This is a genomic window from Pseudomonas sp. MF6755, assembly GCF_016405635.1.
GTDB lineage: Bacteria > Pseudomonadota > Gammaproteobacteria > Pseudomonadales > Pseudomonadaceae > Aquipseudomonas > Aquipseudomonas haemolytica.
On sequence record NZ_JAEKDA010000015.1, the window covers coordinates 57,295 to 114,965 of the forward strand.

Sequence of the window (57,671 nt, forward strand, 5' to 3'; positions counted from 1 at the left end):
CGTTTGCGTGGGTTGTTGTCTTTGGGTTGTTCAGTTGCAGTGGTGTTTTCGGCAGTGGTCATGACAAATACCTCAAATTATTCCGTGCGTGTAGCGGGGGTGGTCGCGGTCACGCTGTTGGCGTTGTACCCGCCACCCAGGGCCTGCATCAGTTGAATCGACAGATCGATCTGCGCGGCATTCAGGGTTGCCAACTGACGCTGGGCCTGCAGCAATTGCTGCTCGATGCTGAGCACATCCAGATAGTTACCGATGCCTGAGCTGTAGCGCTGCAACCCGGTGTCGTAGGACTGTTGCGCGATGTCCGCGGCATGTTGCTGGGCCTGGATCTGCCGCCCGGTGTCGCGCAGCTGCGAAAGGGTGGTGCCGATATCGCCCAAGGCTTGCACCAGAGTTTTGTTGTACTGGGCTACCGCCAGGTCGTAATCGGCGTCGCGGGCATCGAGGTCGGCGCGCAGGCGACCGCCGTCAAAGATCGGCAGCGAAAGGGTCGGTGCGATATTGAAGAAGCGGCTGGCCGAACCGAACATCGCGTCCCCCAGCAACGACTCCGCCCCAGCGCTCGCGCTCAGGTTGAGGTTGGGGTAGAAGCGGGTTTTGCTGGCGTCGATGTTCTTGCTCGCCGCCTCTACCCGCCAGCGTGCGGCGACCAGGTCGGGGCGTCGGCCGAGCAGCTCGGCAGGCAGTACCGAAGGCACCGCGACGGCGCTGGGCTTGAGCACTGCCGGGCGCGCCAGCTCGCTGCCACGGTCCGGGCCTTTGCCGAGCAACACCGCCAGGGCGATCTTGGCGCTTTGCAGTTGTTTTTCCGCATCGATCAACTGCGACTGGGAGCTGGCTTCCAGGCTCTCGGTCTGCTGGTACTGGTACTCGCTGTCGATGCCGGAACTCAAGCGGCGCTTGCTCAGGTCGAGCATCTGCCGCGTGCGCTTGAGGTCGTCGGTGGCCAGGTCACGCACGATATGCGCTTGGCCCAGGTCGCTGTAGGCCTTGGCCACGTTGGCGGCCAGGGTCAGGCGCGCGGCCTGTTGATCGACTTCGGCGGCGCGGGCCTCGCCCAGGGCGGCCTCCCAGGCGGCGCGCTGGCCGCCCCACAAGTCGAAGTTGTAGTTGAAGCTGGCGCCGACATTGCGCACCGTCGAGTACGCATCGCCCTGCCCCCGCGGGTCCTGGTCTTTGGCCAGGCGCGAACGACTGACGCCGGCGCTGGCATCTAGGGTAGGCATGCGTGCAGCGTTGGCGGCATAGGCGGCGGCTTCGGCCTGATGGGCACGGGCATCGGCGACTTGCATGTCGGGGCTGTTTTGCAGGGCTTCGGCGATCAGGCCGTCGAGCTGAGGGTCGCCGAGGCTTTTCCACCAGTCGGCGGCCGGCCACGCGGCGCTGGACAGGGTCACGCCGCTCAGGGATTTACCGGTTTGCAGGGTGTTGGCGTCGAGGCGTTGGCCCTGGGTGTCGAGGCCGCTGTAGTTGGCACAACCGGCCAGCGTCATCGCCGCTAGCACGAGGCTGAATGCGCGTGTGTTCATTGTTTACCTACCCGCTGGATAGTGATGGGGTCACCCGCAGCGATCAAAATCTTCTTCAGAATCCGTTCCAGGCTTTCCAGCTCGCCCGGTTCGAGGGCGCCAGCCAGTTGATTGAGGGCCTGGGCGCCGATATGCGGCAACATGTCCGCCAGGCGCTGGCCTTCGGCGGTCAGCACCAACTGCACCTGACGGCGGTCCAGCTCGGACCGCTTGCGGCTTAGCAGGTCTTTTTGCTCCAGCCGGTCGAGCATGCGCGTCATCGAGCCGCTGTCCAGAGACAGGTTGCGGCACAGCTCGGCCGGGGTGTCGACGCCGAACTGGGCCATGATGATCAACACCTTGAACTGCGCGGCGGTGATGCCGTGGGGTTCCATATGCGTGTCGATGATCCGGTCCTTGAGAATCGCGGCGCGGCCCAGCAACAAGCCAAGATGGCAGTTGTGGAAGTTGTCAGGGGTGAAGTGAGGCATCGAAAGTCACCTTATTACTGCCTAGGCAGCGAATGTGTGACGAGATGTTACTGCTTAGGCAGCGAATGTCAAATGGAATAATTAGCTTGCTTGGTAGTTGCCCGATCTAAAGGCTTGGCACGCAATTAAAATGTGGGAGGGGGCTTGCTCCCGATAGCGGTGGGTCAGCTAAAGATAAGCTGACTGATCAACCGCTATCGGGAGCAAGCCCCCTCCCACATTTTGACCCAGTAAGGCTTAGAAATCGCGCTTGTAGAAGATATCCAGGGAGCTGGCCACGCCCGTGGCCACTTCCAGGTACACCTTCTTGCTCAGCAAGTAGCGCAACGCAATGGTATTGGCCGGCTCGAACACCCCTACCCCGTAACGCAGGCTGAGCTTCTCGTTGATCTTGCCGCTGGCCACCACGGCGGTGCTGTTACCGCTGCCCTGGGTGTCGAGGTCGAAATCCTGGATGCCCAGCTTGTTGGCGATATCCGAGGTCAAACCGGCGCTGCCCATCAAGCCCAGGCCCAAAGCGGCTTCTGCAAGCATGTTGTTGTCTTCGCCGGTGTTGGTGCGCGAGCGGCCCAGCACCAGGTAGGACAGCGCATCTTCCTGGGCCATGGCCGGCTCGGAGAAGATTTGCGTGGTCGGCTGTTCGGCACTGCCGCTCAGGCGAATACCCGCGGTGACCGTGCGGCTGGATTCGGTGACGATGCGTACCGCTTCGATATCCAGGAACGGTTGGTCCAGCGGCCCGGCGAACAGCAGGCGCGCACGGCGCACGTTGAGGCGCTGGCCGTAGGCGCGGTAGCGGCCGTCGTTGAGCCACAGTTCGCCGCGGGTGTCCATGTTGTCGCCGATATGCACATGGCCCTGGACCTTGGCAGTGAGGCCGAAGCCGGCGAAGTTAAGTTGGTCTTCGCCCACCTCCACGTCGATATCCATGGCCATGGCCATTGGCGGTTTGCCCTCTTCGGTCTGGCTGCCAATGATCACCGTGTCATCGGAGACCTTGACCGTCGACGGTGGCAGTTCGCGCACGGTGATATCGCCACGGGGGATGTGAACCTTGCCGGCAATTGCCAGCTTGTCATCCTTGAGGCTGATTTTCAGGTCGGGCGCCACTTCCAGCTTGGCATAGGGTTCCACCGTGACCGGCAGTTGCGAGCCCTTGAGGCTGAGGTCGACCACCAAGGCGCGGCCCCAGTCGATCTGGCCCTTGAGGCTACCTTGCCCGGCCTTGCCGCTGTGCCAGCCACCATTGAGCTGCACGCTTTCGCCGGCAATCAGCGCCTGCAGGTTCAGGCCCTCAAGGCTGATGGGCAATTCCGGCCCGGAGACTTCACCGTCCACCAGGCTCAGGTTGCCGTTGACCAGTGGTGCGAGCAAACCGCCGGAGATGCGGCCATTGCCGTTGAGCTTGCCGTTGAGTTTTTCCACCATTGGCACAAAGGGCCGCGCCACGGCGAGGTCCAGGCCGGTAAGGCTGAAATTGCCGGTGATCGGCTTGTTGTTCGGCAACGGGTTGATTTGCGCCTGTAACACCAACTCGCCGAGCTTGCCGCCACGGAAATTCAGCTGGGTGTCGATGCGCTTGGGGTTGAGGGTGGTTTCCAGCTTCAGCGTGTCGTAAGGGAAATCCAGCCACTGGCCCTTGTCCCGTACGCGCAAGGTGCCGCCACTGGCGTCCACCGCCACCACGCCTTTGGGCCCGCTCTGCGGCAAATCCAGTTGGACGTCGGCGTTGAGTTTGCCCTGCCAGGCGAAGTCCTTGGGCAAAAAGGCCGCCAGGCTATCGATGGGGAATTGCTTGAGGTGGTAACGCAGCTTCGGTTCGGGCATCAGGCGCTGGTCTTCGCCACACAGGCTGGCCGGCCCGGAGACCCAGCAGTGCGCGCCGAAGGTGAGCTTGCCATCGGCCAGCCGCTCGATTTTCGCCGGAGCTTGCAGACGCCAGTCCTGGCCACCGGCTTGCACATCGCCGCTGGCCAGGCGCCCGCGCCAGTTGCCTTTGTCGAGGTTGCCATCCAAGGCCAGGGCCAGCTTGACCAACGGGCCGGCCAGGTCCAACTGGACTTTCTGGCTGTTGATATCGCCCTGGGCGCTGGCGGTGAGGTTACCCACCTGGGTTTCGCCGGCCTGGATGCCGCTGGCCTTGAGGTCGAGCTTGGCGCGCTGGGCGCTATCGAGGCTGGCGTCCAGGTTGAGGGTTTGCAGGCGGTTGTCGGCAAATGCCAGTTGCTGGCCCTTGAGATCGAGCTTGCCTTGGGGCGCTTTCAGGGTGCCTGCCACATCGACACGGCCATTGATTTGCCCACGCAGTTGCGGCCATAGCTGGGCCAGGCGCGTCAGCTTGATGTCGATCTGCCCGGCCAGGCGTTGTTGCAGGCTGCCGCTGCCGTTGATGCGGTTGTCGCCCAGGCGGATATCCAGGTTGGCCAGGGTCCATTGCTCCCCGGCGCCTTCGGCCTTGGCCGCCAGCACCGCCGTCTGCCCACGCAGGCGGCCCTTGAGGTCTAAATCGGCGTTGAGCTTGAGCTGTTCATTCTTGAACTCGCCTTTGCTACGCAGCGGCCCGGCCAGGGTGCCGGGCAACTCCGCGACCCAGTACGCCGGGTTCAGCGCCGACAGATCCAGCGCGGTATCCCAGGCAATGCCGTCGGCAAATTGCACGTTCAGGTGACCTTCGGCCTTGCCCTGGCCGGCGGTCAGTTTCAGTTCGGGCAAAAAGATTTGCTTGAGGTCGCCGCTGAAGGGCGTGACCACATTGAATTTACCCGCTGGGCCGTCGAGGTCGGCCTTGAGATTGCCGAGGTAATTGCCGTCCTTATAAGAGACTTCACCGTTGAAGGTGCGCAATGCCACTTGCGGCTCGTCGATCACGGGATAGAGGCGATGCCAGGGGAAGTCCAACCAGTCGATCTTGGCGTCAGCGCGCAAGCCTTGTTGCCAGTCCAGGTTGGCGCTGAGCTTGAGGCTTTGCTTGTCACCGGCATTCAAGTCCAGGCCGGCGATCTGCGCGCCCTTGGCGTCGACCTTGCCTTGCAAGAGCAAATCCACCGGGCCTTTTTCCGCCGGCAGCACGGCCTTGCCCAGCAACTGGTAGCCGCTTTTCAGGTCGCCCTTGGCACTCAGGTCCAGTTGGTTGAGTTGCAGGGTGTCAGGCAGGTCGGCGCTGGGCTTGAAAGCCTCGGAGGTGATGTGCAACTGGGCCGGCAGGTTTTCCACCAGGGGTTGTAACTCGCCGCTGAGCTTGGCCGGCAGGTAGCCGCTGCTGTCGGCGTCGAGTTTGAGGGTCTTGAGCAGGTCGCCGTCGATCTTGAGCGCGACAGCCCAGGGTGCACCGCCTGGGGCGTAGGGCAAACTCAGGTTGCCCGTGGCATTGAGCGGCCAATCGCCAGTGGGTTGCAGCAGGCCGGCAAGGTCCAGCACCAGGTCGTCCCGCTGCACATGCACCGAGTCAATCTGCAGGCCGGCGGCAGTCCAATGCGCCGCCAATTGCAGGCCCTTGAGCTCTTCACTGCCGTTGAACAACAGGCTACCTATGCGAACGTCGCCCAACTGGAGGGCAAGCGGCAGTTTCAGTTCGGGCAGTTGAATCGGCCCGCTGCTGCTCTCTTCGGCACTGGGTGGAAATTCCAGGCTGACCTGCTCCACATCCAGCTGGTTGATACACAGGGTCATGCGCAGCAGGCAGCCGGGCGACCAATCAAACTTCGGCGCATTCAGCTCGACGCGGCTGCTGTCCTGCTGCCACAGCAGATGCTCGGCGCTCCACTGCCCGCCCAGGCGGCCCTGGAAATTCTCTACGCTCAAACCCGGCACCTGGCCCAAGGCCCAACGACTGCCGGCCTGAGTGCCGAGTACCGACCACAGCGCCAACAACAGCAAAGCGAGGATGCCGACCAGCGCCAGCCCCGCTATTTTCAAACCACGCATCACAGCTCAGGCCCCATGGAAAAGTGCAATCGAACGCCGCCCGGATCTTCGAGGGCATGCGCCAGGTCGAGACGAATCGGCCCCACTGGCGAGACCCAGCGTACGCCAACGCCCACACCGGTTTTCAGGCTGGGGAAGTCCAGGTTGTTGAAGGAGTTGCCCTGGTCGACAAAGGTCGCGATGCGCCATTTGTCGGTGATGGAGTATTGATACTCGGCGCTCAAGGCCACCATGTAGCGGCCACCGATGCGATCGCCGCGATCGTTCTCTGGCGACAGGGTCTGGTACTCATAGCCGCGCACGCTCTGGTCGCCGCCGGCAAAGAAGCGCAGTGACGGTGGCACGGACTTATAGCCGTTGGTGGCACTGCCGCCAAATTGCGCGCGGCCCAGGAAACGGTGGTTGTCCCACAAGGTGGTCAGGCCCTTGATCGTGGCGGTGCCGTAAAGCAGGTTGGTGTCGGACCCCAGGCCCTCCTTGGCGACCTTGGTATCGAACATCAGCCGGTAGCCATGGTGCGGGTCGATGCGGTTGTCACTGCGCAGGTAGGAATAACTGACCCCCGGCATCACCAGGTTACTCAGGCCCGAGTCATTGCCCAGGCGGTACTCTTCCCGCTGGTACTTGAGGGAAATCACCCGCGTCCAGCCGCTGGGCAACTTGCTGTGCCATTCGGGGCCAATGGTGAGCAGCTTGCTCAAGGTATCGGTGTTGGCGATCTCTTCATTCTGATAGCCGCCGGCAAAGCGCAATTTGTCGGTGAGCGGTGGGTCAAGCGGGATGTCGTACCACAGCCCGACGTTCTGCCGTGGCGCCGACAGTTCGGCTTCCCAGCCATAACTGTGGCCCTGGGGGTTGACCCAATGGCGCGTCCAGTTGGCTTTGCCCCGTGGGCCGACGTCGGTGGAGTAACCCAGGCCCAGGCCCATGGTGCGCGGCTTGCGGGTTTCCAGCTGCACGGCGACCGGGATCACGTCATTGGTCGCAGCGGTGGGGCTGGCGTCCACGCGCACGCCTTCAAAGAAGCCGCTGGCTTGCAGGTTTTGATTGAGTTCGGCGACCAGTTCGGAGTCGTACGGCGTGCCGCTGTTGAACGGCACCATGCGTTGCAACAGCTCTTCATCAAACGGCGTGTCGCCGCTGAAGCTGACCTTGCCCATGCTGTAGCGCGGGCCGCTGTCGTAAATGAGTTCGATATCGGCCACGCCCGCCTTGGGGTCCACCGCCAGTTTCTGGCTGGTAAACCGCCCGCTGAAAAAGCCGTAGCGCGACGCCTGGTTCTGGATCAGGCGCTTGGCGTCTTCGTAATGGCCGTGGTTGAGCACGGCGCCGGACTTGAGGTCGTCGCTGGCGGGCACGCGAAAGGCCTTGAGGCTCGCGGCCTGGCCATCGACCCGAATGGTCACGTTGCGCAAATGCACCGGTTCGCCGGGGTCGATGGTCAGGGTCAAGCGCGGGTTCTTGCCGCCCTTCACATCGCTGGCGATCTGTGGCTGATAGTAGCCCAAGGCCTGAGCGGCTTTACGCGCCTGCTCCTCGGCGCCGCGGCTGAACCGCAGCAAGGCTTCTTCATCACGATCGCCCACCCCGCCGATATAGCCTTCGATGTTGGCCTTCAGCGCGTCGTTTGAGGGTTTGATCCGCACGTCCAGTTCGCTTTGCGCAAATGCGCCGCAGCTCGTGAACAGCAGAATCAAGCCGCTGGTATATCTTCCTGGAAACTTCATAGGCGCGGATGCTACACGAGCTAGGGAGGCTCTTTGAACCTGGAATTGTCTGAATAATTCTGTCCTAAGCCGTTACAGCATGTAACGCCTGCGGATTGGGATGGAAAAACACATGCTCCAGCACCGGGCCTACAGCGACTTCGCCGATCTCCTCATAACCTTGGCGCTTGTAGAAATCCAGGTAGCGGGAATTGCCCGTATCCAGCACAACGCCGGAGGAATGCGGGTCGTCGGCACACCAATTGTGCACCGCCTCCAGCAGTTGCTCACCATAGTGCTTGCCCTGGAACTGCGGGTGAATGCCCAGCAATGGCAACACATGCACCGACTCGCTGGGCAGGCACGCCAGCACGGCCTGATGGTATTCCAGGTAACGCCGCGTACCGCGCACACCGGTGCTCAGCCACATGCGGATTTGCCAGGCCCAGCTCTCGGTGATGCCCAGACGCCGCTGCGGCGGTGCGATGAGGGCGATACCGATCAGCCGGTCGTTGACGAACAGGCCGATGGCGGGAAGCTTCTGGAAGAAATGCTGCTTGACCAGTTCGCGCACGGTGGCGCGTACCCGCTGTTCATAGCCTGACCGTTCGGCTTCGAAGATGTAGGCGAAGGTCGGCTCATGGCGATACGCCTGGTAAAGCAGGGATCGCGCTTCGCGGGAGTAGCCGCTATTGAGCAGGCGGATTTCGGCAATGGCCGTCGAAGTGTCTGGCATAACAGTCAATCTCCTGGGCGCCACTCAAACATGGCGTTCTTATGGGTACGAACCTGTGCAGCTCCAGTCGTTCCCAGACATTAGCAGTGCATCTGCCCTACCGCCACGCTGGCCCCCGCCGGACTTGTCGGCTAGCATCGCGCTTTTGCCAGACTGGACTGCCGACCATGAAAATCGTCTCCTTCAATATCAACGGGCTGCGCGCCCGCCCTCACCAGCTGGCGGCGCTGATTGAAAAACATCAACCGGATGTGATCGGCCTGCAGGAAACCAAGGTCCACGATGACCAGTTCCCGTTGTCCGAGGTGCAGGCCCTGGGTTATCACGTGTACTACCACGGGCAGAAAGGCCACTACGGTGTGGCCCTGCTCTCGCGCAAAGAGGCGCTGAGCGTAAACAAAGGTTTTGCCAGCGATGAAGAGGACGCCCAGCGTCGTTTTATCTGGGGCACCTTCGCCGATGAAAACGGCCACCCGGTGACCATCATGAATGGCTACTTCCCCCAAGGCGAAAGCCGCGACCACCCCACCAAGTTCCCGGCCAAGCAACGCTTCTATGAAGACTTGCAGCAACTGCTGGAAAGCCAGTTCAGCAGTGACCAGGCGCTGGTGGTGATGGGCGATGTGAACATTTCTCCGGAAGATTGCGACATCGGCATCGGCGCCGACAACGCCAAGCGTTGGTTGAAAACCGGCAAGTGCAGCTTTCTGCCGGAAGAGCGCGAGTGGATGGCACGCCTGAAGAACTGGGGCCTGGTCGACAGCTTCCGTCACCTCAACCCGGACGTGGCCGACCGCTTCAGTTGGTTCGATTACCGCAGCCGTGGGTTTGAAGATGAGCCCAAGCGTGGGCTGCGTATTGACGTGATCATGGCATCCACTGGCTTGGTGCCGCGGGTCAAGGATGCCGGGGTGGATTACGACCTGCGTGGGTTGGAGAAACCCTCGGATCATGCGCCGATCTGGCTGGAATTGAGCTGATATCAAGCCAGGTAAAGATCAATATGTGGGAGAGGGCTTGCCCTAACAGGCCGTTGAAAATTCGGCCCTACTTCCCCCAACCCGCCAAGTTTGAAGTTTTTCAGCCGCTCAGGCTTGGCGCTGCCCTTTATCCCGCCTCAATCAGCGGGTGTTTTCCCAGTTCCAGCGCAAATATTCTCCTGTGGGCAATTTCTAGGCGCACCTCGCCCAAACATGCGACCCACGCCACAAGCCTGACAAAACCCCTAAACAGATCAAGTTGTACACCGAAAAGCCCAGCAGCAACTGAGCACTGAGCTTTTCACGGCCGATCAGCTTGGTCTTGCGCAGACCTCGCACGGCCTTTAACCAGCCAAATCCTTCCTCGATTCTTTTTCGTATTTTCATGTTGATGCCATAACCCGGATGACGGGTCGTACGCCCATCGATTGCGCTCTTGATGGCCTTCCTCGAGACATGCGGTGTCACCTTCAAATCACGCGCCATCTGGACAAAAAATTTCTGGCCGTAGCTTTTGTCCGCACCCACTGTGCTGCCAGGTTTGGCCGTGCGTTCAAGCATCTTCAAAGCGGCACCCACTTCGGCATGTCCATTGAACTCGGTGCATTCAACATCCACGATCAACCCATTGCGGTTTTCCATCAGGGTGTGGGCCATATGGGCCAGGCGGCTGCCATCGGACGGGCTCTTACGAGCCAACCGTGCCTGGGGATCGGTAGTCGATTGGTGAGTCTTCTTGCCGCGTTTCTCACCCTTGAAGTCGAGATAGTTGTTGCGAGGTCCACCCTCTGGAGGCTCATCGTCCGACTTCTCGCCATCGTCCTTTTTAACGAAGGATTTATGCGAAGCCCAAGCATCGATCAGTGTGCCGTCCACACTGAAATGCTCATCGCTGGCGTACTGCGACCATTGGGTAAGCGACTTGATGCGCTGGAAAAAGAGGCGCGCAACATCCTGGTTAAACAGGCGGTCTCGGTTCTGACTGAAGGTCGAGTGATCCCACACCCGTTCGTCCATCGACAGGCCGCTGAACCAGCGAAAAAGCAGATTAAAATCGATCTGCTCGACCAATTGCCGCTCGGAGCGCAGGGTATATTGACCTGTAGCAACGAAGCCCGCAGTAGACGCTCTGGTGGAATAGAGGCGCGTCCCAGCGAGGAATACAAAGCCTCGAAATCAGAATCCATCGAGACCAAAATCGTATCAACCAGCGGGCGTAGCGGATGATCCTTGGGGATACGCTGTTCAAGCGTATAACTGAACAGGTCATTTTGCTTGAGATCGGGTCCACGCATTGGCTCGGTCTTCCGCTGACAGAGAGGGATATGACTGGGGGTTTGCCAGAATCCAATTCGGTCTGGTCTTTTTCAACGGCCTGCTATGGTGGCCTTTTCTATTAACTTGAGATGTCGGGAAAAATCTGAGCTTTCACATGGCTCAGCCCCAAACGATACGAAAAAACGTATCCGGCACCACCATAAAACAATATAAATTTTGACTTTCCGCGTTATTACTCCTGCAGGATCAACCATCCTGAAAAAACACAGCAAGAGTCACCAATAGAAATAAAAATCTCTTTTAAAATTTCATTTAATTATAAAAAACTGTCATTTATAACAGTTATAAAATGTCTTGTTTACACGCACAATTCTAAGAATTCGCTAGCAAGAATAAATCGCAGCAATTATTTATTATTTAGATAAAACCAACGTCACGGAGGATGTTATGTACAGCTCAAAAGGAATTGACAACTTACACAAAAGTATCAAAGGCGAAGTCTACCTTAGAGAAGATAACGACTACGAAAACTCTATATCTAAAGCCATTTGGAACGGAAGAATACCAGACAGACAACCTGCAGCACTGGTCGTTGCCAAGTGCCAGAAAGATGTAATAACTTCAATAAATTTTGCTCGAAAAAATAGCTTCTCCATAAGCTGCAAAACAGGTGGACATTCTCATTCCGTGTGTTTCCTGCAAGAAAACTGCATCTTACTTGACCTATCAAGGCTAAATGAGCTCAAAGTAGATCCAAAACGACGAGTCGCTTACGTCCAACCTGGAGTTACGAGTGCGCAACTGGATAGTTCATTGAGTGGCTTTTCATTAGCTTTTTCTACCGGTCATGATGGAGATGTAACTATGGCCGGTTTTTTACTAGGTGGAGGGCTCGGGATAAATTGCTCCGCCTGGGGCGGCATGAGCACATTTAATATAGAAGCCGTAGATGTGATTATGCCGTCTGGTGAGCATCTTCACGCAAATTACATTGAACATCCAGAGATACTCTGGGCTGCACAAGGGGGGGCATCAGGCATATTTTTTTGTGTAGTGGGCCTTTATCTTAAATGTTACGAAAGACCAAACGTCATTACAACTAACAACTACATATTTGGCTTTTCAAGCCTACCAAAACTAGTAGAGAAATTAAATAACATCTCAAACAAGATAGCTCCATCTTTGCAAGTCATGATAACAATGCCTACAACTCCAACCTCGTTAGCAGACGCTTGTCGCCCTGAAGATCATGGACGACTAACTATGGTCAGCGCCATAGCATTTGCTAGTTATAAAGCAAATGAACAGAATCTACATGCATTGCTAGATGAATCACTTTCAATCATGCCAGAAGTGTTATCAATTGATCGAGGACTCATCACTGACTTTGACTGCTTTTACAAAAATAGCAAATTGATGCACATGTGCAGCCGATGGATTTCGGATAATATCTTGACTAACGATATTACTCCAGCTGCAAAAATCATCCTCAAGCATCTTCCGCTGTCGCCTTCTCCAAGCAGTCAACCACTGATCGTTCTGCAAAAAACAAGACATTTACCTGAAGCTGCATATTCCGCAGTTGGCGACTTCTATCTTTCCACTTATGCGCAGTGGGACGAGAAAGAAAATGACGACGATAACACAAATTGGCTCTATCAATTTTATGCAGACTTGCAAAAGTACGCGAGCGGTTTCTATATAAATGAGCTAGATCGGGAGCACAGGAAGAAAAATATACCCCTATGCTATTCAAGTGGCAGCTGGACAAAACTAAAATCACTAAAAACCAAATACGATCCAGACAACGTATTCTTAGGATTTAACTTAGAAGACTGAGTATCAAAAAACACATCAAGATTGTATTTTTTATACGACATCAACCCAAGGCCTCAACCGCGGTCAACGCCACTTGCATTAGAGCGCGCCCATTACCTTAGGAGCTAGAAACATGACAACGAATACTGTCGCTTCATTATTCAGCAAGCAACTATCTATCAACCCTGACAACCTGGCTATCGTTAGCTCTGAAGAGAGTGTAACGTATGCCGACCTCGACCATAGAAGTTCAAAGGTGTCCGCTTATCTACAATCGCGCAACATTGGTCGGGGAGACTATGTTTTAGTACAAGCAGAACGTTCAATTGAATTAATCATTGCATTAATTGCCATTGTCAAACGTGGAGCTGCGCTTGTTCCCGTGGATCGACGACTGCCGCAAAAACGAAAGGAATACATTGCTAAACAATGCGCCGCCTCAATTATCCTATCAACCAACAGCAATGACAAATCACCATTATTATCTTGCGAAGTTAAATCAATAAAGGAACTATTGCACGCCAGAGATGAACTGCCTTACCAGCCAGTTAACATCCTCCCTGAAGACGCTATGTACGTTATTTTCACCTCAGGTACAACGGGCAATCCGAAAGGTGTTGTAATCGAACACCACTCCGTCGCGAAACTAATTCTACAGCACAATATAAATCTAGAAATCACCGATTCCAGTCGCTCCACATTGATGGCCTCCGTAGGTTTTGACCTTAGTCAATCAGAAATCTGGTCAGCACTGACTGCTGGGGGGTGTATACATCTACTGGATGATGAGTCAATTCTCAACAGTACTTCTTTTTTAAAATTTTGCGTTGCAAACAAAATTACTCATGCTTTTATCCCCACATTAAAAATATATGACATATTAAATACTCCACACCCAGAAGGATTAAAACTAAAGTACATATATACTTGTGGAGAGAAACTACATCCCGTTGAGGTTACGCATCTACCCTATTCTCTAATAGATTGCTACGGCCCCACGGAAGCCACTATCTTTGTTACTTCAAAAGTTGTGGAAAGCAAGCGACTGAAGCGACCAGAATCCATCGGGCACCCAATTGGAGATAGCAAAATTTATATTCTAGATGAGAACTTAATCGAACGTCCCGCAGGCGAAGTCGGAGAGTTGTGCATAGCAGGTAGTTGTCTGGCCCGTGGATATTTAGGTGCGCCAGAACTGACCGCCGAACGTTTCGTATACTCTGAAATTCTTAAGTGTCGAATTTACCGGAGTGGAGACCAAGGGCGTTTGTTAGAAGATGGGAGCATTCAGTTCTTAGGTCGAATGGACGGTCAGGTCAAAGTCCGAGGATACAGAGTTGAATTAGGTGAAATCGAAGCGCGACTACTTAAAGAACCAGAAGTCAATTCTGTAGCCGTGGTGGTAGAAGAAACGGACTCACAGGCGACCAAACGTCTTGTCGCATTCATCGTAAAACGAAATAAAGATTCACACTCAGAGCGACTTATTTCCAGTTTACGCCGTAGCCTTGAGGCTGATTTGCCGGACTATATGCTTCCCGAAAAGTACCATTGTCTCGAAGCATTACCCAGTAATTCAAATGGAAAAACCGACAAGCCGGCTTTGCTTGAAATACTGAAAAACATACCTTCCGCCTCATTGAATGTTGAACACTTTGAAAATGAGCTTCAGAAGGAGATAGCATACATCTGGTTTGAGCTACTTAAACATGGGGATTTCGGGCTGAACGATAGTTTTTTTGATATAGGCGGGCATTCTTTACGGGCGGCAGAGCTTGCAAAAACTCTCTCTTTCCGCCTCAACATAAAGGTAACTGTTAGTGATATTTATGAGCATCTTATCTTTAAAGATCTTGCCACTGAATTACTCAGTCGCACTAACTACTCGGAAACTGGCTCATACACCAAGCCGGTCGCTAAATTTGAAAATGATGTGACACTGCTCCCTGACACCGTTTTTTTTGGAGACTTCGATCCAAATCAAATAACCGAACCAAAAAACATTTTGTTAACCGGAGTAACAGGCTTCGTTGGAATACATTTACTCGCGCAACTTCTAGCTACGAGTGCTGCCGCCGTCCACTGTCCTGTAAGGTGCGATAGCTCAGCTTCTGGCTTAACTCGGATCCAGCAAATCAGTGAGCGCTATCAGGTTATTATCGATGAGCGTGATTGGGATCGCATTCATGTATATACTGCCGACTTACCAGAAACCAATATGGGAATCGAGGACGAGCAGTATTTTTTACTTGTCAAAGCAATTGACCTGGTTTATCACGCCGCAAGTGCCGTCAACTTTATCATGCCCTATTCCTACATGAAAAAGGACAACGTCGATGGCTTAAAACAAATCATAAAATTTTGCGCATTCCAAAAAACCAAACCCTTAATGCTTATGTCGACCATTTCTATTTATAGCTGGGGACACAGGTACACGAAAAAAACCAGAGTCTATGAAGAAGATAGCATTGATGAAAACTTACCTGCAATTCGTGATGACTTAGGTTATGTACAAAGCAAATGGGTCATGGAAAAAATTACAGATCTTGCTGCTTCGAAGGGTCTTCCCGTGATGACCTTTCGTCTTGGGTATGCCACTTGTCACAGCCGCACAGGTGTTTGTGCTCACTATCAATGGTGGGGGCGTTTCATACAGACGTGTCTTACTTATAATGCTATTCCGGCCCTGCAGAATATGCGTGAAGGGCTGACGACTGTCGACTACATGGTAGAGACTGTTGCACACATTTCGAGAGACCCTAAAGCTCTAGGGAAAAAATTTAATCTATGTCAGGATGATCGTACAAACCTTGACCTCCAGGAATTCTGTAATCGTGTAGGAGATCATTATGGACGCAAATTTGAAGTATTGCCTTTTAGAGATTGGGTAAAGCTTTGGAGCGACAACCAAGACTCAATACTTTACCCCCTGCTCGGGCTATTTAAGGACGACATGCATAATGGCGAGTCGATCCTCGAACTCTATCAAAATAATTATTCCTGGGACTGCAGTAATGTAAAAAACTTTTTGAAAGGGAGCAATATTCATCATTCTGAATTTACATATGATGTTCTGCATAGATATCTTGAGCATTTGTCAAAATAAACAGGCATTCATAAATATAAAGCAGTATGGATTTGCAGCGGAAAAACGATTTCAGTTCAAAACGGCCTGCTAATGCCAGTCAGTTAAGCGCAGATCCCCTGTGGGAGCGGGCTTGCTCGCGAAAGCGGTGGGTCAGTCAACCTCAATGTTTGCTGGTCCGACGCATTCGCGAGCAAGCCCGCTCCCACATTTGATCTTCGCTACTTTGAGCACTTCGCTCGCTTGACTGACCGGCATTATGGCTTGCCCCCTCCCACATTTAGCCTTGCGATGCATCAGTCATATTTATGCAACCAGCCTGACTTAATCTCGCGGCACTCCCTTTGGCTTGAGAAGGTGCCAGCATGAAGCTGCGCGTTCTGTTCCTGTGCTTTGCGATCTCCCTGCCCGCCGTGGCCACTCCCCTGCCCATTCCCGACCAAGGCCCTGCGCTACGCATCCAGGGCTCCAACACCATCGGCGCGGCGCTCGGCCCCGCGTTGGTCAAGGGGTTAATGGAGCATCAAGGCTTGCAGGGCGTACACAGCGAGCCAGGTGCCGGGGCGAACGAGCAGCGCGTGGTCGGCAAGACGCGCCAAGGCAAGACGGTGACCGTCGAGGTCGCTGCCCATGGTTCCAGCACCGGCTTTGCCGCGCTGAAAAACGCTCGCGCCGACCTCGCCGCATCGTCCCGCCCGATCAAGGACAGTGAGCTGGTGGACCTCGAACCCCTGGGCGATCTGAAAAGCCCTGACGCTGAACAGGTAATCGCCATCGATGGTCTGGCGATCATCCTCAACCCTCGCAACCCCCTCAATACCCTGAACACCGAGCAGTTGGCGCAAATATTCAATGGCGAGGTCAGCACCTGGGAAGCACTGGGTGGCATTGGCGGTGCCATTCATCTATATGCCCGGGATGATCAGTCCGGCACCTACGACACGTTCAAGGAACTGGTGTTGAGCCGACGGGGCAAACCGCTTGCCGGGACCGCCCAGCGCTTCGAGTCCAGTGAGGCGTTGTCCGATGCGGTCAGCCATGACCCGCAAGGCATCGGTTTTATCGGCCTGCCCTATGTGCGCCAGGCCAAGGCGGTGGCGATTGTCGACGGCGACTCACAACCGATGCTGCCCTTGACCAGCTTGATTGCCACCGAGGATTACCCGCTGTCACGGCGGCTGTTCTTTTACGTGCCGCCCTCTTCCCGCAACCCGTGGGCCAAGGCGCTGGTGGACTTCAGCCAAGGCAGCAAGGGCCAAGCGATTGTGGCCGCCAATGGCTTTATCGCCCAGCAGGTACAAGCGATAGGCGTGACGCCACGCCCGTCAATGCCCGACGACTACCAGGCCATCGCCCGTGACGCCCAGCGCCTGACGGTGAATTTCCGTTTCGAGGAAGGCAGCGCCAGCCTGGACAACAAGGCGCGCCAGGATCTGCAGCGAGTGGTGGCTTATATAGGAAGCCACGGCAAGCTGGATAAACGGGTGACGCTGGTGGGGTTTGGCGATGCCAAGAATGATCCGCAGCGTGCGGCGTTGTTGTCGAAGTTACGGGCGATGGCGGTGCGCCGGGAACTGGTCAAGAGCGGCGTGGTGCTCAGGGATATTCGCGGGTTTGGCGCGCAGATGCCGGTGGCGGCGAATACGGCGGATGAGGGGCGGATCAAGAATCGGCGGGTGGAAGTTTGGGTGTATTGAACCTTGGGTTGTGTGTTGTTTGGGCCGGCCTCTTCGCGAGCAAGCCCGCTCCCACACTTGACCGATTTCTAACATGGGAATGCGGTCAAGTGTGGGAGCGGGCTTGCTCGCGAATACAGGCGACGCGGTATTACTGCCCGCTGCGCATCAGCTCTTTAGGCACATACTTGCCAATCTCAAACTTGCCGATTGCCGCGCGGTGTACTTCATCCGGGCCGTCGGCCAGGCGCAGGGTACGTTGCATGGCGTACATGTAGGCCAGCGGAAAATCATTGGAAACCCCGGCGCCGCCGTGGATCTGGATCGCACGGTCGATCACCTTCAAGGCCACATTCGGCGCTACCACCTTGATCTGGGCGATTTCGCTTTTCGCCACTTTGTTGCCCACGGTGTCCATCATGTACGCCGCTTTCAAGGTCAGCAGGCGCGCCATGTCGATTTCCATGCGCGAGTCGGCAATCTTGTCGATATTGCCGCCCAAACGCGCCAGGGGCTTGCCGAATGCAGTGCGGCTGACCGAGCGTTTGCACATCAACTCCAACGCACGCTCGGCCATCCCGATGGAACGCATGCAGTGGTGGATACGGCCCGGGCCAAGGCGGCCCTGGGCGATCTCGAAACCACGGCCCTCACCGAGCAAGACGTTTTCGTAGGGTACGCGCACGTTGTCGAAGAGCACTTCGGCGTGGCCGTGGGGCGCGTCGTCGTAGCCGAATACCGGCAGCGGCCGTACGATTTTTACGCCGGGTGCATCCACCGGCACCAGGATCATCGAGTGCTGCTGGTGACGCGGCGCATCCGGGTTGCTCAGGCCCATGAAGATCAGGATCTTGCAGCGCGGGTCGCAGGCACCTGAGGTCCACCATTTCTTGCCGTTGATCACCCACTCGTCGCCCTGGCGTTCGGCGCGGGCGGCCATGTTGGTGGCGTCCGAAGAAGCCACGTCCGGTTCGGTCATGGCAAAGGCGGAGCGAATTTCGCCGCGCAGCAACGGTTCGAGCCAGCGGCGTTTCTGCGCTTCGTTGGCATAGCGCACCAGCACTTCCATATTGCCGGTGTCGGGGGCGGAGCAGTTGAAGGGCTCCGGGCCCAGCAGGGAGCGGCCCATGATTTCGGCCAGCGGCGCGTACTCAAGGTTGGTCAGGCCGGCGCCCAGTTCGGACTCAGGCAGGAACAGGTTCCACAGGCCTTCGGCTTTAGCCTTGAGCTTCAACTCCTCCATGATTGCGGTGGGCTGCCAGCGATCACCTTCATTAACCTGGCGCTCAAACACTGGCTCGGCCGGGTAGACATAAGCGTCCATGAACGCAGTGACGCGTTCACGCAGTTCCTGAACCTTGGGCGAATAGGCGAAATCCATGAGCAGCTCCCTTCTTTGAGAGGTTGTTTAGGTCATGCATTCGATGCTAGAACAGCGTTGATAATTTACCTAGCCTATTCTCGGCGTGTATTAACATTCATCACCGATATATGATCGGCGTATGGACATCTAACAAGAAGAGCGCAACGAAATGAATCTGAGCAAGGTCGACCTCAACCTCTTCATCGTCTTTGATGCGATCTACACCGAAGCCAACCTGACCCGCGCCGGGCAGATCGTCGGCATCACCCAGCCGGCGGTGTCCAACGCCCTGGCGCGTTTGCGCGAGACCTTCAATGACCCGCTGTTCGTGCGCACCGCCCAGGGCATGGTGCCCACGCCCATGGCGCAGAACATCATCGGCCCGGTGCGCAATGCGCTGTCGTTGCTGCGAGTGTCGGTGCAGGAAAGCCGCATCTTCAATCCGCAGCAGGCGGCCAAGACCTACCGCATCAGCATGACCGACCTCACCGAGGCGGTGATCCTGCCGCAGCTGTTCCAGCGCCTGCGTCGCCTGGCGCCGACCGTGGTGATCGAGAGCTTCCTGTCCAAGCGCCGTGAGACCACCAAGGAGCTGGCGGCCGGGCGCCTGGATTTTGCCGTGGACGCGCCCCTCAACACCGACCCGCAGGTGCGCCATGTCAAGCTGATGGAGGACCGCTACGTGTGCGCCATGCGCAAAGGCCACCCGATGGCGGGCAAGGACAAATTCAGCCTGGATGACTACCTGTCGCTGACCCATATCCATATCTCCAGCCGCCGCAACGGCTTGGGCCATGTGGACCTGGCCCTGGGCAAAATGGGCATCCAGCGCAAGATCGCCCTGCGCTCACAGCATTACCTGATGGCCTCCCAGGTGTTGCAACAGACCGACATGGTGATGACCGTGCCCGAGCGCTTCGCCCGCCGCCATGAACTGCACTGGTTCAATTTGCCGGTCAACGATGTGCCGCCAGTGGAAACCCATTTGTACTGGCATGAAAGCACCGACCAGGATCCGGCCAACCGCTGGATGCGCGAGCAGATGATCGAGCTGTGCCAGCAAGTCACGGCCCACGAAAAGAAACTGGATAAACAACAGGCGGGAGGCTGAAGTACTGACCCTGTGGGAGGGGGCTTGCCCCCGATGGGCGGCGCAGCGCCCCTTGACGTTTACGTCAACCTGCCATTAGCTTAACGCCAAGACTTTCTTGAGCGCCCCCATGAGCACGACCTACAGCATCTCCGACCTCGCCCGCGAGCTCGACATCACCACCCGCGCCATTCGTTTCTATGAAGAACAAGGCCTGCTGGCCCCTGAACGCCGGGGCCAGGAGCGCATCTACTCGGCGCGGGACAAGGTCAGCCTCAAGCTGATCCTGCGCGGCAAGCGCATCGGCTTTTCCCTGGCCGAATGCCGCGAGCTGATCGAACTCTACGACCCTACCGGCGGCAACCAGATTCAACTCCACAGCATGTTGGCCAAGATCGCCGAGCGCCGTGAACAGCTTGAGCAACAGTTGCTGGATATCGAACAGATGAAGCTGGAACTGGACACCGCCGAAGAGCGCTGCACCCAGGCACTGGCGCACACCATGAGCCAAGCCGGCCAATAATCAGAAGGTAACTGCCATGTCCCTCCCCTCACACGTACGCCTGGTGGAAGTCGGCCCGCGCGACGGCTTGCAGAACGAAGCCCAGCCCATCAGCGTGGCGGATAAAGTCCAGTTGGTGGACGCCTTGAGCGCCGCCGGGTTGAGCTATATCGAAGTCGGCAGTTTTGTCTCGCCCAAATGGGTGCCGCAAATGGCCGGTTCAGCCGAGGTGTTTGCACAGATCCAGCGCAAGCCCGGTGTGACCTATGGCGCGTTGGCGCCAAACCTGCGCGGGTTTGAGGATGCGCTGGCGGCCGGGGTCAAGGAGGTCGCGGTGTTTGCCGCCGCGTCCGAGGCGTTTTCCCAACGCAATATCAACTGCTCGATCAGCGAAAGCCTGGAGCGTTTCGCGCCGATCATGGCCGCGGCCAAGCAGCACGGCATCAGCGTGCGCGGGTACGTTTCATGTGTGTTGGGTTGCCCTTACGAAGGCGATATCGCGCCGCAGCAAGTGGCGGCCGTCGCCCGCGAGCTGTATGCCATGGGCTGCTATGAAGTGTCCCTGGGCGACACCATCGGCGCCGGCACGGCCGGCGCTACCCGACGCCTGTTCGAAGTCGTCGGCGCCCAGGTGCCACGGGACAAGCTGGCCGGGCATTTCCATGACACCTACGGCCAGGCCATCGCCAACGTCTACGCCAGCCTGCTGGAAGGCATCCATGTGTTCGACAGCTCTATCGCGGGGCTCGGCGGTTGCCCTTATGCCAAGGGCGCCAGCGGTAACGTCGCCACCGAGGATGTGCTCTACCTGCTCAACGGCCTGGGCATCGACACGGGCATTGACCTGGAGCGCTTGATTGGCGCCGGCCAGCAGATCAGCCGGGTGCTGGGGCGGCCCAGTGGATCCCGTGTGGCGAAGGCACGTAACGCAGGGTAGGTAGCACGGCTGTGACAATGTGTTACCGCACACCTACACAACGGGTAACGCGGGAACAAAATATGTCGCCCTTACTGAAAGATATTTCTCACAAAAAAGATAACCGATTGATTTTCAACAACTTTTAAAAGTTGGCACGCCTCCTGCTATCTCTATGGCATAACAAGAATAAAAAGCGCCAAACCTAATAAAAATAAGACGAAACGACTCTGACATAACAAAAACAACACGGCAGAGACGCAGCTAACAGATTTTTTTGGAGAAGATGTGCTTCGCAGGGTACGGCGTGCCGCAACCCGCAACCGGATAGAGAAAAATAAAACTACCTCAGGTAGCTACCCACTGGTTGGATCGTTTACGAAGAAGCAGGTCAGCGTTCAAAAAAATACGTTTGCTCTTGACCCCGGATGGGGGTCGCCAAAAATAGCGGTACGGGCCACGGCTACCAAAAACAACAACAGGCCGCCCCTCAATAATAAGAAAAGAGCACGCAACGACAAATTAAAGGGGACCTTCGGGTCCCCTTTGTGCTTCCTGGCCTATGGTCATTCGCTGACTCATCGCATCCAAAATGTGCGAGCGGCGCACCGCCACTCCCAAATGGAGTGTGCGCTGCTAGGTAGATTGCTCGCGCAATTCCTCGATCGAAATCTCACGCATGCGAAACTTCTGGATCTTGCCCGTTACCGTCATCGGAAACTCATCCACAAACTTGAAGTGCCTGGGCGTCTTGAAGTGGGCGATACGGTCCTTGCACCAGCTCAGCAGTTCCAGCTCGTTAGCGACATGGCCGGGATGGAATCTGATCCAGGCGACGATTTCTTCGCCATAGCGCTCATCGGGGATGCCGATGATCTGCACGTCGGCCACCGCCGGATGGGTGAAGAAGAACTCTTCCAACTCCCGTGGGTACACGTTTTCGCCGCCGCGAATGATCATGTCCTTGTTGCGCCCGGCGATGCACACGTAACCCTGTTCATCCATGGTCGCCAGGTCGCCGGTGTGCATCCAGCCGGCGTCGTCGATAGCCTCGCGGGTGCCTTCGGGGTTGTTCCAGTAACCGAGCATCACGCTGTAGCCACGGGTGCACAGTTCACCTATCACGCCGCGCGCTACGGTGTTGCCGGCGGCGTCGATAATCTTGGTTTCCAGTTGCGGTTGGGTACGGCCCACCGTGGTGACGCGCCGCTCGATATCGTCATCGGCTCCGGTCTGCAGTGACACCGGGCTGGTTTCGGTCATGCCGTAGGCGATCTGCACTTCACCCATGTGCAGTTCATGGATGACTCGGCGCATCACTTCGATAGGGCATGTCGCCCCGGCCATGATGCCGGTGCGCAGGCTGGACAATTGGAACTCGGCCCGGCGCGGGTGATCGAGCATGGCGATAAACATGGTCGGCACACCATATAAGCCGGTGGCTTTTTCTTCGGCGACGGCGCTCAACGTCAACAGCGGGTCGAAACCGTCGTTGGGATAGATCATGGTGGTGCCGTGGGTGATGCAACCGAGGTTGCCCATTACCATGCCGAAGCAGTGGTACAGCGGCACCGGGATGACCAAACGATCCTGCGCAGTCAGGCCCAGGCTTTCGCCGACCATATAGCCGTTATTGAGGATGTTGTGGTGGCTGAGGGTGGCGCCCTTGGGGAAGCCCGTGGTGCCGGAGGTGTACTGGATATTCACGGGTTGGTCGACGTGCAGGCTGGCCTGGCGGCTGTGCAGTTGCTCGGCCGGGACCCCGGCGCCCAGGGCTGACAGCTGCGACCAGGGCACGAATTCCGGTGGCGGGCTGGAGTCGAGGCTGATCAGGCCGCGCAGGTCCGGCTTGAGCGCCTGGACCATCGCGTGGTAATCGGAGGTCTTGAACGAACCGGCGCATACCAGCCATTGGCAGCCGGATTGCTTGAGCACGTAGTCCAACTCACTGCTGCGATAGGCCGGGTTGATATTGACCAGGATCACCCCGAGCTTGGCGCTTGCTATCTGGCAGATCAGCCATTCGGCGCAATTAGGCGCCCAGATACCCAGGCGGTCGCCGGTTTGCATGCCCAGGGCCAGAAATGCCCGCGCATGCAGATCGACCGTCTCGGCCAGCTGCCGCCAGGTGTAGCGTCGCTGTTGGTGGCGGACCACCAGGGCTTCGCCCTCAGCATACTGCGCGGCAGTACGGTCGAAGGCCTGGCCAATGGTCATGGCCAGCAAGGTCTTGTCCTGGGAGCCACGGCAGTAGCTCTGATTCGGTTGCTCCATAACGACCCCTGTTGTCTTTTTTGTAGGTTGACGTATACGTAAACTACGATTGACAGCGCCGCAACGCAAGCTTACGTTAACGTAAAGGTGAGCGCCCTCCTCTGGCGCCCAACCCACACAACAACAAAGCTCACATTAAGGTGCCTGTCCATGAGTTACCCGTCCCTGAACTTCGCCCTCGGCGAGACCATCGACATGCTGCGCGACCAGGTGCAGTCCTTCGTGGCCAAGGAGATCGCACCGCGCGCGGCCCAGATCGACATCGACAACCTGTTCCCCGCCGACCTGTGGCGCAAGTTCGGGGACATGGGCCTGCTGGGCATCACCGTGCCGGAGGAATACGGCGGTGCCGGCCTGGGTTACCTGGCCCACGTGGTGAGCATGGAAGAAATCAGTCGCGGTTCGGCCTCGGTGGCGCTGTCTTACGGTGCGCACTCCAACCTGTGCGTCAACCAGATCAACCGCAACGGCAACCACGAACAGAAACTCAAGTACCTGCCCAAGCTGATCAGCGGCGAACACATCGGCGCCCTGGCCATGAGCGAGCCGAATGCCGGCTCCGACGTGGTCTCGATGAAACTGCGCGCCGACAAACGCGGCGACTGCTACGTACTCAACGGCAGCAAGACCTGGATCACCAACGGCCCCGACGCCAACACCTACGTGATCTACGCCAAGACCGACCTGGAGAAAGGCCCCCACGGCATCACCGCCTTCATCGTCGAGCGTGACTGGAAAGGCTTCAGCCGCAGCAACAAGTTCGACAAACTGGGCATGCGCGGCTCCAACACCTGCGAGCTGTTTTTCGATGACGTGGAGGTACCGCAAGAAAACATCCTCGGCGTGCTCAATGGCGGCGTGAAGGTACTGATGAGTGGCCTGGATTACGAACGCGTGGTGCTGTCCGGCGGCCCCACCGGGATCATGCAGGCGTGTATGGACCTGATTGTGCCGTACATCCATGACCGCAAGCAGTTTGGCCAGAGCATCGGCGAATTCCAGCTGATCCAGGGCAAAGTCGCGGATATGTACACCCAGCTCAACGCCAGCCGCGCCTATCTCTACGCGGTGGCCCAGGCTTGCGAGCGCGGCGAGACCACGCGCAAGGACGCGGCGGGCGTGATCCTGTACAGCGCCGAGCGCGCCACGCAGATGGCCCTCGACGCGATCCAGATTCTCGGCGGCAATGGCTATATCAACGAATTCCCCGCCGGCCGCCTGCTGCGCGACGCCAAGCTGTATGAAATCGGCGCCGGTACCAGTGAGATTCGACGGATGTTGATTGGCCGCGAACTCTTCAACGAAACCCGCTGAAGGAGCGCCCCATGGCCACCCTGCATACCCAGCTCAACCCGCGCTCGGCAGAATTCGCCGCCAACAGCGCGGCGATGCTCGCACAGGTCGACGCCCTGCACAGCCTGCTCGCTCACGTACAACAAGGCGGCGGCGCCAAGGCTCAGGAGCGCCACACCTCGCGGGGCAAGCTACTGCCTCGCGAGCGTATCAACCGCTTGCTCGACCCGGGCTCGCCGTTCCTCGAACTCAGCCAACTGGCGGCTTATCAGGTGTATGGCGAGGACGTACCGGCCGCCGGAGTGATTGCCGGGATCGGCCGCGTGGAAGGCGTCGAGTGCATGATCGTCGCCAACGATGCCACGGTCAAAGGCGGCTCCTACTACCCGCTGACGGTGAAAAAACACCTGCGCGCCCAGACCATCGCCGAGCAGAACCGTCTGCCGTGTATCTACCTGGTGGACTCCGGCGGCGCCAACCTGCCGCGCCAGGACGAAGTGTTTCCAGACCGTGAGCACTTCGGGCGGATCTTCTTCAATCAAGCCAACATGAGCGCCCAGGGCATCCCGCAGATTGCCGTGGTGATGGGCTCGTGCACCGCCGGCGGCGCCTACGTGCCAGCCATGGCCGACGAAGCCATCATGGTGCGCCAGCAAGCCACCATCTTCCTCGCCGGCCCGCCGCTGGTGAAGGCGGCTACTGGTGAAGTCGTCAGCGCCGAAGACCTCGGCGGCGCCGATGTGCACTGCAAGATCTCCGGCGTGGCCGACCATTATGCCGACAGCGATGAACACGCCCTGGCCCTGGCTCGACGCAGCGTGGCCAACCTCAATTGGCGCAAACAAGGTGAGTTGCTGCAACGCCCGCCCGTGGCACCGCTGTACAGCAGCGAAGAGCTGTACGGCGTGATTCCGGCGGATGCCAAGCAACCGTTCGATGTGCGCGAAGTCATCGCACGGCTGGTGGACGCTTCGGTATTCGATGAGTTCAAGGCCTTGTTCGGTACCACCTTGGTGTGCGGCTTTGCGCACTTGCATGGCTACCCGATTGCGATCCTGGCCAACAACGGGATCCTGTTCGCCGAAGCCGCGCAGAAAGGCGCGCACTTTATCGAGCTGGCGTGCCAGCGCGGGATTCCCCTGCTGTTCCTGCAAAACATCACCGGTTTTATGGTCGGCCAGAAGTACGAAGCCGGTGGTATCGCCAAGCATGGTGCCAAGCTGGTGACCGCAGTGGCCTGTGCCAAGGTGCCGAAGTTCACCGTGATCATCGGCGGCAGCTTTGGTGCCGGTAACTACGGCATGTGCGGCCGCGCCTATGACCCGCGCTTCTTGTGGATGTGGCCCAACGCACGCATTGGCGTGATGGGTGCCGAACAGGCCGCCGGCGTGCTGGTGCAGGTCAAGCGTGAACAGGCTGAGCGCGCAGGCGCGGCGTTCAGTGCAGAAGAAGAAACCGCGATCAAGCAGCCGATCCTCGACCAGTATGAAACCCAGGGCCACCCCTACTACTCCAGTGCGCGCCTGTGGGATGACGGTGTCATCGACCCGTTGCAGACCCGCGACGTGCTGGCCCTGGCCTTGTCCGCCTCGCTGAACGCCCCCATCGAGCCGAGCCGCTTCGGCGTGTTCCGCATGTAAATGGAGCTGTATCCCATGAGCGATTTCAACACCCTCGAACTGATCACCGACAGCCGTGGCTTTGCCACGTTGTGGCTCAGTCGCGAAGCCAAGAACAACGCGTTCAACGCCCAGATGATCCGCGAACTGATCATTGCCCTCGACCGGGTGCAGGGCGACCCGTCCCTGCGCTTCCTGGTACTGCGCGGGCGCGGCAAGCATTTCAGTGCCGGCGCCGACCTGGCCTGGATGCAGCAGTCGGCCGAGCTGGACTACCACACCAACCTGGACGACGCCCGCGAACTGGCGGAGCTGATGTACAACCTGTCCAAGCTGAAAATCCCCACGTTGGCCGTGGTGCAAGGCGCGGCCTATGGTGGCGCGCTGGGCCTGATCAGTTGCTGCGACATGGCGATCGGAGCCGACGACGCGCAGTTTTGCCTGTCGGAAGTGCGCATCGGCTTGGCGCCGGCGGTGATCAGCCCGTTCGTGGTGCAGGCGATCGGTCAGCGCGCTGCCCGTCGTTATGCCCTGACGGCCGAGCGATTTGGCGGCCAGCGGGCGCGGGAGATCGGCTTGCTGGCAGAGAGTTATCCGGCCGAAACCCTGGATCAGCAGGTGGACCAGTGGGTCGTCAACCTGCTGCAAAACAGCCCGGCGGCGATGCGCGCCAGTAAGGATTTACTGCGTGAAGTGGGCAACGGAGCCCTCAATCCCGCGTTGCGACGTTATTGCGAAAACGCCATCGCGCGTATTCGTGTGAGCGCCGAGGGCCAGGAAGGTTTGCGCGCGTTCCTGCAAAAGCGTGCGCCAAGTTGGCAGGCCCAGGAGCCGCGTTCATGAGCTCACTCACCACAATACTGGTGGCCAACCGTGGCGAAATTGCCTGCAGGGTCATGCGCACCGCCAAGGCCATGGGGCTGACGACCGTGGCCGTGCACAGCGCCATCGACCGCGATGCGCGCCATAGCCGCGAGGCGGATATCCGTGTCGACCTGGGGGGCAGCAAAGCCACTGACAGCTACCTGCAAATCGACAAACTGATCGCCGCCGCCCACGCCAGCGGCGCTCAGGCGATTCACCCCGGCTACGGCTTCCTCTCGGAAAACGCCGGTTTCGCCCGCGCCATCGAGGCCGCCGGCTTGATATTCCTCGGCCCGCCCGCCTCGGCCATCGATGCCATGGGCAGCAAGTCTGCGGCCAAGGCCCTGATGGAAACGGCTGGCGTACCGCTGGTGCCGGGTTATCACGGCGAGGCCCAGGACTTGGAGACCTTCCGCGCCGCCTGCGAGCGTATCGGCTACCCGGTGCTGCTCAAGGCCACGGCCGGCGGCGGCGGCAAGGGCATGAAGGTGGTCGAGGACGTCAACCAATTGGCCGAAGCCTTGGCCTCCGCCCAGCGTGAAGCGCTGTCGTCGTTCGGCAATGGGCAGATGCTGGTGGAGAAATACCTGCTCAAGCCGCGCCATGTCGAGATCCAGGTGTTTGCCGACCAGCACGGCCACTGCCTGTACCTCAATGAGCGCGACTGTTCTATCCAGCGTCGCCATCAAAAGGTCGTGGAAGAAGCCCCGGCACCGGGTTTGAGTGTGGAGCAGCGCAAGGCCATGGGCGAAGCGGCAGTGCGTGCAGCCCAGGCCATCGGTTATGTCGGCGCGGGCACGGTGGAATTTTTGATGGATGCCCGGGGCGAGTTCTTCTTTATGGAGATGAACACGCGGCTGCAAGTGGAGCATCCGGTGACCGAGGCGATTACCGGCCTCGACCTGGTGGCCTGGCAGATTCGAGTTGCCCAGGGCGAGGCGCTGCCGATCACTCAAGAGCAGGTGCCGTTGATCGGCCATGCGATTGAAGTGCGGCTGTACGCCGAAGACCCGGCCAATGATTTCCTGCCGGCCACCGGGCACCTGGCGCTATACCGCGAGTCCAGCCCAGGCCCGGGACGCCGGGTGGACAGTGGTGTCGAACAAGGCGACGACGTATCGCCCTTCTACGACCCGATGCTTGGCAAGTTGATTGCCTGGGGTGAAGACCGTGAACAGGCGCGCTTGCGGTTACTGAGCATGCTCGATGAGTTTGCGGTCGGCGGGCTCAAGACCAACCTGGGTTTTGTGCGGCGCATCATCGGCCATCCCGCGTTTGCGGCGGCCGAACTGGATACCGGGTTTATCCCGCGCTATCAGGATGAACTATTGCCGGCGCCCGGTGCATTGAGCGAATCGTTCTGGCAGGCGGCGGGCTCGGCGTTTATGCAAAGCCTGCCGGTGGGTGATGGGCCGTGGGCAAATAACCAGGGCTTTCGTACGGGCCTGCCTGCCGAAGTGTCGCTGCACTTGAGCTGCAATGGGCAGGATCGGCTGGTGACATTGTCGGGGCATACGCCGCTGCTGTGCGGCGAGCGGTTGCTGATCGAACACCAAGGCGTACGCCGCGCTCATCTGGCGGTCCGCAGTGCAGGCAATCTGTACCTGCGTTGGGAAGGCGAAATGCATGCTGTCAGCTTGTTCGATCCGATTGCGGCGGTCGAGGCTGGGCAATCCCATCAGGGCGGCCTTACCGCTCCGATGAACGGCAGCATCGTGCGCGTGTTGGTGGAGGTAGGCCAGACCGTCGAGGCTGGCACCCAACTGGTGGTGCTGGAAGCCATGAAGATGGAGCACAGCATCCGTGCGCCCCAGGCCGGGGTGGTCAAGGCGTTGTTCTGCCAGGAAGGTGAAATGGTGGCTGAAGGCAGCGCGTTGGTGGAGCTCGAAACGACCGGCTAAAACCTGGCCGTGGCTTGCACCACGACACCCAGGAGGCGGCATTCGTCGGTGAGCAGTGCCTTGGGGTAAGTGGGATTGAGCGGCACCAGGTAGCGCTGGCCGCTTTCGTCCTGCAATTGCCGAAAGGTCGCCTGGGAGCTGCCAGCCCATTGGGCGACCACCAGTTTGCCGGGCTCGGGGGCGATGGCCGGGTCCACCAGGATCATCATCCCGGCACTGATACTCAAGCCCGTGGGCGCGGTCATGGCGTCGCCCGTTACCGGCAGCCAGAACGCTTCGCCTCGAGCGTGGTAATCGGTCAACTCGTAACGTCCAGCCCTATAGGCCGCACGCTCTTCGCGCAGCTCGCAGGCCTGCTTCCAATCGCTGACCGGGTAGCGGAAATATGGGTTGTAGCGTTGTTCCAACGCAGGCTCCGTTGCGGCCCGCTCACGAATCTCGAGCGCCACCTCCAAGCCCCCCAACCCAAGCTCCGCCAGCACCCGATTCATGTCCGCCAGGCTCGGCACGCGGCGCTTGTTGAGCCAATGGCCGACGCCGCCCTGGGACATGCCCAGGCGCTCTGCCAGTTCGCCCTGTGTGACCTTGCGGTCTTTCATGTTGGCTTTGACCAACGCTATCCAGTTATCCATGGCGCCTGACAATACGGGGTGTGTTTCTCAGGGCAATAAACAGTTTGTAGTAATCCATAAAACGACATAAATACGATACGTACTATCATCAAGCCTAAGGATTTCGACACCCACCGGAGTACTGCCGCTCATGACGACCAGCCCGCATTCATTGCCCGAAACACCTGAACACGTTGAATTACACGACATGTGCAACAGCGGCGCGGCCCAACGCGCACTGGACTATTACTTGAAAGAAGATATGTCGTCGCCTGCCTCGGACGGCACGCTGTTCGCAATCAAGCCGGGCATCAGCCAGGAGGAAGCCCTGGTGCACGCCTCGGACCTGCTGCGCAGTGCAGCGGCAACTGCCTACGAATCAGCGTGCAGCCATCAAGGCAACCGGCGCGACCTGGCGTTTTCCGTGGTGTATTTGATCGACATGGCGAAGGCGATGGTGGAGCGATCGTTGCAAGGGCCAGGGCCTCAGGCAAACGCATAACAGGCGCGAAAGAAAAATATTTCTATCCCACGGATAAAAACATTTGACTTGCAAATGATAATGATTATTATTGGACCCAGCTGATCGCGAGATCAGTCGATAGACCAAGGGACCTTAGGTCGGACTCTTGGAATATCTCCTCATCAGGCTAATCACGGTTTTTGACCCGGCTCTTTGGCCGGGTCTTTTTTTTGCCAGTTTCCCTGGCATGGCTTCAGGCTAATGAAGACTGTGTATTGCTCGATGGCGCGCATGGTAGCAAAAGACTATCGCCCAAAGAAAGCCGCTCGACTGCTCTAGCCCGGATATTTGCGAATTAGCGCTTGAGAATCAATCTCATAGACTCTAAGCTGCGGCGGCGTCAGGGATGACGCCCCCTCCCCCATGCAACAATTTTGCATCCAGGTTTTGCCTGACGCCTGTGTAATATAGCCGCCACATCACTCATATTCAGGCAACCAGACTATGACCGTGGCCTTGACCTCCATCAAAATCAGCACCGACTTCGACAGCGGCAATATCCAGGTCCTGGATGCCAGCGATGCCTATCAGTTGTTGCTGGCAATCAAACCCGATACCCGCAGCGATCACTTCCAATGGTTCCACTTCAAGGCCGAAGGCATGCACGTGGGCCATACCCACACCTTTCGCTTGAGCAACGCGGGTCGCTCGTCCTACAAGCATGCCTGGAGCGGCTACAACGCCGTGGCGTCCTACGACCATATCAACTGGTTCCGGGTACCGACGCGCTTTGATGGCGAGATCCTGCATATCACCCTCCAGACCCGGGAAAAGCACGTCTGGCTCGCCTATTTCGAACCCTACAGCCGTGAACGCCACGACTGGCTGATCGATCAAGCCCTGAAGTACGCCGGGGTCACCCTGCTCGCCACCGGCAAGAGCGCCGAAGGCCGTGATATACAACTGCTACGCCGCGGCAAAGGAGGCGAAGGCCGCCGCAAGGTGTGGATCATCGCCCAGCAGCACCCCGGCGAACACATGGCCGAATGGTTTATGGAAGGTGTGATTGAGCGCCTGCAACAGGATGGCGATGAAGAGCTGAAAAAGCTGCTAGCCGTGGCTGACGTGTACCTGGTGCCAAACATGAACCCCGATGGCGCCTTTCACGGCCACCTGCGCACCAATGCCATGGGCCAGGACCTTAACCGCGCTTGGCAAAGCGCCAGCCAGGAACTCAGCCCGGAAGTATTCTTCATTCAGGAGCAGATGGAAAAATACGGCGTGGACCTGTTCCTCGATATCCATGGCGACGAAGAAATCCCCTACGTTTTTACCGCCGGTTGCGAAGGCAACCCCGGCTACACCCCGCGTATCGAAGCCCTGGAAAAACACTTCCGCAGCCACCTGAGCCACCTGACCCGAGACTTCCAGACCACCCACGGCTACACCCGCGACCTGCCGGGCGAAGCCAACATGACCCTGGCCTGCAACGCGGTCGGTGAGAAGTATGACTGCCTGTCCCTGACCCTGGAGATGCCCTTCAAGGACAACGACGACGCGCCCAACCTGCGCACCGGCTGGTCAGGGGATCGCTCGAAACAGTTGGGCAAGGACGTATTGAGCAGCGTCGCCGATATCGTCGGCCTCTTGCGTTAACGATTTGTGGCGAGCTCGCTCGCCACAAAAGCCCATCAGTGCTTGGTGCCGGTCATGCTTTGCAACACACCATCGCGGCGGATCAAACCGTGGAACAACGCCGCCGCCAAGTGCGCCAGCACGGTGAAGAACAACACGTAGGCGAGATAGCCATGAGCCTTGCGCAACAGTGCAAACAATGGCGCATTCGCCCCCACCAGCGCGGGCAGTTGCACGCTGCTGCTGAGCATCACCGGGTCACCGGCTGCCGAAATCATTGCCCAGCCCAGCAACGGCAACACCAGCATCAATGCGTACAACAGCACATGGGAAGCCTTGGCTGCCAGCACTTGCCACACAGGCAAATCCGCAGGCAACGGCGGTTGTCGGGTGGAAAAGCGCACCACCAATCGCACGATCACCAGTGCCAGAATCGCAATCCCTAAAGGCTTGTGTAAGTGGATCAGCCACTCATGGCGCTCCGACACGGACGCCGCCAAACCGGCACCGATAAACAACATCGCGATGATCATCAGCGCCATCAGCCAGTGCAGCAGACGTGCCAGGGGTGCAAAAAAACGCGGTTGAGCATTCATGGCTTCGACTCCTGAGGGGCACTGTGCAACGGGCTGACTTCACCGGCGCGGCGCAGGTACGAACTGGCATACGCGGCCGAGCGTGCGGCCAGCAACGGGTCCTTGGAGGCCTCGATGCCACTGGGCAAAATCAGCGGGTCAAAGTTGATATCGCGGCAATCTCCATCCGCCTGTGGCTGGCTGCTTTGCAGCACCAGGGTGCCGGCGTTCAGCACCTTGTGCGCGCCGGTCCAGGTCTTGCTCGCGTCATCCAACGGGTCGCCAGGGTTAGCCAGGGTCATGTTCAACTGCCAACGCAGCGGCCCGGCGGCCAGGCGCCGCACCAGGTCTTGTTCCAGGAAATCACTGCCCGACGGCGCCGTATCACCCGCCGTGTCCTGACTCTGCGGCACCACGCCCCAACGCACGGCCTGGCGCTGGCCATCGGCACCCACCAGGTAAAACGCGTTGATGCCATTATAGGTTTCAGTCGCATAACTGGCCGACGGCTTGGCGGTCTTGACCCAGGCCAGGAACGGCGCCGTCTCCGGGTGCGCGGCAAAAAACGCGGGCATGCCCGCCGGGTTCGGCTTGCCGGTGGCGGGGTCTGGCGCGCCGGCCTTGAGCATCTGGTAGAACGCCTCGGGCGTGCCCACCGGGAACACCGGCATGCTGTTCATTCCGGTACGCCACTGCTGGCCGTTGGCCTGGCTGAACTGCACGGCAAAACTGCGAATCGGCACACTGCTGTCCGGCGCATAAGGGTTGCCACTGGGCAAGGCAAACCGGCCGATCACCGGGGTCTTGACCTCGCTGAACACCTGGGCACTGGAGTACGTACGCGCCTCGGCACTGCTCTCGAAATAACCGGCCACGCACACGCCCTTGGCATGGTTACGGCGAAACCCCGGGTGCACGCCGTTATTGGTTTCCAAGGCATTGACCAAGGTTTTTGGCCGCAGGCGTTGTGGGTCGAGAGTGCCGTTGACGTAGGCAAATGCCCCGGCGACAACGGCAACCACGGCGCCGATGCCGGCCAGGCGTGCGATCAGGCTCGCGGTGCTCAGCGGAGGACGGGGGGGTGATGAGTGATCTACCATGCAGGAACTCCAGGGCCAGAGGCCTTAGGGTGAAACATAAGGTCGGAGCATTAAGACGAACGTCGATTTGCTCTATTCCCTGGCCTTGAAATTATTTTGTTGGCCGTGGAATAACCTTCAACGCCGGACGTCTCTCTAGTTCCAGCGTAGTGATCAGCCAGACACCCATGCATGAACTCGACGAACAGTTACGTGAACTCATCCCCAGGTTACGGCGTTTTGCCGTGTCCCTGACGCGCAACAGCAGCAGCGCCGACGACCTGGTGCAGGCGACCCTGGAACGGGCGATCATCGCCTGGGCCAGCAAACGTATCGAAGGCGACCTGCGCGCCTGGCTGTTCTCGATCCTCTACCGGCAGTTTCTCGACGCCCACCGCCGTAGCCGACGCTATGCACGCATGCTCGAATTCTTCACCGGCCGCGATGACGTGCAACCGTCGGTGGAGCGCACGGTGATGGCCCAATCCACCCTGCAAGCCTTCGACCGGCTCACCACCGAACAGCGTGCCCTGCTGCTATGGGTGTCTGTCGAAGGCTTGAGCTACAAGGAAGTGGCCGAGATTCTTGCGGTGCCCATCGGTACCGTGATGTCCCGCCTGTCCCGCGCGCGCCAAGCGCTGCGTCAACTCAGCGATGGCGAAATTACCGGCCCTGCCCTGCGGAGACTCAAATGATCAGCCTTCCCCCCAGCGAACGCGATTTGCATGCCTACGTCGATCATCAATTACTGGAGAGTGATCGCCGCGTGCTTGAAACCTGGCTGGCCAACCACCCCGAGGTCGCCGCGCAGGTGCATGCCTGGCAACAGGATGCGCAATTATTGCGTGCCTCTTTAAGCGGCGCGCTGCAACAGCCGAACAACCCGGCACTGGACCCGGCGCTGATTCGCCAGCGCATCAAGCGTCAGTCCCGCCGCCACTTCGCCACAGCGGCGCTGCTGCTGATCGCCGTGAGCCTCGGCGGAGTGGGCGGCTGGCACGCCCGCGAAGCTACCCAACCGCCGCTGTTGCCGATGACCGACGCCATGCAGGCCTACCGGCTGTTTGCCCAGGACGGCATCATGCCCGCCGACTACAACGCCGAGGGCGGCGGCAATATGCAGGCCTGGCTCGACCGCTATTTCAATCAGGCCCACCGCCTGCCCGACCTGAGCCAGGCGGGGTTCAAGCCGATCAGCGGGCGCCTGCTCACCACCGACCAGGGCGCAGCGGCCATGGTGCTGTACGAAGACCTACAAGGCCGGCGCATCAGCTTCTATATCCGCCCGCCGGGCCCGAACAACGGCTTCCTGCCAAGGGGCAGCCGCAGCGCCGATGGTTTGCAGGCCCAATACTGGTCGGGCGGCGGCTACAACTACGCGATAGTCAGCCCGGTGGATCAGCCCACCACGCCGTTGATGAAGTTCTAGAAGCCCACGTCCAGCACCACGTTGTCGATATAAGTACCGCCCGGCGGCGTGGTCTGGTCGGTATAGATCCGCGCGTTGTAGTTGTACACCTGGCTGCCGGTCCCCAAGCCATTACCGGGGTTGACCTCAGCCGTGGAGCTGGCACGCCGCGCCGCGCCGACACTGCCCCAGCGCGTGGTGCCGGCGCTTTTGAAAATGTCATAGGCCAGGTAATTGGTGCCGGAAATCATGCGTCGACGCCCGCCGACACTGACCGGGTTCTGGCCATCGCTCAAGCCCACGGTGTAGGCGCTGCCCTTGGTGCAGGCGATATTGATGGTCTGCCCGGTCACCGCAGTAAACCCACTGACCACCGGCGCGCTGCCAAAGCTGATATTCGGCGCGGTGATCTGGCAGTCATTGGTCACGGTCATGCTGACCGTCAGCGACGCCGTGCCGCTGCCAATGTCACGCCCCAGGCAGATGCCACCAATGCCAATCCCCGAGCAATAATTCCAGTTCCAGGCGATGTTCAATGTTTCGGTATACAACCCGGCCGCGACGTTGCTGCCGGTGATGCTGCTCAGGTACAGCGGCACGGTCTTCGCCCCAGGCCCGGCGACCAGGCCAATGCTCTGGGCAATCCCCCCGGCACCACCAAAATCGAATTGTGCGCCGCGGGTGATCGGGTAGCTGGTGCTGTTGTTGCCATAAATGGTGTAGCCGATTACATCACCGGTTGGCCCGACCATGCCGCTCTGGGCCGAGGTGATCGTTGCGTAGAAGTGGTCGGTGGACACCAGCAGTGAAATCAACGCCGAGGTGCAGCTCAACCCGGAGTTGGTGGTGGAGCTGGTTTGCGCGGCCGTGCGCACCGTCATCGAACTGATTGAGCCGAAACTGGCCGGCACAGTGGAAACCACCGAACACAGCGCCATTGCCTGCCCGGAAAACAACAGCCCTACCCCATACAGCCATACCTTGCGCCTCACCCGCAGCCTCCTTGCTCAACCACTCACTGGCACACCAACGGCCCGATCAGGGGCACGTCCTGTTGTTGCTCATCGATGTCGAATGTGGCCTGGCAGGTCCACCCTTCGCCCAAGGTGACCTGCAGGGTGTTGTGGGCGCTGAGGTTTTCCAGATAGACCAGGCCATCCCAGCCCACCACCGCCTGGGTGCTGCTTTGCTCGTGCACCACCAGGCTGCCCAGCGGCAACTCCTGGTGCTGGCGATCCACCAGAGTGATACTGGCGGCGAGCACCCGGCGCAGCGGGAACTCCAGCAGATAGCCGCTACCCCGGCGCACCGACACGCGCTGTTCCACATTGGGGCTCTGCACATTCACCGGCAGGTTCAGCGGGTCGATCTCATATTTGCCGCGGTAATAGGCACTGCTCCACGGCACCAGCAAGTGGCCGTTACGGTCGGTCTGGCCCACCAACTGGTTTTCGTAGCGCACCGGAATCCCGGCAAACCCCTGGGTACTCACCACCACAAACGCATCATTGATGCGGTTGGCGGCAAAGGTCTCGCCGCCCATCCACACCAGCGAGCCGCTGGCATCCGCCCAGCGCGTCTGCGCATCGCTGCTGCCGTACACGCCGGCCTGCAACTGCACCGACTGCAAGCGCCAGGTCAGGTCGGCCTGCCGATAGACCGGGCCATCACCCTGGGCATAACCGAGGTTGTAACCCATACCGCCTTCACTGGGCACCGAGCGGCTGTAGTTGATGCGTTGGCGGCTGGCACCATCTTTGCTGCGCTCGGTGCTCAAGGCCAGGCTGCCGTTGAGGTCGAACGGGATGACCAGTTGTGCCTGCATGGCCCAGTTGCTGTCGCCGATTTCGCGGTTGGCCGACAGGTAGAAGCTGGTGTTGCGCCACAGCGGTTTGCTCCAGCTCAGGTTAAGCAGGCGCGTGCGCGAATCGTCCGCCGCCTGCACGTCGAAATAGCCCAGGCCCAGGCTGCCAAAACGCTCGAGGTTGAGGCTCAGGGTCACCTGCTCGCTGCGCTTGCTGAGGCTGGCGTAAGGGGTATCGACCAGGGTCAGGTCGGCATAGTCGTCGCGCCGCTGCACGCGCTGGTACATCAGGCTGTAGCGCGTGCTGTTGTACTGGTAGCCCAGGCTCAGTTGCTGGCCGCCGCGGCTGTCGAACTGGCTCTGGCTGACGGCGGTATTGAGCACGCCGAAGTTGCCCAGGCGCAGGTTGCCACCGAGCCCGCCGAGGGTCAGGTCGCTGGACGCTTCGGCGTGGCTTTCCAGGGTCAGGTTATCCGAATAACCATAGCGAAACGTACCGCTGGTCACGCCCGGCCCGTAGCCGAAATCGCGCAGGGTGTAGTCACGACGCAAGGTACCGGCGGCCACCGAAAAGTCCGTCAAGCCTTGTTGCAGCAAGGTGCTGGTGACGTAGAACGGCACCGTGGTCGAGACCTGGCGACCGAGGGTATCGGTGGTGACCACCACGGCCTCGCCGGCACCGTTGATGAACGGGATGTTGGTCAGGGTATAGGGGCCGGGTTGCAGCTGTGCGCTGTCGGATTTGTAGCCGTTGATAAACAGGTCCACCGACGAGGGTACCGCCGCCTCACCGGCAAACTGCGGCAAGGGGTAAGTGACCAGGTCCGGGCGCACGGCGAAGTCCCGAGACAGTTGCACCCCGCCCAGGCGCACCGAGCTGCTCCAGGGCAGCGAACCACTGATCACGTCGCCGGCCTCGTAGGTGAGCAGGCGTTCATCATCGGAAAACCGCCAGGTAGTGTCGTAGCGCCGGTAGCCGTTGCTGAGGGTGCTGTCGCTGATGCCACCGGCGAGGGTCTGGCGGACCTGCCCGGTGTTGGACAACGTGCCCCAATTGTCGAACAGCCGCACCTCGTTCCAGGCGGCGAGGTAACTGCCGCCGTCATCGGTGTCGTTGAAATACACGTCATAGTTGAGCAAGGCGCCGAAGCTGCTCATGGCCTGGGTGCGGGGGTAGGTGCTGCGGTTGCCGATAAACTGCGCCTGCAACCATGACGGCGGCACATCCAGCAGCAGGCGCTGGCCATGGCTGTCGTAGTCGCTGTGCAGGCCGGGCACCTGTTCGAGGGCCACACTGCCGACGGGTTCGCCAGGCAGTTTCATGCCCACGTCCTGCAAGGCACTGGCCGGTACAAACAGCTGGCCGGCGCGCTGATCGACGGCGATGACGCGGCCGGTGTCCATCTGGTTGACCACCAGTTCCAGGAACAGCTGAGCATCAGCGACTGCCTCCATACTGCTCGGCGGCGGCGGCAGGTCGCCCGCCACCGCCGCGCCCCACAGCCCGCTTGCCACTGCCACCGACGGCCATAAACCTCGAGCCCAGCCACGACTCACCATGGCGTTGTGTCCTTCAATGGACATCTCCATCCTGTCTAAACCCGGGCTTGAGCCCGTCTCGCTACACAACCATTACCGCTTTGGCGCCAGGCTCTCCAGTTGCGGCGCGCCGTTGACCCTGACTTGCAATGGCTGGTCGGCCGACACGGCATCCGGCACCGGCCAGCGCATGCTCGCGCCCGGCAGTACATAGCCGAGCAACCCCTCCACCAGCGGCCGGGTCTGCCCGCCCTGTTTGAACGACGCATCGGTGAGCCGCGCGTGCACGGCGCCCTGGTTGCGCACCTCGATGTAGCTGTGCCCGGCCACGTTGACCTTTTGCCAGCTCAAGTCCGGCTTGCCCGCGCCCTTGGGGTCGCGCTGGCGAGTGGCGTCATCCTTGCTCCAAAGCCCGGCGCCGTAGGCAAACAACGGCACCGAATAGCGCATCTGGAAGCGAATCGCCGCCGCCGTGTTCTTGCCTTCCGGCGGTGCGGGCACCTGCAGCGCCGAAGGGATTTCATCGATGATGATGCGGTAGGCCAACTCCTGCCCGGGCGGCACTTCACGGGTGCGGGTCAGGCGCACCAGTTGCTTCTGGCCGGGCTCGATCCTGGCCACCGGCGGGCTACCGATCACATCGCGCTGGTTCTGGTACTGCTCCTCGAAGCCGGTCTGGCTCCAGGCAAACACGCGGATCTGCAGGTTGGCGGTCTCCGTGCCACGGTTCTCCAGCCACAACGCACTGGCCTGTTGATCGGCCTCCAATACCGGGTCAATGGGCCAGATCAGCACCGAACTGGCCGCCTGCACCAGCCCTGCTGTGCACAAAAAAACCGAGGCAATACCCGCGGCCCACCACCGCTGGGAAGCTGAACGCATAACACCACTCCTTATACCGATAGCCCTACCACGACAGCTGCACCTGCAGCGTGTCGCTATACGTCCCCCCAGGCTGATTGCCCGGCAATACCACCCGCCCGTAAATCGGCAGGCTGATGTTGTTTGCATCGCTGTAGGTCACGCTGACGCTCTGGCTGATCCCCAGGCTTTGGCTGAACGCCGCATCCCGAAACAATTGGTAAGCCACCCGCGCACTGCCGCTGTTGAGCTGCAAATTACGCCCGGCGCTGCTGTGCAAGCCGCCATCCACACTCATGCTCAGGGCCACGCCCGGTGTGCATTGCAACGTCACACCGCCAGTGAGGGCCGCCGTTACCGTGCTGGTGGCCAGGGCCGAATAGCTGCCGTAGGCCAATGCGCCGTAGTTGGAGCCGCCGCCCACGATCAGGCAGCCCGGGGTAATGGTCGCGCTGACCTGGAAGCTCTGGCTGGTCACCGCCGATAGCGGCAGCGGCATCGCCAACCCACAGGCCAACCACACTCTGAGCCACATCGTTAGAACGTCAGCTCCACGGCCACGGTGTCGGTGTAAGTGCCCGCCGGCAGCCCCGCCTTGCCCACCGCCCGACCGTAGAGGTTGACGGTCTGCGCCACGCCCGTGCTGGTGGCGAGGGTGACCACGCCATCAATCGCCAGGAGCGCGGAGTGCCCGCTGTCGGTGTAGAAGTCGTAAGGCACGAAGTTCCCCGCCCCATCGGCCAGCGCACGGGTGCCACCCGGGGAGGCGCCATCATGGGCACCGGCACGCACCTTAACCGCAGGCGTGGTGCCGGCCGAACATAGGATCGACAGCGCCCCGCCAGTACCGGTGCCGCCGAGCAATTGCGCATCGGCATTGGTAAACAGGCTGTTGGTGGTGCCGAAGTTCAGGCTACCGAAGTTCAACCCGGTGGCCGCTCCAGAACCGTTGACCTGGCAACTGGCGATCAAGGTCAGGCTGGAGGTGATCTGCCCGGTGACCGTGGTCGCCGCATTCACGCTGGAAGCCAGCGCCAGGCCCAGGGCACATATGCCGATTCGAGATACGAGTGCATGCATGATATTTGTCCTCATGGTTTACCAATCCAGAGTCACCGTCAGGGTGTCTGTGTAGATGCCGGCCGGTAGGGCCCTGGTATTCGCCACCACTGAGCCGAATACCGGAATAGGTACCTGTGCGCCCTTGGTCACGACGAAATTGCGCTGCTGGCCGATGCGGTAGGCGCTCTGGCCCAAGGCATCGGCCGATAGCCGATAGGGAATCGTCTGGCGGCCGTTGCTCAGGCGGCGCGTGGTGCCGTCGCCGTGGGCGCCACCGTCGATGGTCACGGTGAAACTGCTGACCACCGAAGGGTTGCAGGACACCGACAGCGGCGCTTTCTCGCCATCGGAAAGGGTCGCTCCCAAGGTCTCGTTCCAGGTCGGCCCCTGGCTGCCGAAATCCAGCAGCGCGGTGCCGCCTTCGGGGGTCACCGGTGCGCGCTCCACGCCTTTGCTGACTTCGCAACTGGCGGTGATCACCAACCGCGCGTGGATCTGCCCGTTGACCGCGGCCGCCTGCGCGTCATCCGCCAGCAACAGCAGGCTGCCCAGGGCCGCAACGGCCAGATAGCGGCTTACCATGTGACGGTGACCTTGAGCAGGTCGGAATAACGGCCGACGGCCGGGATATCTTTGAGCGGTTCGATACGGCCATACAGCGGCAGATCGACCGAACCGGTGTCCGGTACGCGGCCGCTGATCGGCACGTCCACCGGCAAGGGGATCAACCGCGCGGCGTCGGCATAGATTCGATAGGGAATGGGCCTGCTTGAAGGCGCCGCATTGGCGAGGTAACGCACTTCGCCTACGCCGCCATGCAGGCCGCCATCAACGCGTATTTGGTAAGGCGTGTCGGGGTTACATTCCAGGCGCGGCTGGCGCTGGCTGATCAAGGCCGCACTCAGGGGGCCGGCCGGGTCATCCAGACGCGGGCCGTTACCGAAATCCAATACGCCAAGTTGCTCGATGCCTGCATGGCGGGTGGTGCCCACCAACTGGCAACCCCGCTGCACGTCGATGCGCACCTCCACCTGGAGTTGCGCAGCGTAAGCCGTGTTGCAGAGCATCGTGCCCATGACAGCCAATACCGCCGGTCCCTTCACAGCCCCAATTCCTTATACAGGGGTGACAACTGTGTATGAGGTTAGTCATTTAAAGCGAAAGTGCCAGTTTGCCGGGCTTGGCGCCCATGCCATGCTTTTTCGAGATGGCTGGCCGCGTACATCCCTATTGGTCAAATGGCGTCGGGCGCCCTACAGTGAGCGACCACCGCAATACAGAGTGACTCCCATTGGCCGTGCTTCCCCTGCTCCAGCGCCTGCTGGGTAAAAAAACCGACGTTCTGGGCGCCTCGCCTATCCCGGCGTATTTTCAGAACAAGGCCGAACAACAGGGCTATACCCTCAGCGACGGGCAAATCCGGGCGATTACCGCCCTGGATCGCGAGACCCAGCACCTGCTCAACGGCCAAGCCACGCGCAGCCTGTACCTGCATGGCCCAGTGGGGCGCGGCAAAAGCTGGCTGCTGGACGGCTTTTTCCAGGCGCTGCCGATCGCCGAGAAGCAGCGCGTGCACTTCCACGATTTCTTCACCCGCCTGCACCAAGGCATGTTCCTGCACCGCGGGCATGACGATGCCCTGGCCGTCGCCCTGGATCAGTTGCTGGCCGACTGCCGGGTGCTCTGCTTCGACGAATTCCACGTCCACGATATCGGCGATGCGATGCTCATCAGCCGCTTGTTCAAGGCCCTGTTTCAGCGCGGGGTGCTGGTGCTGGTGACCTCCAACTACCCACCCGCTGGCTTGCTGCCCAACCCGCTGTACCATGAACGATTCAAGCCGGTGATCGACCTGATCGCCGCGCGCATGGACGTGTTGGAAGTCAGTGCGCCCCAGGACTTTCGCAGCCTGCCCCAGGCCCACCCGCAGCAACGCTTCACCAGCGGCCAGTATGTATGGCCAGGCACTTCAGACCAGCGAGTAAGCCTCGGGTTGCCCGCCATGGATTGCCCGGCGCTAGCCCTGACCGTCGGCACTCGGCAGTTGCTGTGCCGCGGCCATCAGGCGCGGACCATCGTGTTCACCTTCAACGACCTGTGTGAACAGCTCACGGCAGTCATGGACTACCTGCTGCTGTGCCAGGATTTCGACCACTGGATCATCGACGGCCTGCCGCAACTGGCCGAATGCCCAATTGCCGTGCAACAGCGTTTTATCAACTTGGTGGATGTGCTCTACGACCAGGACAAACGCCTGACCCTCATCGGCCACCAACCCCTGGAAAAATGCCTGGAAGGCCAGGCCATCGACCTCGCCCGCACCGCTAGCCGCCTGCGCCAATTGCAAACACGCAGCCCGCAAACCGCCCCCGACCCGGTATCATGAGCGCCTTTTGTGCCCCCTTCCGAGTGCCGTGCTGTTCATGAATACCCTCGCCCAACTCAAGGCTGGCCAACTGGCCGGCGCGACGCGCCTGGACCTGACCTGCGGGCTGACCGAGTTCCCCCGGGAGATCTTCGAACTGGCCGACTCCCTGGAAATCCTCAACCTCTCGGGCAACGCCCTGAGCAGCCTGCCGACCGACCTGCATAGCCTGAAGCACCTGCGCGTGCTGTTCTGCTCGGAAAACGCATTTACCGAGTTGCCGGACTGCCTTGGCCGGTGTGCGAAGCTGAGCATGATTGCCTTCAGAGTCAATAAGATCAGCCACGTGCCGGCCGCCGCCTTGCCGCCCCAGTTGCGCTGGCTGATCCTCACCGATAACTGCATCAGCCAATTGCCCGACGAACTGGGCCAACGCCCATTGCTGCAAAAACTGATGCTGGCCGGCAACCAACTGACCGGATTGCCGCAAAGCCTGGCCCAATGCAAGAACCTGGAGCTGATCCGCATCGCCTCCAACCGCTTCACCCAACTGCCGCAGTGGCTGCTGACGCTACCGAGCCTGACCTGGCTGGCCTACGCCGGCAACCCGGTGGAAATGGCGGTGGAAGTAAAGGGAGATGATGCAACGCCGAACATTCCCTGGCCGGAACTGGAACTGGGCGAGGTACTCGGTGAAGGCGCTTCGGGGATCATTCATAAAGCATGGTGGAAACCCCAGGCGCTGCCGGTCGCGGTCAAGTTGTACAAGGGCACCATCACCAGCGACGGTTCACCGCTGCATGAAATGCAAGCCTGCATCGCCGCCGGGTTGCACCCTAACCTGATCAAGGTGCAAGGCCGTGTCGTCGGCCACCCCGACGACCGGGCTGCACTGGTGATGGACCTGATCGACCCCAGCTACCGCAACCTCGCGGCTCTGCCGAGCATGGCATCCTGCACCCGGGATATCTACGAGCCCGGCACCCGTTTCAGCCTCGATGTGGCCATGCGCATGGTACGAGGCATCGCCTCGGTGGCGGCGCACTTGCACCGGCAAGGCATCACCCATGGCGACCTGTATGGCCACAATATCTTGTGGAATACGGCGGGAGATTGTCTGCTTGGCGACTTTGGCGCAGCGTCATTCCATGCCACCACGGACTCCCTGGAAACCAGGGCGTTGCAGCGTATTGAAGTGCGGGCGTTCGGGGTGCTGCTGGGGGAGTTGTTGGAGCGGGTTGAGGCAAGTAACGAAACCTTACGGGCACTGCAACAAAGATGCTGTCAGCCGGATATGCTGGCACGACCGAGCTTCGAAGAAATCGAAGCGTTGCTGAAATCTATGCAGCACCACTAAACCAATGTGGGAGGGGGCTTGCTCCCTCCCACATTTTTGACTGCATTTGTCCAGTGGCTAGCCAGCCAGGCCGACAAACATATCCTGCACATCATCATGGTTGTCCAGGCCTTCCAGGAATGCCTCGACTTCAGCCATTTGCTCATCGGTCAAACCACTGACCGGGTTCTTCGAAAGGTAGCCCAGCTTGGCCGACAGCACTGTGAAACCCTGCTCCGGCAAGGCTTTTTGCACGGCATCCAGGTCGGTGGTTTCAGTGATGAACAGGGTGGTGCCCTCTTCTTCACCGTCTTCAAAGTCCTGGGCGCCAGCTTCAATGGCGGCCATTTCCGGATCAGCGTCCGGGGTGTCCGGCGATGCTTCGATCAGGCCGACGTGGTTGAAGTCCCAGGCCACCGAGCCGGAAGCCCCCAGTTGGCCCTTGCGGAATGCAACGCGGATTTCTGCCACGGTACGGTTGATGTTGTCGGTCACGCACTCAACGATCAATGGCACCTGGTGCGGGGCGAAACCTTCGTAGGTCACGCGGTGGTATTGCACGGTTTCACCGAGCAGGCCGGCGCCCTTCTTGATCGCGCGCTCCAGGGTTTCCTTGGGCATCGAGGCCTTCTTGGCCTGCTCCACCACCAGGCGCAGGTGCGCGTTGGTCGCGGTATCGGCGCCGTTGCGGGCGGCGATGGTGATTTCTTTCACCAGCTTGCCGAAGATCTTGCCCTTGGCATTGGATGCCGCTTCTTTATGTTTGACTTTCCACTGTGCGCCCATGACTCACTCTCTTATATCCATGGCGCCGAGACGTCTACTGGCCGGCGCTTTGGGGGCAGAGTTTATAGCGCAAGAACGCATCGTTCCACCAAAAAACCGGCCAAGCCCTCAGGTGCGCAAGGGTTTGATCGCGACGTTGCGGTCTGGCACAAAATCCCCGACCTGGGCCAGTACCGCAGGCCTGGCGTTCCAATAGGGCATCAACACCAGCGAAGAAAACAGCGCCGCGCCGGCAAACACGATAAACACCGTGACGGTATCGAAGTAGCCCGGCAGCAAGCCGCCAAGGATCGCCCCCACCGAACCGCAGCCATTCACAAAGCCTGCGGCCGTGGCGCCAGCCTTGGCGGTGCCGAAGTCGATGGCCGCGGTGCTGCTGATCATCGAGTCCGGGCCGTACAGGGTCAGGCCCATCACAAACAGCAAGGCCATCACCAGCACCACGCTACCGGTGTGCAGCGCACCCATGAACAGCGCCAGGGCCACGGTCAACGCCAGCAAGCTAAGCACACAGGCCGGCATTCGCCGGGCGCCGAACAGTTTGTCGGAGGCCAGGCCGATCAGTACCGGCCCGAGCAAACCGGCCAGCTCAAACGCAGTGGGCACGATGGCCGCGCCGACCTTGCCCACCGACGGCATCTGCTCGTAGACAATCACCGGCCCCCACAACAGGATCGCGTAGCGCGCCGGCTTGAGCAGGAAGTACGCCAGCCCCAGGGTCAATACCGTGCGGTTACGCAGGATCGCGCGCAGGGGTTCGAGCACGCTGATGCGCTGTTGAGCGCCAGCCTCTTCGGCGCTCAAGACCGGCTCGGGTTCCACCGCCGGCAAGCCCACATCCTGCGGGGTATTGCGCTGAAAGATGAAGAACAGCACGGCCACCACCGCCACCACTGCGGCACTGGAGATAAACGCCGCGTGCCAGCTGCCGATCAGCGTATAGGCCCACCAGCCGGCGAACGGTGACGCCACCAGGCCGCCAAAGGCGTAGCACGAACTCCACAACCCCAACACCCGCCCCCGCTGCTGGGCCGGGAAGAAACTGCCAAGGTTCTTGCACAACCCCGACCAGCCGGTGGACTGCGCCAAGCCCTGGATCAACATGCAGGTAACGAAGATCGGCAAAGTGGCAAACGTGCCCATCACCAGCGCCGCGGCGGCGGAAATCAGCAAGCCGCCGAGCACCACCACCCGTGGCCCGAAGCGGTCGGCGAGCATGCCCCAGGTGAATTGGCCCACGGCATAGGCAGCGAGATACAAGCCATCCAGGTTGGCCATCATCATTTTATCGAGGGGGAAGCTCGGGTCGTCACCAATCCCCAGTTTCGCTACGGAAAATGCTTTGCGGGTGAAATAGAAAGCGGCGTATGCCAGCCAGGTGATGGCGAAAATCTGCACGCGCCAACGCTTGATGCTACCCATAGGGATATTCATGGTGGTTCTGACCTCAGGTGTGAGTGCGCCGGCAGAATCGAAAGAAAACGCCTGTTTTTTTTATGGTTAAGCACTGCAATGCCGGGGCCGTGAAGGGCGCGACACTGGTCAGATGGGTACGGTGTGCCTGCACCCATGGCCACCGAGGTTGTAGGACTCAACCTACGGCGACTGAGGTGCATCAAAGCAATGACTGACTAATAGGTAAAATCGATTTATCGTATTTCAAATATAAGTTCAGCTTGTAAGAGGACGTGCCATGTCGGTTTCCCATGCCCAGCTCAAAGCCTTCCATGCGGTGGCCGTCCACGGCAGTTTTACTGGAGCCGCCGAGCGCCTGTTCCTGACCCAGCCGGCGATTTCCGACAAAGTGCGCAAACTTGAGGAGCGCTTCGGCGTGCTGCTGTTCCATCGCAACAAACGTTCGGTACGCCTGACCGATCTCGGAGAGCGCCTGCTTGGCATTACCCAACGCCTGTTTGTGATCGAGGCGCAAGCAGAGGAATTGCTGCAGGACTCCCGCGCCCTGCTCACTGGCACCCTTACCCTGGCGGTGGATGCCCCCGTGCATGTACTGCCGCAGATCGCGCGCTTCTGCCAGCTGTACCCGGGGATCAGCGTGAAGATTGAAACCGGCAACACCGATGAATCATTGTCTCGCCTCTACAACTACCAGGCCGACCTCGCGCTGTTGGGGCGCGATGTCGACGATGCACGCCTGTTGTCGCTGCCCTTGCCCGACGACCAGCTCCTGGCGTTCGTCGCACGCAACCACCCCTGGGCCGGGCGCGAATCCATCTGCCTGGCCGACCTCGATGACACGCCACTGGTATTGCGCGAAATCGGCTCCGTCACCCGTCAGACCCTGGAGCAGGAAATGAGCCAGGCCGGCCTGCGCATTCGCCCGGCGATCCAGGTGGAAGGCCGCGAGGCCGCCCGTGAAGCGGTGGTGGTGGGCATTGGCGTAGGCGTGGTGTCGGCAGCGGAATTCGGCGCCGACGCACGGGTGTACGCCATGCCGATCCGCGATTGTACCCAGCGCATGAAGGAAACCCTGGTGTGCCTGAAAGAGCAGAGTTCACGCCGGGTGGTGGCGACCTTTCTGGAGATCGTGCGTGAGAGCCTTCATGCCAAATCGAAAAATGCCTGAATCAATCGCAGCGACCGGCGCCGCTCCATGCAGCCGAGCATATGCCGATTCAGCAGGCCATCACCCAGGATCGGTACGGCTTGTACACGCGGGTCCGGGCTGATCTCCATCGACGACACCACCCCCACGCCCAATTCAGCCGCAACGGCTTCGGCCACGGCTTCACGGCTGTCCAGTTCCAGCAGCACCTTGGGTTGCACATTCGCCGCCAGGCACGCGTCATCAAAGGTGCGTCGGGTGATGGAGCTGGGCTCACGCAACACCATGATGACCTCATGCAGTTGCGCCAGTTGAATCCCCTCGGGCTGTTTTGCCCACGGATGCGCTGCCGGCACCAGGGCGCAAATGCGTGACTCGCTCAAGGGTTGCAGGTGCAGACCATTGCGCGGTTCCACCCCGGTGAGCACCGCCACATCCGCATGCTCGGACAGCAGCGCCGCCAACGTCTCCTGGGCATTGCCCAGGCGCAGGTTCACGGTGATGCCCGGGTAGCGTGAGCGCAGGCTGGCGATCATCGGCATGACCAAGTGAGGGCCATCTGCTGCCACTTCCAGGCGCCCGGTGAGCAACTGGCGGTTGGCCTCCAGCATGGTCTGCGCCTCATCCACCAAACCGAAGATCGCCCGGGTGATGGCCGCCAGGCGCGCGCCCTCCTCGGTCAACTCCACCCGTCGTGCGGTGCGGCGCAACAACGGGATCTGGTAGTACTCCTCAAGCGCCTTGATATGCCCGGTCACCGCCGGCTGGCTGATGAACAGCCGGGCCGCCGCACGGGTAAAACTGCCCTCGCGGGCCACGGCGTCGAATGCACGCAATTGGAACAGGTTCATAGCTATCGGCCTCGCTGATAGCTCGCATAACAACAAACAATTTGATTGATGACAAGCCAAACTGCAATTTAGGCGCCGTAGCTTCACCCCCGACACCTTGCGAGGATTTGAGATGACCACTGCCGCGCCGATCCTGTTGACCCCTGGCCCCCTGACCACATCGAACCGCACCCGTCAGGCGATGATGGTGGATTGGGGTTCATGGGATGACCGCTTCAACCAGCTCACCGCCAGCGCCTGCAAGCAGTTGCTGGCGATCCTCAACGGCGCCGACAGTCACCATTGTGTGCCGTTGCAAGGCAGCGGCACCTTCGCCGTAGAAGCCGCCATCGGCACCCTGGTACCCCGCGATGGCAAGGTGCTGGTGTTGATCAACGGCGCCTACGGCAAGCGCCTGGCGAAGATCTGCGAAGTGCTAGGCCGTGCGTTCAGCACCTTTGAAACCGCTGAGGACGAACCCACCACGGCCGCTGATGTGGACCGCCTGCTGCAGGCTGACAGCGCCATCACCCACGTCGCGCTGATCCATTGCGAAACCAGTACCGGCATTCTCAACCCGTTGCCGGAGATCGCCCAGGTCATCAAACGTCACGGCAAGCGCCTGATCATCGATGCCATGAGTTCCTTCGGCGCGCTGCCGATCGATGCCTGCGAAGTACCGTTCGAAGCGTTGATCGCCGCCTCCGGCAAATGCCTGGAAGGCGTACCGGGCATGGGGTTTGTGTTCGCGGAAAAACACGCGCTGGCCGCCGCCCAGGGCAACTGCCATTCCCTGGCAATGGACTTGTTCGACCAGCACAGCTACATGGCCAAGACCGGCCAATGGCGCTTCACCCCGCCGACCCACGTAGTCGCGGCCCTGCATGAAGCGCTGCTGCAATACGCCGAAGAAGGCGGCCTGCCCGCCCGTCATCAACGCTACGCCAACAACTGTCAGGCACTGCTGGACGGCATGGCTGCACTGGGCCTGCGCAGTTTTCTGCCAGCGGCGATCCAGGCGCCGATCATCGTCACCTTCCACGCACCGAAAGACCCGCGCTACCAGTTCAAGGACTTCTACGAACGGGTCAAGGCCAAGGGCTTCATCCTTTACCCCGGCAAATTGACCCAGGTGGAAACCTTCCGCGTGGGCTGCATCGGCCATGTCGACACGGCCGGCATGCGCGCAGCGGTCAAGGCCATCGCCGACGTGCTGCAAGAAATGGAAGTGTTGGACATTTGATTCCCCCCATTACCCACAGGATCTGAACCATGAACTATCAAAACCCCAACACCCTCCAGGCCGTTATCCTCGACTGGGCCGGCACCGTGGTCGACTTCGGCTCCTTCGCCCCCACGCAGATTTTTGTCGAGGCGTTTGCCGAGTTCGACGTGCAAGTCTCCATCGAGGAAGCCCGTGGCCCGATGGGCATGGGCAAGTGGGACCATATCCGCACCCTCTGCAACCAGCCGCAAGTTGCCGAGCGCTATCGCAAGGCATTCGGCCGCACGCCGACCGATGATGATGTAACCGCCATCTACCAGCGCTTCATGCCGCTGCAGATCGAGAAGATCGCCGAGCACTCTGCGCTGATCCCCGGCGCCCTCGACACCATTGCAACGCTGCGGGCGCAAGGGATCAAGATCGGCTCCTGCTCCGGCTACCCCAAGCAAGTGATGGACAAGGTCGTGGCCCTGGCCGCCACCAACGGCTATGTCGCCGACCATGTGGTTGCCACCGACGAAGTGCCCAACGGCCGCCCTTGGCCAGCCCAGGCGCTGGCCAACGTGATCGCCCTGGGCATCGATGACGTGGCCGCGTGCGTGAAAGTCGACGACACCGTGCCGGGCATCCTCGAAGGCCGTCGCGCCGGCATGTGGACGGTGGCGCTGACCTGCTCGGGCAATGCCCTGGGCCTGACTTATGAACAATTCCGTGCCCTGGACAGCGCCACATTGGCCAGCGAGCGCCAGCGTATCGAAGCGATGTTCCAAGCATCGCGCCCGCATTACCTGATCGATACCCTCAACGACCTGCCCGGGGTCATCGCCGATATCAACCAGCGCTTGGCCCGTGGCGAAATGCCGCAAAGCTATTGATACGGGTCGAAAGCGGTAACTTGATTGGCTTGCTCACCCATTTACTGCGAATAAGCAGCTATTTGTGGTGAGTAGGCTTGCTCTTCGTTGAGCTGCACTGTCACTGTGGTTTGTCAGGGGGAATCGCGGTGTGATTACCATGTGGACTGGTCTTCGACGCTGGCTTTTTGGAGGTCGTCTTTCCAGACTTCGCTGGCTAAACGGTAGATGTCAACGAAGAAGCCTCGGGGGTCGGCTATTTCTGTTTCGCCCTAGGGCATCGTCGAGTATTCATCTGGGTCATTTCCAAAAAAAGAATTAAATTTGATTTTTCTGTACTTAAAGCGATGTGTAGATTTTCCATTAACTTGAATTTTTGGCAATCCGCGTACTCAGACGTTTGTTGGGCACAAATGAATGGTATTTACTCTCAACTCTACTAAATCGAGTTCCTGTTTTATTGGCTCATCAAGCTCAACAAGGATTATTGAGTCGCCAAGCTTCAATGCGGCACAACCATCGCCTCCATCTTGAATTAGTTCGCCAATTATGAAATGAGTGTCATTGGTAAAAATGATCTGCGGCGTCTTCTCAAGCGAGGACATGATGTTTGTTTCCCAAGAGAACACTTCGTCCAGCTCAAGTTCCACGTCAAGATCTTCACCAATTTTTGATGTGGAATCGTTCCATAGAGCCACACCATTTCCGAAGGGTGAGGTAAATCTCACACGTAGAATGCCTTGATCAGAAAAAACACCAGTTACTCTTATCTTCATTTTATTTCATTTCTTCGTTAGTGAAACTCTTACAATGACTTTATAAGGGCTTGCGAAGGCTGTTTTTTCCAGGTGACGCTGAGGCTGTATTGAAATGTCATTTTTGACAAGGTTTCTGGTTAGGCTGGGCCGTCTAATTGGGTGTTGTTTATATAATTGTGAATTTCGCTTTCATGTAGTTGATTGAAGTTGTGTTCAATAAGATTCAGGAGGGTGCTGTCGTTATCGTCAGTCACGTAAAAAAATTGAGCGGCGGCGTGGGTTTCTGAGTCATAGAATCTGCATAAAATGGGGTCAGGTTGTGACTCCAAAAAAACACTTATTTTTTCAGGCGTGATGCTCTTTTCAAATATTGTCATATTGGTCCAGAGTTTGTCTATTTCGCTTCTGGTTTTTTCAATAACCATTAGAGTGTCGTGAGAGCTCTCTAGAGCTAGATTGTCTATATTTCGTGGATTGTTTGGAAGGTTTCTAATTCTGCTATAAGTGTTGCTTTTTTTGTTTTTTCTGAATAGGCCTTCAGAGTTCAATGTATTGATGTGAGTTTTTTTGTATAAATATTCTTCAGTTCTTGAGTTGAATGCGGCGCCAGTGGCGGCACACCACGCTCTTTTTATAGGCCGGCCTACTAATTGGCCCATTATTTCACACCATGATTCCCATACGCTATTAAAGTTATGGTTTATCAATGTTGTAGTAGTGAACCTTACATTGCCTGTAGGGTGTATGCTTTCCCATGGCCTTATACCGAATTTGTTTATGTATGCAGTTTTCATTTTGATCTCTTGAAGTAGGTATGTGAATCATCACCAATTTTTAACGGGATTTTGATTTCATTCACTGTGTTTTTGGTGTTGAAGTGAGGTCCATGGTTACCCTCTTTGTGACCTAGTGAATGCTCATAAGCTTTAGTTAGGCGGTGCTTTTTTTAAGCTGAGACGTACACTCGCCCAAGGCTCTATGGTGTCCGCCGTATAGAACAATTTGGGTGGAGTGATCTTCATGCCCAAATCACACAGTCATGGTCATCCATGTGTACTAAAAACGTCAGTTCGTTATCGGTTATCCAAAATGGATAACCGGTGGTTTCGCCTAAAACAGATGCTAAAACTGGTGCAGTATCAATTTCCCATGCCCTATATTTTGAGTCGAATACCAGCAGAACTAGACCATTCTTGCTGATGCGATACGACATCTCTTTCCAAAATTTAGGGTTATGCTCTGTGCATTTTTCGTTCAGTTCGGTGGGATCAAGCACGTTGCTTTGTGATTTGAAAAATTTTCTCGTCAGAGAATTTACCAATACGTTTAGTTCATTTGAATCAAGCTTCCTCGAGTTGATTTTCAAGGTGTCACATGCTTCGTCTATTTCCTTTTCCAAGTAGCTCATCGAGGGATACCTATTTTGGAGCGGCTAACCGAGACCAGCTTGAGTAGTATATGGCCTCTCTTAGCGCCTCCACCGGTCCTCTTTCCAGGAGTTTGATAGCCGATACGAGGTGATTTTGGGCCTTCTTTGCTTGGCACAAGCAGAGGGTCGTCAATATTCACTTCCGCCCCCCTATTAGGGGCGCTTTGTACACGCCATTGCGTTGGAAATGATTTGCCATCTTGGTCTTTGCCCCATTTCGATACGCTATATTCAGTCTTCGGTATGCCTGTTCTGCGGTAGCGTGGATATCTCAGCAAATATTAGTGTCGACATCTCTCTGTGAATGTATATGCTCAATCTAAAAATAGAAAAACACGCCAGTTTTTTTACTGATGGCTAATTTGTTTAGGCGGATGAGTTTCTCTAATAGTTCTGGCTGTTCAGGTAATGACTGGTTTTCCAGTATTTTCAACATTTCAGCAAGTTCTTCATCAGTGTTGATGCATTCGTCTTCGTAGTCATCTATGATTTTTCTTAAAGAACTGTTGATTTCTTCGAATATGCCTGAATTTAGAAGTAATTGGTGCTCTGTGTTCGTGAGGAGCAGGCGTTCCATCTGGTCGTCTGGACACGCATCTAGGTCTAGCAGAGACATGGCTTCGCCAGTCAAAGGTGTGCAAATCAACTTCATTGATTATATCCTTTATTGAAATGTGTGACTTCGTTGTATTCGCTTTTTGTTCTTCCCACCTGCTTTCCAGATGAAGAGGTTTTGTTATTAGGGATCACTCCCGCCAAACTAAGATAGCGCCTGGATCCGGGCAAGGATGGATCATGAATTCTAAAGTAATTTCCATTGAGGTCCTCCACTATTTCGATCCCATTTTGAGGGTTTTTGTATATTTTCTTTCCTTTATCTGTTGTTGTCACTATCGGGTTAGGGCCTGCAAATTTAACGATGTTTTCGTTTAGATCAGCGGTCTGCCAATTAGTCGAGTACCGCGCTGCCCGCTGTGCCCCTCCTGCTTTTGGTAAATCTGTTTCACCCTCATGAACTCGAGCCGTATTGGCTGGTTCGGTCGCGTCAATTCCGGGCTTGCAGCTATTTTCACCCGGACATGTACTTAAGCCCAGCGGGTCTACCCACCCAGTAGGGTTGGACACGTACTGATAGGCGTTGATCCCACCCGCCAACTTCACCGGATCCGGCGTCAGGTAACGACCAATATCCGGATTGTAGTAGCGATGGCGGTTGTAGTGCAGTCCGCTTTCCTGGTCGAAGTATTGACCCTGAAAACGCAGTGGATTGTCGATTTTGCCTACGTCGAGACGGGCGATCTGGCCGTAGGCGCGGTAGTGGGCGGACCAGACGATTTCGCCTTCGGGAGTGGTGAGTTCTTGCGGGGTGCCGAGGTGGTCGAGTTGATAGTGGTAGGGCGTGGTGTCCTTTGGGCCGTAGCCTTCCATCAGTGCCAACGGGCGGAAGCTGTCTGGTTCGTAGATGTAGCTGCGATGACAGTCCTCATGGTGTTCGGCAATCAGCTTGTCGCCTTGCCAGAAAAACTCCGTGGTCTTGCCATCCACGGTCTTGCTGATACGCCTCCCAAACGGGTCATAACGGTAATCGGCGGTTTCACCGTTCGGCTTTGTGATGCTGATTAACCGATGCAGGCAGTCGTAGCGGTATTCAGTGACGAGTTGCTGGCCCTTGCCGCGTCGCTCACGAATCAGGTTGCCGAAGGCGTCGTAGTCATAGTGACGGTCGCCCTGGATCACCAGCCGGTTAGCGGCAACGATGTCCGGCCCCGGGCGATCTTGCATGAGCAGGTTGCCCGCCGGGTTATGGCCGAAGCGTTCCTGCACGTCCTGCGAGTGATCGGCGCGGGTCAGGCGGGCGAGTGGGTCGTAGCGGTAGTCGTGTTGGCCTTTGCGGGTGTCGTGCAGGCGGGTGAGGTTGCCGCTTTTGTCGTAGTCGTATTGGCGCTGGTAAAGGTAGTTTTCCTGCTGTGTGACGGCGTGAGCGTGCAGGCGGTGCTGGTCGTCGTAGTGGTAGTGGCTGAGCAGTTGGCCTTGTTGGCGCTGGTGTTCGCGACCGCTGTGAAATAGATGCGAGGTGAGCACTTCGCCGTTGAGCTCGACGGTGGCGAGGTGGCCGCCTTTATCGTGGTTGAAGGTGAGGCGGTTGTTATCCGGCAGGCGCAGGTTTTTCAGTTGGCCGCAGGCGTCGTAGCCATAGCGCAAGGTGCCCCAGCCTTGGTGTTCGGCGGTGAGGCGGTTTTGGCGGTCGTATTCGTAGGCCAGGGCCCAGTGGCCGTCTTCGACGCTGAGGAGATTGCCTTGGCGGTCGTAGGCATAATCGACCACGCTGCTATCGGGCAGGATTTTTCGTACGAGGCGTCCGGCGTGATCGCGCTCGTAGCGGGTGACCAACGTAGAGCCATCGTCACCGTATTCGGTCTTTTCCTGCAGGTTGCCGTTGAGGTCGTAGGCATACGCGGTGCGTTGGCCGTCAAAGCCGGTTTCCTGCTGGATCAGGCCGTTGGGGTGGTAATCGAGTTGGTAGGTTTCGCCGACTTCGTTTTCGATTGAGGTCAGCAGCAGCCGAACATTGTCGTAGCGGTACTTGACCTGGGTGCCGTCGGCGTTGATGCGTCGGCTGATCAGGTGCAGGCCGTCGGCGTATTCGTAGCGGGTGACGTGGCCGAGTTCGTCGCGTTCGGCGATGATTTTTCCGTATGGGTTGTAGCTGAATTCCCGGCAAGCCCCACCGGGTTGCGTCAATCTCAGCAGGCGCCCTGCGGTGTCCCATTGGTATTGGGTCTGCGCGCCATGCTCATCCTCGCGGGCAACTTGCCGCCCCAGGTCGTCATAGCGATAGCGCTTAACCCCGCCATTGGGCAGTTGTTCTTCGACAAGCTGCCCACGCTCATTCCACACCAACCGATGACAGCTGTGATCGGGGTACCAAACCCCAGTCAGTTGCCCATGTTTGTTGTAGCTGTAGTCGGTCGCGTTGCCATCCGGGTCAACCTTGCGGGTGACATCGCCCTGATCATTACGCTCGTATTTCCAGACCGCCTCGCCACGTCTTACAACCCGTACGAAGCCGTTGTCATGTTCGTAGGACGCCGGTTCATCATCCCCCGGAAACAGCGCCACCAAGCGCCCGGCTTCGTCGTACTGATACGCCGTCACCGCACCCAGCGGGTCTTGCTCGACGGTCAGCCGGCCCTTGTCATCGTAGGATTTGAAATGCTCGGCGCCGTCCGGATCAATCCGCTGCACCAGCCGCGCCCGGTCGTCATGGACATACACTTCCTGGCTACCATCGGCGTTATGCACGGTGACGCGCCCGTCATCCCCCCAGGCATAGCGCGTGTCCATCTGCGAAAAACTCGCCCAATGCCGGACACAGCGCGCCGCCTTGCCGGAGCCTTCCCACGCCCAATAGAAACTCGCCCCACCGGCCAACTGTCGCTCAACTATGACGTGCTGATCGTCGTACCGATAACCCTCGCTTTCACCGACGGCATTGGTCGCGCAAACCAGTCGTCCGTCTTCGTCATAGGCGTAGGAAACAACGTTTTGCTCGGTCACCCAGACGTCGGGGGCGCGGCCTGTGGCGCGATGAACCTGGTAGTCCACCGCGACGATGCGATCCAGTTCATAGCGCAACAAAAGCGAGCGACCGACGCCGTTATCCAGCCGCTCAATCCGCCCTGAACGATCACGGCAAATGCGCAGGCGGTTGTCATACGCATCGCTGATCGAGACCAGCACACCGTCGCGAAAGTGATAGAACCGCGACGCCTGGGCCAGCAACAGTTCATCAGGAGCCGAGCCCAAGTAGATCGCCGCTTCCGCCAGGCTATTGGTGATCGCGGGTCGAGAATCGGTGGGCAATGGAAACTGAGTACGGCGATTCTCATGATCGGTCCACACCACCGAGTCGCCAGAAACAACCAGCCGATGGGCCAGCGAATGACTCCACCCAAACCCCAACCCACACTCCAGTTCCACCGCACTCGTGCGATACAACCGCGTCCACTCAAACGGCAAAATCCCGTCCAGCGAACCATCGGTGAGGGTCAGCAATTCCTCGGCGGTGACCATCGACACAGGGCAGCCGTTAGTGACCGTCTTGTCCGCAGACGCCGCCGCATTCCCCTTAGGGTTCGAAGCCATGACAGGCGCATCGTCGACGTGCTCCTGCCGGACCAATACGGTTTGCCTGGCCTTGCTGCGTACCGCCGGCACCGGGTTCGAAACCAGTTGATCCCCAGCCTTCAACGGTACAGCCGGCACCACCTTGACCGGCGTCGCCGCACTCCCCAACAACAACGGCTTTGCCGCCTCCACATGCGGCCCCAACCCCGGCCCCACAAGCTGCTTGGCCAGCAACTCCAACAACGCCCGAGCACGGCCAGATTTGATATGACTGAGCACCTGAGTCCCCAGCCGAGCCGTCAACCCCATCGCCCCCAAGACGCGAATCAGCAGCAGGCTGATCAGCACCTCACCGGTGATTTCGCCCCACAGTTCATTCATCTCCGGCGGCGGCAGCATGCGCATCCAGCTGACCATCGCCGACAGATAGATAAACAACAGCGGCTCATCACTGAGCACCAGCAGGCCCTGGGCAATCGTGTCCTTGCCCAGTGTCAGCAGCTCATCCAGTTCAGCTTGAGAGAGGTAGTGCAGCAGCTTTTCGCTGTTGGGCTTGAGGTCTGCCAACAGGTCATACAGCTGTGTGACGTTGTCCCACAGGTGGTAAAGCGCCTTGCCCATGCCACTGAGAAACGCCGCCTCCACGAGTCGGCGTCGGTCAAGCGGTGTCGCGTCCGTGTAGCTTTTCCATTGCGCCTGGAAGGTGCCGTTCCACGTTTCGCGCAAGCGCACTTCCAGCCCGCCGATTACCGCCTGATAAGACGCATACAGCGCCTTGACGTGATCCTCGGAAACGTTGGGATAGAAAGTGATTTGGTACTGCTGGTCACGGGTACAGCCGTTGACTTCAAGGATGCCGCTGGGGCCGATGGTCCGGTGGATCGGCGCACCCACCGGAGTGCCATCCCGGGCCAGGGCTTGCAGCATCGCCGGTGTATTGCCAATGGGCACAAACCGCGTGCTCTGGAACATATGCACCAGGGTCAACGTACCGCTGGCCTGGCACATCGCAACGGTGCTGCTGGGAGGGCTGGAAGCTTTGATCGGCGCAACCAGCGCCACTTCATCCCCAACCTTGAACACCTGCTCCACATCCAGCGCCGAGAAGCTCCAGAAGCTCGAAGCCCAGGCGTCAAACGTGTTCAGGCAATCGCGGAAGTCGCGCAGAACACCATCAACGTTGGGCGCCTGCGCATCCATCGGGGTCAGGGCCAGCCTGCCGATGGCCGGGTTCACGAACCAACTCCAAAAACTGGAAAATCCATCCGCAATCCCTCGCGCTGTGTATTCAGGCGAGAGACTTTGCAGACGTTACTTGCGGCAGGGAGTAGAGGTT

Annotated in this window: 47 protein-coding genes and 1 pseudogene (1 of these 48 running past the window's edge); 20 read left to right on the forward strand and 28 right to left on the reverse strand. The window is 58.8% G+C overall.

Features of this window, described 5'->3' with window-relative positions:
* The 6 genes from JFT66_RS20225 to JFT66_RS20250 all read right to left on the reverse strand — a co-directional run.
* Positions 1-62: the 5' end (the start) of an HlyD family secretion protein gene (locus JFT66_RS20225; RefSeq protein ID WP_034120307.1), read on the reverse strand. 1,138 nt of this gene lie to the left of the window's left edge; 62 of the gene's 1,200 nt are visible here — the first part of the coding sequence; the start codon lies at positions 60-62; the stop codon falls past the left edge of the window.
* A gap of 15 nt (positions 63-77) precedes the next feature.
* Complete coding sequence (locus JFT66_RS20230; protein WP_034120309.1) at positions 78-1,529, reverse strand: efflux transporter outer membrane subunit; 1,452 nt, start codon at positions 1,527-1,529, stop codon at positions 78-80.
* Positions 1,526-1,999 carry a MarR family winged helix-turn-helix transcriptional regulator gene (locus JFT66_RS20235; RefSeq protein WP_034120310.1) on the reverse strand — a complete coding sequence of 158 codons (474 nt, stop codon included), beginning with the start codon at positions 1,997-1,999 and terminating at the stop codon, positions 1,526-1,528. Before JFT66_RS20235 ends, JFT66_RS20230 begins: the two co-directional genes overlap by 4 nt.
* A gap of 237 nt (positions 2,000-2,236) precedes the next feature.
* Positions 2,237-5,923: a translocation/assembly module TamB domain-containing protein gene (locus JFT66_RS20240; RefSeq protein WP_198859958.1), complete on the reverse strand. Its 3,687-nt coding sequence runs from the start codon at positions 5,921-5,923 to the stop codon at positions 2,237-2,239.
* On the reverse strand, positions 5,923-7,650 hold the full coding sequence (locus tag JFT66_RS20245) for an autotransporter assembly complex protein TamA (protein ID WP_034120312.1): 1,728 nt from the start codon (positions 7,648-7,650) through the stop codon (positions 5,923-5,925). The genes JFT66_RS20240 and JFT66_RS20245 overlap by 1 nt, the downstream gene beginning before the upstream one ends.
* 64 nt (positions 7,651-7,714) lie before the next feature.
* A complete protein-coding gene (locus JFT66_RS20250; RefSeq protein ID WP_034120313.1) occupies positions 7,715-8,365 on the reverse strand; it encodes a GNAT family N-acetyltransferase in 651 nt (216 codons plus the stop codon).
* A gap of 167 nt (positions 8,366-8,532) precedes the next feature.
* Here JFT66_RS20250 and xthA point away from each other — a divergent pair, with 167 nt between their 5' ends.
* Positions 8,533-9,345, forward strand: a complete 813-nt coding sequence (gene xthA, locus JFT66_RS20255; RefSeq protein ID WP_198859959.1) for an exodeoxyribonuclease III — start codon at positions 8,533-8,535, stop codon at positions 9,343-9,345.
* A gap of 192 nt (positions 9,346-9,537) precedes the next feature.
* Here the strand turns inward: xthA and JFT66_RS20260 are convergent.
* Positions 9,538-10,640, reverse strand: a pseudogene (locus tag JFT66_RS20260) (IS5 family transposase).
* 430 nt (positions 10,641-11,070) lie between these two features.
* On the opposite strand from JFT66_RS20260, the gene JFT66_RS20265 reads away from it, so the two are divergent.
* The 3 genes from JFT66_RS20265 to JFT66_RS20275 all read left to right on the forward strand — a co-directional run bounded on the left by JFT66_RS20265 (position 11,071) and on the right by JFT66_RS20275 (position 17,223).
* Entirely contained in the window at positions 11,071-12,462 is a 1,392-nt protein-coding gene (locus JFT66_RS20265) for an FAD-binding oxidoreductase (RefSeq protein WP_198859960.1), read from the forward strand.
* A gap of 112 nt (positions 12,463-12,574) precedes the next feature.
* Entirely contained in the window at positions 12,575-15,547 is a 2,973-nt protein-coding gene (locus tag JFT66_RS20270) for an amino acid adenylation domain-containing protein (protein WP_198859961.1), read from the forward strand.
* Between the two features lie 344 nt (positions 15,548-15,891).
* Positions 15,892-17,223 carry a substrate-binding domain-containing protein gene (locus tag JFT66_RS20275; protein WP_198859962.1) on the forward strand — a complete coding sequence of 444 codons (1,332 nt, stop codon included), beginning with the start codon at positions 15,892-15,894 and terminating at the stop codon, positions 17,221-17,223.
* A gap of 130 nt (positions 17,224-17,353) precedes the next feature.
* Here the strand turns inward: JFT66_RS20275 and JFT66_RS20280 are convergent, their stop codons facing one another.
* Entirely contained in the window at positions 17,354-18,583 is a 1,230-nt protein-coding gene (locus JFT66_RS20280; RefSeq protein WP_034120316.1) for an acyl-CoA dehydrogenase, read from the reverse strand.
* Between the two features lie 151 nt (positions 18,584-18,734).
* Here JFT66_RS20280 and JFT66_RS20285 point away from each other — a divergent pair, with 151 nt between their 5' ends.
* From JFT66_RS20285 to JFT66_RS20295, 3 genes are all read left to right on the forward strand, one after another.
* Positions 18,735-19,676, forward strand: a complete 942-nt coding sequence (locus JFT66_RS20285; RefSeq protein ID WP_034120317.1) for a LysR family transcriptional regulator — start codon at positions 18,735-18,737, stop codon at positions 19,674-19,676.
* Between the two features lie 109 nt (positions 19,677-19,785).
* A complete protein-coding gene (locus JFT66_RS20290) occupies positions 19,786-20,178 on the forward strand; it encodes a MerR family transcriptional regulator (RefSeq protein WP_034120318.1) in 393 nt (130 codons plus the stop codon).
* Between the two features lie 16 nt (positions 20,179-20,194).
* Positions 20,195-21,094: a hydroxymethylglutaryl-CoA lyase gene (locus tag JFT66_RS20295; protein WP_198859963.1), complete on the forward strand. Its 900-nt coding sequence runs from the start codon at positions 20,195-20,197 to the stop codon at positions 21,092-21,094.
* Positions 21,095-21,709: 615 nt separating this feature from the next.
* On the opposite strand, the gene JFT66_RS20300 is transcribed toward JFT66_RS20295, so the two are convergent.
* Complete coding sequence (locus tag JFT66_RS20300) at positions 21,710-23,347, reverse strand: AMP-binding protein (RefSeq protein ID WP_198859964.1); 1,638 nt, start codon at positions 23,345-23,347, stop codon at positions 21,710-21,712.
* Positions 23,348-23,497: 150 nt separating this feature from the next.
* Between JFT66_RS20300 and JFT66_RS20305 the strand changes: the two genes are divergently transcribed.
* From JFT66_RS20305 to JFT66_RS20320, 4 genes are read left to right on the forward strand one after another with little or no spacing between them, the layout of a single operon-like run.
* Positions 23,498-24,661: an isovaleryl-CoA dehydrogenase gene (locus tag JFT66_RS20305; RefSeq protein ID WP_153839267.1), complete on the forward strand. Its 1,164-nt coding sequence runs from the start codon at positions 23,498-23,500 to the stop codon at positions 24,659-24,661.
* 11 nt (positions 24,662-24,672) lie between these two features.
* Complete coding sequence (locus tag JFT66_RS20310) at positions 24,673-26,280, forward strand: carboxyl transferase domain-containing protein (protein ID WP_198859965.1); 1,608 nt, start codon at positions 24,673-24,675, stop codon at positions 26,278-26,280.
* A 15-nt stretch (positions 26,281-26,295) separates the two neighbouring features.
* Positions 26,296-27,102, forward strand: a complete 807-nt coding sequence (locus JFT66_RS20315; RefSeq protein WP_034120323.1) for a gamma-carboxygeranoyl-CoA hydratase — start codon at positions 26,296-26,298, stop codon at positions 27,100-27,102.
* Positions 27,099-29,024 carry an acetyl/propionyl/methylcrotonyl-CoA carboxylase subunit alpha gene (locus JFT66_RS20320; protein ID WP_198859966.1) on the forward strand — a complete coding sequence of 642 codons (1,926 nt, stop codon included), beginning with the start codon at positions 27,099-27,101 and terminating at the stop codon, positions 29,022-29,024. The genes JFT66_RS20315 and JFT66_RS20320 overlap by 4 nt, the downstream gene beginning before the upstream one ends.
* On the opposite strand, the gene JFT66_RS20325 is transcribed toward JFT66_RS20320, so the two are convergent.
* Positions 29,021-29,656: a LexA family protein gene (locus JFT66_RS20325; RefSeq protein ID WP_198859967.1), complete on the reverse strand. Its 636-nt coding sequence runs from the start codon at positions 29,654-29,656 to the stop codon at positions 29,021-29,023. The genes JFT66_RS20320 and JFT66_RS20325 overlap by 4 nt on opposite strands.
* A gap of 130 nt (positions 29,657-29,786) precedes the next feature.
* On the opposite strand from JFT66_RS20325, the gene JFT66_RS20330 reads away from it, so the two are divergent.
* On the forward strand, positions 29,787-30,137 hold the full coding sequence (locus JFT66_RS20330) for a DUF6124 family protein (RefSeq protein ID WP_198859968.1): 351 nt from the start codon (positions 29,787-29,789) through the stop codon (positions 30,135-30,137).
* 465 nt (positions 30,138-30,602) lie between these two features.
* The gene (locus JFT66_RS20335) at positions 30,603-31,754 is read left to right on the forward strand and encodes a M14 family metallopeptidase (RefSeq protein WP_153839264.1); all 1,152 of its coding nucleotides are present in this window, start codon (positions 30,603-30,605) and stop codon (positions 31,752-31,754) included.
* Positions 31,755-31,789: 35 nt separating this feature from the next.
* On the opposite strand, the gene JFT66_RS20340 is transcribed toward JFT66_RS20335, so the two are convergent.
* Both JFT66_RS20340 and JFT66_RS20345 read right to left on the reverse strand, forming a co-directional pair.
* Positions 31,790-32,329 carry a cytochrome b gene (locus tag JFT66_RS20340; protein ID WP_153870791.1) on the reverse strand — a complete coding sequence of 180 codons (540 nt, stop codon included), beginning with the start codon at positions 32,327-32,329 and terminating at the stop codon, positions 31,790-31,792.
* Complete coding sequence (locus tag JFT66_RS20345) at positions 32,326-33,408, reverse strand: catalase family peroxidase (RefSeq protein ID WP_034120329.1); 1,083 nt, start codon at positions 33,406-33,408, stop codon at positions 32,326-32,328. The genes JFT66_RS20340 and JFT66_RS20345 overlap by 4 nt, the downstream gene beginning before the upstream one ends.
* Positions 33,409-33,575: 167 nt before the next feature.
* Here JFT66_RS20345 and JFT66_RS20350 point away from each other — a divergent pair, with 167 nt between their 5' ends.
* Together JFT66_RS20350 and JFT66_RS20355 are read left to right on the forward strand one after the other, a co-directional pair.
* Positions 33,576-34,082 (forward strand): sigma-70 family RNA polymerase sigma factor, encoded by a 507-nt coding sequence (locus JFT66_RS20350; protein WP_153839262.1) that lies wholly within the window; start codon positions 33,576-33,578, stop codon positions 34,080-34,082.
* On the forward strand, positions 34,079-34,816 hold the full coding sequence (locus JFT66_RS20355) for an anti-sigma factor family protein (RefSeq protein WP_198859969.1): 738 nt from the start codon (positions 34,079-34,081) through the stop codon (positions 34,814-34,816). The genes JFT66_RS20350 and JFT66_RS20355 overlap by 4 nt, the downstream gene beginning before the upstream one ends.
* Here JFT66_RS20355 and JFT66_RS20360 read toward each other — a convergent pair.
* The 7 genes from JFT66_RS20360 to JFT66_RS20390 all read right to left on the reverse strand — a co-directional run bounded on the left by JFT66_RS20360 (position 34,813) and on the right by JFT66_RS20390 (position 41,137).
* Positions 34,813-35,733, reverse strand: coding sequence for a Csu type fimbrial protein (locus tag JFT66_RS20360; RefSeq protein ID WP_153839386.1), 921 nt, complete (start codon positions 35,731-35,733; stop codon positions 34,813-34,815). The genes JFT66_RS20355 and JFT66_RS20360 overlap by 4 nt on opposite strands.
* Positions 35,734-35,810: 77 nt before the next feature.
* Positions 35,811-38,159, reverse strand: coding sequence for a fimbria/pilus outer membrane usher protein (locus tag JFT66_RS20365; RefSeq protein WP_198860015.1), 2,349 nt, complete (start codon positions 38,157-38,159; stop codon positions 35,811-35,813).
* A 72-nt stretch (positions 38,160-38,231) separates the two neighbouring features.
* The gene (locus JFT66_RS20370) at positions 38,232-39,020 is read right to left on the reverse strand and encodes a fimbrial biogenesis chaperone (protein WP_034120334.1); all 789 of its coding nucleotides are present in this window, start codon (positions 39,018-39,020) and stop codon (positions 38,232-38,234) included.
* Between the two features lie 25 nt (positions 39,021-39,045).
* Positions 39,046-39,534 (reverse strand): Csu type fimbrial protein, encoded by a 489-nt coding sequence (locus tag JFT66_RS20375; RefSeq protein ID WP_034120335.1) that lies wholly within the window; start codon positions 39,532-39,534, stop codon positions 39,046-39,048.
* 2 nt (positions 39,535-39,536) lie between these two features.
* The gene (locus tag JFT66_RS20380) at positions 39,537-40,079 is read right to left on the reverse strand and encodes a Csu type fimbrial protein (protein ID WP_198859970.1); all 543 of its coding nucleotides are present in this window, start codon (positions 40,077-40,079) and stop codon (positions 39,537-39,539) included.
* A gap of 18 nt (positions 40,080-40,097) precedes the next feature.
* A complete protein-coding gene (locus JFT66_RS20385; protein ID WP_034120337.1) occupies positions 40,098-40,643 on the reverse strand; it encodes a spore coat protein U domain-containing protein in 546 nt (181 codons plus the stop codon).
* Positions 40,637-41,137: a Csu type fimbrial protein gene (locus tag JFT66_RS20390; RefSeq protein WP_442963611.1), complete on the reverse strand. Its 501-nt coding sequence runs from the start codon at positions 41,135-41,137 to the stop codon at positions 40,637-40,639. The genes JFT66_RS20385 and JFT66_RS20390 overlap by 7 nt, the downstream gene beginning before the upstream one ends.
* A 215-nt stretch (positions 41,138-41,352) precedes the next feature.
* Here JFT66_RS20390 and zapE point away from each other — a divergent pair, with 215 nt between their 5' ends.
* Both zapE and JFT66_RS20400 read left to right on the forward strand, forming a co-directional pair.
* Entirely contained in the window at positions 41,353-42,447 is a 1,095-nt protein-coding gene (gene zapE / locus JFT66_RS20395; protein ID WP_198859971.1) for a cell division protein ZapE, read from the forward strand.
* A gap of 37 nt (positions 42,448-42,484) precedes the next feature.
* Positions 42,485-43,783, forward strand: coding sequence for a protein kinase (locus JFT66_RS20400; protein ID WP_198859972.1), 1,299 nt, complete (start codon positions 42,485-42,487; stop codon positions 43,781-43,783).
* Between the two features lie 57 nt (positions 43,784-43,840).
* Here the strand turns inward: JFT66_RS20400 and JFT66_RS20405 are convergent, their stop codons facing one another.
* Together JFT66_RS20405 and JFT66_RS20410 are read right to left on the reverse strand one after the other, a co-directional pair.
* Entirely contained in the window at positions 43,841-44,548 is a 708-nt protein-coding gene (locus JFT66_RS20405; RefSeq protein WP_034120341.1) for a YebC/PmpR family DNA-binding transcriptional regulator, read from the reverse strand.
* A 108-nt stretch (positions 44,549-44,656) separates the two neighbouring features.
* Positions 44,657-45,982, reverse strand: coding sequence for an MFS transporter (locus tag JFT66_RS20410; protein ID WP_034120342.1), 1,326 nt, complete (start codon positions 45,980-45,982; stop codon positions 44,657-44,659).
* Between the two features lie 259 nt (positions 45,983-46,241).
* Here JFT66_RS20410 and JFT66_RS20415 point away from each other — a divergent pair, with 259 nt between their 5' ends.
* On the forward strand, positions 46,242-47,132 hold the full coding sequence (locus JFT66_RS20415) for a LysR substrate-binding domain-containing protein (protein WP_198859973.1): 891 nt from the start codon (positions 46,242-46,244) through the stop codon (positions 47,130-47,132).
* Here JFT66_RS20415 and JFT66_RS20420 read toward each other — a convergent pair.
* The gene (locus JFT66_RS20420) at positions 47,108-47,962 is read right to left on the reverse strand and encodes a LysR substrate-binding domain-containing protein (RefSeq protein ID WP_198859974.1); all 855 of its coding nucleotides are present in this window, start codon (positions 47,960-47,962) and stop codon (positions 47,108-47,110) included. The two genes, JFT66_RS20415 and JFT66_RS20420, sit on opposite strands and share 25 nt — an antisense overlap.
* Positions 47,963-48,074: 112 nt before the next feature.
* Between JFT66_RS20420 and JFT66_RS20425 the strand changes: the two genes are divergently transcribed.
* Together JFT66_RS20425 and phnX are read left to right on the forward strand one after the other, a co-directional pair.
* A complete protein-coding gene (locus JFT66_RS20425) occupies positions 48,075-49,184 on the forward strand; it encodes a 2-aminoethylphosphonate--pyruvate transaminase (RefSeq protein ID WP_198859975.1) in 1,110 nt (369 codons plus the stop codon).
* 29 nt (positions 49,185-49,213) lie between these two features.
* The gene (gene phnX, locus JFT66_RS20430) at positions 49,214-50,041 is read left to right on the forward strand and encodes a phosphonoacetaldehyde hydrolase (RefSeq protein WP_198859976.1); all 828 of its coding nucleotides are present in this window, start codon (positions 49,214-49,216) and stop codon (positions 50,039-50,041) included.
* 371 nt (positions 50,042-50,412) lie between these two features.
* Here phnX and JFT66_RS20435 read toward each other — a convergent pair whose 3' ends face one another.
* The 6 genes from JFT66_RS20435 to JFT66_RS20460 all read right to left on the reverse strand — a co-directional run bounded on the left by JFT66_RS20435 (position 50,413) and on the right by JFT66_RS20460 (position 57,535).
* A complete protein-coding gene (locus JFT66_RS20435; protein ID WP_034120347.1) occupies positions 50,413-50,796 on the reverse strand; it encodes a hypothetical protein in 384 nt (127 codons plus the stop codon).
* 119 nt (positions 50,797-50,915) lie between these two features.
* Entirely contained in the window at positions 50,916-51,572 is a 657-nt protein-coding gene (locus tag JFT66_RS20440; protein WP_198859977.1) for a hypothetical protein, read from the reverse strand.
* 224 nt (positions 51,573-51,796) lie between these two features.
* The gene (locus tag JFT66_RS20445) at positions 51,797-52,186 is read right to left on the reverse strand and encodes a hypothetical protein (RefSeq protein WP_198859978.1); all 390 of its coding nucleotides are present in this window, start codon (positions 52,184-52,186) and stop codon (positions 51,797-51,799) included.
* Entirely contained in the window at positions 52,183-52,485 is a 303-nt protein-coding gene (locus JFT66_RS30280; RefSeq protein ID WP_198859979.1) for a polymorphic toxin type 47 domain-containing protein, read from the reverse strand. Before JFT66_RS30280 ends, JFT66_RS20445 begins: the two co-directional genes overlap by 4 nt.
* Before the next feature lie 41 nt (positions 52,486-52,526).
* On the reverse strand, positions 52,527-52,859 hold the full coding sequence (locus tag JFT66_RS20455) for a hypothetical protein (protein WP_034120352.1): 333 nt from the start codon (positions 52,857-52,859) through the stop codon (positions 52,527-52,529).
* Entirely contained in the window at positions 52,856-57,535 is a 4,680-nt protein-coding gene (locus tag JFT66_RS20460; RefSeq protein WP_198860016.1) for an RHS repeat-associated core domain-containing protein, read from the reverse strand. The genes JFT66_RS20455 and JFT66_RS20460 overlap by 4 nt, the downstream gene beginning before the upstream one ends.
* Positions 57,536-57,671: the final 136 nt, after the last annotated feature.

What these genes read in the sequence shown, in the direction of transcription:
- JFT66_RS20230 (WP_034120309.1), bottom strand. Translation starts at nt 1,529, where the DNA reads ATGAACACACGCGCATTCAGCCTCGTGCTAGCGGCGATGACGCTGGCC.
- JFT66_RS20235 (WP_034120310.1), bottom strand. Translation starts at nt 1,999, where the DNA reads ATGCCTCACTTCACCCCTGACAACTTCCACAACTGCCATCTTGGCTTG.
- JFT66_RS20240 (WP_198859958.1), bottom strand. Translation starts at nt 5,923, where the DNA reads ATGCGTGGTTTGAAAATAGCGGGGCTGGCGCTGGTCGGCATCCTCGCT.
- JFT66_RS20245 (WP_034120312.1), bottom strand. Translation starts at nt 7,650, where the DNA reads ATGAAGTTTCCAGGAAGATATACCAGCGGCTTGATTCTGCTGTTCACG.
- JFT66_RS20250 (WP_034120313.1), bottom strand. Translation starts at nt 8,365, where the DNA reads ATGCCAGACACTTCGACGGCCATTGCCGAAATCCGCCTGCTCAATAGC.
- xthA (WP_198859959.1), top strand. Translation starts at nt 8,533, where the DNA reads ATGAAAATCGTCTCCTTCAATATCAACGGGCTGCGCGCCCGCCCTCAC.
- JFT66_RS20265 (WP_198859960.1), top strand. Translation starts at nt 11,071, where the DNA reads ATGTACAGCTCAAAAGGAATTGACAACTTACACAAAAGTATCAAAGGC.
- JFT66_RS20270 (WP_198859961.1), top strand. Translation starts at nt 12,575, where the DNA reads ATGACAACGAATACTGTCGCTTCATTATTCAGCAAGCAACTATCTATC.
- JFT66_RS20275 (WP_198859962.1), top strand. Translation starts at nt 15,892, where the DNA reads ATGAAGCTGCGCGTTCTGTTCCTGTGCTTTGCGATCTCCCTGCCCGCC.
- JFT66_RS20280 (WP_034120316.1), bottom strand. Translation starts at nt 18,583, where the DNA reads ATGGATTTCGCCTATTCGCCCAAGGTTCAGGAACTGCGTGAACGCGTC.
- JFT66_RS20285 (WP_034120317.1), top strand. Translation starts at nt 18,735, where the DNA reads ATGAATCTGAGCAAGGTCGACCTCAACCTCTTCATCGTCTTTGATGCG.
- JFT66_RS20290 (WP_034120318.1), top strand. Translation starts at nt 19,786, where the DNA reads ATGAGCACGACCTACAGCATCTCCGACCTCGCCCGCGAGCTCGACATC.
- JFT66_RS20295 (WP_198859963.1), top strand. Translation starts at nt 20,195, where the DNA reads ATGTCCCTCCCCTCACACGTACGCCTGGTGGAAGTCGGCCCGCGCGAC.
- JFT66_RS20300 (WP_198859964.1), bottom strand. Translation starts at nt 23,347, where the DNA reads ATGGAGCAACCGAATCAGAGCTACTGCCGTGGCTCCCAGGACAAGACC.
- JFT66_RS20305 (WP_153839267.1), top strand. Translation starts at nt 23,498, where the DNA reads ATGAGTTACCCGTCCCTGAACTTCGCCCTCGGCGAGACCATCGACATG.
- JFT66_RS20310 (WP_198859965.1), top strand. Translation starts at nt 24,673, where the DNA reads ATGGCCACCCTGCATACCCAGCTCAACCCGCGCTCGGCAGAATTCGCC.
- JFT66_RS20315 (WP_034120323.1), top strand. Translation starts at nt 26,296, where the DNA reads ATGAGCGATTTCAACACCCTCGAACTGATCACCGACAGCCGTGGCTTT.
- JFT66_RS20320 (WP_198859966.1), top strand. Translation starts at nt 27,099, where the DNA reads ATGAGCTCACTCACCACAATACTGGTGGCCAACCGTGGCGAAATTGCC.
- JFT66_RS20325 (WP_198859967.1), bottom strand. Translation starts at nt 29,656, where the DNA reads ATGGATAACTGGATAGCGTTGGTCAAAGCCAACATGAAAGACCGCAAG.
- JFT66_RS20330 (WP_198859968.1), top strand. Translation starts at nt 29,787, where the DNA reads ATGACGACCAGCCCGCATTCATTGCCCGAAACACCTGAACACGTTGAA.
- JFT66_RS20335 (WP_153839264.1), top strand. Translation starts at nt 30,603, where the DNA reads ATGACCGTGGCCTTGACCTCCATCAAAATCAGCACCGACTTCGACAGC.
- JFT66_RS20340 (WP_153870791.1), bottom strand. Translation starts at nt 32,329, where the DNA reads ATGAATGCTCAACCGCGTTTTTTTGCACCCCTGGCACGTCTGCTGCAC.
- JFT66_RS20345 (WP_034120329.1), bottom strand. Translation starts at nt 33,408, where the DNA reads ATGGTAGATCACTCATCACCCCCCCGTCCTCCGCTGAGCACCGCGAGC.
- JFT66_RS20350 (WP_153839262.1), top strand. Translation starts at nt 33,576, where the DNA reads ATGCATGAACTCGACGAACAGTTACGTGAACTCATCCCCAGGTTACGG.
- JFT66_RS20355 (WP_198859969.1), top strand. Translation starts at nt 34,079, where the DNA reads ATGATCAGCCTTCCCCCCAGCGAACGCGATTTGCATGCCTACGTCGAT.
- JFT66_RS20360 (WP_153839386.1), bottom strand. Translation starts at nt 35,733, where the DNA reads ATGGCGCTGTGTTCGGTGGTTTCCACTGTGCCGGCCAGTTTCGGCTCA.
- JFT66_RS20365 (WP_198860015.1), bottom strand. Translation starts at nt 38,159, where the DNA reads ATGGTGAGTCGTGGCTGGGCTCGAGGTTTATGGCCGTCGGTGGCAGTG.
- JFT66_RS20370 (WP_034120334.1), bottom strand. Translation starts at nt 39,020, where the DNA reads ATGCGTTCAGCTTCCCAGCGGTGGTGGGCCGCGGGTATTGCCTCGGTT.
- JFT66_RS20375 (WP_034120335.1), bottom strand. Translation starts at nt 39,534, where the DNA reads ATGTGGCTCAGAGTGTGGTTGGCCTGTGGGTTGGCGATGCCGCTGCCG.
- JFT66_RS20380 (WP_198859970.1), bottom strand. Translation starts at nt 40,079, where the DNA reads ATGCATGCACTCGTATCTCGAATCGGCATATGTGCCCTGGGCCTGGCG.
- JFT66_RS20385 (WP_034120337.1), bottom strand. Translation starts at nt 40,643, where the DNA reads ATGGTAAGCCGCTATCTGGCCGTTGCGGCCCTGGGCAGCCTGCTGTTG.
- JFT66_RS20390 (WP_442963611.1), bottom strand. Translation starts at nt 41,137, where the DNA reads ATGGGCACGATGCTCTGCAACACGGCTTACGCTGCGCAACTCCAGGTG.
- JFT66_RS20400 (WP_198859972.1), top strand. Translation starts at nt 42,485, where the DNA reads ATGAATACCCTCGCCCAACTCAAGGCTGGCCAACTGGCCGGCGCGACG.
- JFT66_RS20405 (WP_034120341.1), bottom strand. Translation starts at nt 44,548, where the DNA reads ATGGGCGCACAGTGGAAAGTCAAACATAAAGAAGCGGCATCCAATGCC.
- JFT66_RS20410 (WP_034120342.1), bottom strand. Translation starts at nt 45,982, where the DNA reads ATGAATATCCCTATGGGTAGCATCAAGCGTTGGCGCGTGCAGATTTTC.
- JFT66_RS20415 (WP_198859973.1), top strand. Translation starts at nt 46,242, where the DNA reads ATGTCGGTTTCCCATGCCCAGCTCAAAGCCTTCCATGCGGTGGCCGTC.
- JFT66_RS20420 (WP_198859974.1), bottom strand. Translation starts at nt 47,962, where the DNA reads ATGAACCTGTTCCAATTGCGTGCATTCGACGCCGTGGCCCGCGAGGGC.
- JFT66_RS20425 (WP_198859975.1), top strand. Translation starts at nt 48,075, where the DNA reads ATGACCACTGCCGCGCCGATCCTGTTGACCCCTGGCCCCCTGACCACA.
- phnX (WP_198859976.1), top strand. Translation starts at nt 49,214, where the DNA reads ATGAACTATCAAAACCCCAACACCCTCCAGGCCGTTATCCTCGACTGG.
- JFT66_RS20435 (WP_034120347.1), bottom strand. Translation starts at nt 50,796, where the DNA reads ATGAAGATAAGAGTAACTGGTGTTTTTTCTGATCAAGGCATTCTACGT.
- JFT66_RS20440 (WP_198859977.1), bottom strand. Translation starts at nt 51,572, where the DNA reads ATGAAAACTGCATACATAAACAAATTCGGTATAAGGCCATGGGAAAGC.
- JFT66_RS20445 (WP_198859978.1), bottom strand. Translation starts at nt 52,186, where the DNA reads ATGAGCTACTTGGAAAAGGAAATAGACGAAGCATGTGACACCTTGAAA.
- JFT66_RS20455 (WP_034120352.1), bottom strand. Translation starts at nt 52,859, where the DNA reads ATGAAGTTGATTTGCACACCTTTGACTGGCGAAGCCATGTCTCTGCTA.
- JFT66_RS20460 (WP_198860016.1), bottom strand. Translation starts at nt 57,535, where the DNA reads ATGGATGCGCAGGCGCCCAACGTTGATGGTGTTCTGCGCGACTTCCGC.